The 57671-nt window shown below is 61.9% G+C and carries 48 protein-coding genes (2 of these 48 cut by a window edge); 13 read left to right on the top strand and 35 right to left on the bottom strand.

The genetic code is table 11. The features are described 5' to 3' along the window. Together ACM6IO_RS02175 and ACM6IO_RS02170 are read right to left on the bottom strand one after the other, a co-directional pair. On the bottom strand, positions 1-1744 hold the 5' portion of the coding sequence (locus ACM6IO_RS02175) for a multicopper oxidase domain-containing protein (RefSeq protein ID WP_223480509.1). Its footprint begins 1064 nt before the window's first position; 1744 of the gene's 2808 nt are visible here — the first part of the coding sequence; its start codon is at positions 1742-1744; its stop codon lies beyond the left edge, outside the window. A 183-nt stretch (positions 1745-1927) separates the two neighbouring features. Next, positions 1928-3376, bottom strand: coding sequence for a sensor histidine kinase (locus tag ACM6IO_RS02170; protein WP_192228733.1), 1449 nt, complete (start codon positions 3374-3376; stop codon positions 1928-1930). A gap of 700 nt (positions 3377-4076) precedes the next feature. On the opposite strand from ACM6IO_RS02170, the gene ACM6IO_RS02165 reads away from it, so the two are divergent. The 5 genes from ACM6IO_RS02165 (at position 4077) to ACM6IO_RS02145 (ending at position 10327) form a co-directional block, all read left to right on the top strand. After that, positions 4077-4448 (top strand): DUF6124 family protein, encoded by a 372-nt coding sequence (locus ACM6IO_RS02165; protein ID WP_008034164.1) that lies wholly within the window; start codon positions 4077-4079, stop codon positions 4446-4448. Between the two features lie 253 nt (positions 4449-4701). Next, positions 4702-6048 carry a hypothetical protein gene (locus ACM6IO_RS02160; protein WP_414910812.1) on the top strand — a complete coding sequence of 449 codons (1347 nt, stop codon included), beginning with the start codon at positions 4702-4704 and terminating at the stop codon, positions 6046-6048. Between the two features lie 35 nt (positions 6049-6083). Beyond that, a complete protein-coding gene (locus tag ACM6IO_RS02155; protein WP_414910811.1) occupies positions 6084-8333 on the top strand; it encodes an Ig-like domain-containing protein in 2250 nt (749 codons plus the stop codon). A 59-nt stretch (positions 8334-8392) separates the two neighbouring features. Beyond that, positions 8393-8854, top strand: coding sequence for a curlin (locus ACM6IO_RS02150; protein ID WP_192228732.1), 462 nt, complete (start codon positions 8393-8395; stop codon positions 8852-8854). A gap of 27 nt (positions 8855-8881) precedes the next feature. Next, positions 8882-10327: a curlin gene (locus tag ACM6IO_RS02145; protein WP_414910810.1), complete on the top strand. Its 1446-nt coding sequence runs from the start codon at positions 8882-8884 to the stop codon at positions 10325-10327. A 1228-nt stretch (positions 10328-11555) separates the two neighbouring features. On the opposite strand, the gene ACM6IO_RS02140 is transcribed toward ACM6IO_RS02145, so the two are convergent. The 20 genes from ACM6IO_RS02140 to ACM6IO_RS02045 form a co-directional block, all read right to left on the bottom strand. After that, the gene (locus ACM6IO_RS02140; RefSeq protein ID WP_008034033.1) at positions 11556-12413 is read right to left on the bottom strand and encodes a CsgG/HfaB family protein; all 858 of its coding nucleotides are present in this window, start codon (positions 12411-12413) and stop codon (positions 11556-11558) included. Between the two features lie 30 nt (positions 12414-12443). Further along, positions 12444-12878, bottom strand: a complete 435-nt coding sequence (locus ACM6IO_RS02135) for a curli assembly protein CsgF (RefSeq protein ID WP_008043342.1) — start codon at positions 12876-12878, stop codon at positions 12444-12446. Continuing rightward, on the bottom strand, positions 12875-13264 hold the full coding sequence (gene csgE / locus ACM6IO_RS02130) for a curli production assembly/transport protein CsgE (RefSeq protein WP_008034030.1): 390 nt from the start codon (positions 13262-13264) through the stop codon (positions 12875-12877). Before csgE ends, ACM6IO_RS02135 begins: the two co-directional genes overlap by 4 nt. After that, positions 13261-13800, bottom strand: coding sequence for a type II secretion system GspH family protein (locus tag ACM6IO_RS02125; RefSeq protein ID WP_223437524.1), 540 nt, complete (start codon positions 13798-13800; stop codon positions 13261-13263). Before ACM6IO_RS02125 ends, csgE begins: the two co-directional genes overlap by 4 nt. Continuing rightward, a complete protein-coding gene (locus ACM6IO_RS02120; protein ID WP_008034019.1) occupies positions 13775-14149 on the bottom strand; it encodes a type II secretion system protein in 375 nt (124 codons plus the stop codon). Before ACM6IO_RS02120 ends, ACM6IO_RS02125 begins: the two co-directional genes overlap by 26 nt. Before the next feature lie 4 nt (positions 14150-14153). After that, positions 14154-14627: a type II secretion system protein gene (locus ACM6IO_RS02115; RefSeq protein ID WP_280163580.1), complete on the bottom strand. Its 474-nt coding sequence runs from the start codon at positions 14625-14627 to the stop codon at positions 14154-14156. Between the two features lie 2 nt (positions 14628-14629). Further along, the gene (locus ACM6IO_RS02110; protein WP_008043349.1) at positions 14630-16468 is read right to left on the bottom strand and encodes a secretin N-terminal domain-containing protein; all 1839 of its coding nucleotides are present in this window, start codon (positions 16466-16468) and stop codon (positions 14630-14632) included. Next, positions 16465-16983 (bottom strand): hypothetical protein, encoded by a 519-nt coding sequence (locus ACM6IO_RS02105; RefSeq protein ID WP_008043350.1) that lies wholly within the window; start codon positions 16981-16983, stop codon positions 16465-16467. The genes ACM6IO_RS02110 and ACM6IO_RS02105 overlap by 4 nt, the downstream gene beginning before the upstream one ends. Continuing rightward, a complete protein-coding gene (locus ACM6IO_RS02100) occupies positions 16983-17531 on the bottom strand; it encodes a GspMb/PilO family protein (protein ID WP_008043352.1) in 549 nt (182 codons plus the stop codon). Before ACM6IO_RS02100 ends, ACM6IO_RS02105 begins: the two co-directional genes overlap by 1 nt. Beyond that, on the bottom strand, positions 17518-18063 hold the full coding sequence (locus tag ACM6IO_RS02095) for a PilN domain-containing protein (protein ID WP_223416606.1): 546 nt from the start codon (positions 18061-18063) through the stop codon (positions 17518-17520). Before ACM6IO_RS02095 ends, ACM6IO_RS02100 begins: the two co-directional genes overlap by 14 nt. A gap of 1 nt (position 18064) precedes the next feature. Next, positions 18065-18868, bottom strand: a complete 804-nt coding sequence (locus ACM6IO_RS02090) for a hypothetical protein (RefSeq protein WP_192418333.1) — start codon at positions 18866-18868, stop codon at positions 18065-18067. Then, positions 18849-20555, bottom strand: a complete 1707-nt coding sequence (locus ACM6IO_RS02085) for a GspE/PulE family protein (RefSeq protein WP_008034012.1) — start codon at positions 20553-20555, stop codon at positions 18849-18851. The genes ACM6IO_RS02090 and ACM6IO_RS02085 overlap by 20 nt, the downstream gene beginning before the upstream one ends. An 84-nt stretch (positions 20556-20639) precedes the next feature. Then, positions 20640-21173: a response regulator gene (locus tag ACM6IO_RS02080; RefSeq protein WP_008043360.1), complete on the bottom strand. Its 534-nt coding sequence runs from the start codon at positions 21171-21173 to the stop codon at positions 20640-20642. Between the two features lie 222 nt (positions 21174-21395). Next, complete coding sequence (locus tag ACM6IO_RS02075; protein ID WP_414910809.1) at positions 21396-22349, bottom strand: peptidylprolyl isomerase; 954 nt, start codon at positions 22347-22349, stop codon at positions 21396-21398. A gap of 15 nt (positions 22350-22364) precedes the next feature. Continuing rightward, complete coding sequence (locus tag ACM6IO_RS02070) at positions 22365-23915, bottom strand: ABC transporter substrate-binding protein (protein WP_207286691.1); 1551 nt, start codon at positions 23913-23915, stop codon at positions 22365-22367. Between the two features lie 9 nt (positions 23916-23924). Next, on the bottom strand, positions 23925-24545 hold the full coding sequence (locus ACM6IO_RS02065) for an SCO family protein (RefSeq protein WP_414910808.1): 621 nt from the start codon (positions 24543-24545) through the stop codon (positions 23925-23927). Further along, positions 24542-25198, bottom strand: coding sequence for an SCO family protein (locus tag ACM6IO_RS02060; RefSeq protein WP_414910807.1), 657 nt, complete (start codon positions 25196-25198; stop codon positions 24542-24544). The genes ACM6IO_RS02065 and ACM6IO_RS02060 overlap by 4 nt, the downstream gene beginning before the upstream one ends. A gap of 13 nt (positions 25199-25211) precedes the next feature. Beyond that, a complete protein-coding gene (locus ACM6IO_RS02055) occupies positions 25212-27164 on the bottom strand; it encodes a cytochrome D1 domain-containing protein (RefSeq protein WP_414910806.1) in 1953 nt (650 codons plus the stop codon). 203 nt (positions 27165-27367) lie between these two features. After that, on the bottom strand, positions 27368-33178 hold the full coding sequence (mnxG, locus tag ACM6IO_RS02050) for a manganese-oxidizing multicopper oxidase MnxG (RefSeq protein WP_414910805.1): 5811 nt from the start codon (positions 33176-33178) through the stop codon (positions 27368-27370). A 308-nt stretch (positions 33179-33486) separates the two neighbouring features. After that, a complete protein-coding gene (locus tag ACM6IO_RS02045; RefSeq protein ID WP_414910804.1) occupies positions 33487-34095 on the bottom strand; it encodes a lytic transglycosylase domain-containing protein in 609 nt (202 codons plus the stop codon). A gap of 196 nt (positions 34096-34291) precedes the next feature. Here ACM6IO_RS02045 and gspG point away from each other — a divergent pair, with 196 nt between their 5' ends. The 3 genes from gspG to ACM6IO_RS02030 all read left to right on the top strand — a co-directional run bounded on the left by gspG (position 34292) and on the right by ACM6IO_RS02030 (position 36737). Continuing rightward, on the top strand, positions 34292-34741 hold the full coding sequence (gene gspG, locus ACM6IO_RS02040; RefSeq protein WP_008043382.1) for a type II secretion system major pseudopilin GspG: 450 nt from the start codon (positions 34292-34294) through the stop codon (positions 34739-34741). 12 nt (positions 34742-34753) lie between these two features. Then, positions 34754-35941, top strand: coding sequence for a type II secretion system F family protein (locus ACM6IO_RS02035; RefSeq protein ID WP_008043385.1), 1188 nt, complete (start codon positions 34754-34756; stop codon positions 35939-35941). 148 nt (positions 35942-36089) lie between these two features. Then, complete coding sequence (locus ACM6IO_RS02030) at positions 36090-36737, top strand: hypothetical protein (RefSeq protein ID WP_008043388.1); 648 nt, start codon at positions 36090-36092, stop codon at positions 36735-36737. A 138-nt stretch (positions 36738-36875) separates the two neighbouring features. On the opposite strand, the gene ACM6IO_RS02025 is transcribed toward ACM6IO_RS02030, so the two are convergent. Beyond that, positions 36876-37772, bottom strand: coding sequence for a LysR family transcriptional regulator (locus tag ACM6IO_RS02025; RefSeq protein ID WP_008043389.1), 897 nt, complete (start codon positions 37770-37772; stop codon positions 36876-36878). A gap of 156 nt (positions 37773-37928) precedes the next feature. Here ACM6IO_RS02025 and ACM6IO_RS02020 point away from each other — a divergent pair, with 156 nt between their 5' ends. Then, a complete protein-coding gene (locus ACM6IO_RS02020; protein WP_414910803.1) occupies positions 37929-38948 on the top strand; it encodes an alpha/beta hydrolase in 1020 nt (339 codons plus the stop codon). Between the two features lie 614 nt (positions 38949-39562). After that, positions 39563-40996: a mechanosensitive ion channel domain-containing protein gene (locus tag ACM6IO_RS02015; protein ID WP_414910802.1), complete on the top strand. Its 1434-nt coding sequence runs from the start codon at positions 39563-39565 to the stop codon at positions 40994-40996. Positions 40997-41163: 167 nt separating this feature from the next. Here the strand turns inward: ACM6IO_RS02015 and ycaC are convergent, their stop codons facing one another. From ycaC to ACM6IO_RS01980, 7 genes are all read right to left on the bottom strand, one after another. After that, positions 41164-41790 carry an isochorismate family cysteine hydrolase YcaC gene (gene ycaC, locus ACM6IO_RS02010; RefSeq protein WP_008032694.1) on the bottom strand — a complete coding sequence of 209 codons (627 nt, stop codon included), beginning with the start codon at positions 41788-41790 and terminating at the stop codon, positions 41164-41166. 67 nt (positions 41791-41857) lie between these two features. Beyond that, complete coding sequence (locus ACM6IO_RS02005) at positions 41858-43696, bottom strand: amidohydrolase (protein ID WP_008032693.1); 1839 nt, start codon at positions 43694-43696, stop codon at positions 41858-41860. After that, positions 43693-44283 carry an antibiotic biosynthesis monooxygenase gene (locus ACM6IO_RS02000; protein WP_008032692.1) on the bottom strand — a complete coding sequence of 197 codons (591 nt, stop codon included), beginning with the start codon at positions 44281-44283 and terminating at the stop codon, positions 43693-43695. Before ACM6IO_RS02000 ends, ACM6IO_RS02005 begins: the two co-directional genes overlap by 4 nt. After that, positions 44276-44692, bottom strand: coding sequence for a DoxX family protein (locus ACM6IO_RS01995; RefSeq protein WP_008043253.1), 417 nt, complete (start codon positions 44690-44692; stop codon positions 44276-44278). Before ACM6IO_RS01995 ends, ACM6IO_RS02000 begins: the two co-directional genes overlap by 8 nt. A gap of 910 nt (positions 44693-45602) precedes the next feature. After that, on the bottom strand, positions 45603-46523 hold the full coding sequence (locus tag ACM6IO_RS01990) for a LysR family transcriptional regulator (RefSeq protein WP_008041152.1): 921 nt from the start codon (positions 46521-46523) through the stop codon (positions 45603-45605). Between the two features lie 31 nt (positions 46524-46554). Continuing rightward, the gene (locus ACM6IO_RS01985; RefSeq protein WP_414910801.1) at positions 46555-47538 is read right to left on the bottom strand and encodes an MBL fold metallo-hydrolase; all 984 of its coding nucleotides are present in this window, start codon (positions 47536-47538) and stop codon (positions 46555-46557) included. A 60-nt stretch (positions 47539-47598) separates the two neighbouring features. Then, positions 47599-47742: a hypothetical protein gene (locus tag ACM6IO_RS01980; protein WP_223453033.1), complete on the bottom strand. Its 144-nt coding sequence runs from the start codon at positions 47740-47742 to the stop codon at positions 47599-47601. A gap of 5 nt (positions 47743-47747) precedes the next feature. Here ACM6IO_RS01980 and ACM6IO_RS01975 point away from each other — a divergent pair, with 5 nt between their 5' ends. Then, entirely contained in the window at positions 47748-48164 is a 417-nt protein-coding gene (locus tag ACM6IO_RS01975; RefSeq protein WP_008041154.1) for a helix-turn-helix domain-containing protein, read from the top strand. A gap of 280 nt (positions 48165-48444) precedes the next feature. Here ACM6IO_RS01975 and ACM6IO_RS01970 read toward each other — a convergent pair whose 3' ends face one another. From ACM6IO_RS01970 to ACM6IO_RS01960, 3 genes are all read right to left on the bottom strand, one after another. Further along, positions 48445-49887 carry a catalase gene (locus tag ACM6IO_RS01970; protein ID WP_414910800.1) on the bottom strand — a complete coding sequence of 481 codons (1443 nt, stop codon included), beginning with the start codon at positions 49885-49887 and terminating at the stop codon, positions 48445-48447. Positions 49888-49959: 72 nt separating this feature from the next. Next, positions 49960-50784, bottom strand: coding sequence for an alpha/beta fold hydrolase (locus ACM6IO_RS01965; protein WP_223436811.1), 825 nt, complete (start codon positions 50782-50784; stop codon positions 49960-49962). Positions 50785-50815: 31 nt separating this feature from the next. Then, on the bottom strand, positions 50816-51391 hold the full coding sequence (locus ACM6IO_RS01960) for a flavodoxin family protein (protein WP_008032866.1): 576 nt from the start codon (positions 51389-51391) through the stop codon (positions 50816-50818). A gap of 406 nt (positions 51392-51797) precedes the next feature. Here ACM6IO_RS01960 and ACM6IO_RS01955 point away from each other — a divergent pair, with 406 nt between their 5' ends. Further along, a complete protein-coding gene (locus ACM6IO_RS01955) occupies positions 51798-54602 on the top strand; it encodes an ATP-binding protein (protein ID WP_414910799.1) in 2805 nt (934 codons plus the stop codon). Here the strand turns inward: ACM6IO_RS01955 and ACM6IO_RS01950 are convergent. Together ACM6IO_RS01950 and ACM6IO_RS01945 are read right to left on the bottom strand one after the other, a co-directional pair. Continuing rightward, the gene (locus ACM6IO_RS01950) at positions 54567-56051 is read right to left on the bottom strand and encodes an ATP-binding protein (protein ID WP_223481943.1); all 1485 of its coding nucleotides are present in this window, start codon (positions 56049-56051) and stop codon (positions 54567-54569) included. The genes ACM6IO_RS01955 and ACM6IO_RS01950 overlap by 36 nt on opposite strands. Positions 56052-56227: 176 nt before the next feature. Continuing rightward, a complete protein-coding gene (locus ACM6IO_RS01945; RefSeq protein ID WP_223436801.1) occupies positions 56228-57178 on the bottom strand; it encodes a GlxA family transcriptional regulator in 951 nt (316 codons plus the stop codon). A gap of 326 nt (positions 57179-57504) precedes the next feature. On the opposite strand from ACM6IO_RS01945, the gene ACM6IO_RS01940 reads away from it, so the two are divergent. Next, positions 57505-57671, top strand: partial view of a pirin family protein gene (locus ACM6IO_RS01940; protein ID WP_008032862.1) — the start only. 556 nt of this gene lie beyond the right edge of the window; 167 of the gene's 723 nt are visible here — the first part of the coding sequence; it begins with the start codon at positions 57505-57507; the stop codon falls past the right edge of the window.

The raw sequence follows: 57671 nt of genomic DNA, 5'->3' as shown, positions 1-57671 counted from the left end.
GGAACGGCACACGGGCGTACGACAAGCCTGACCCGACAGGCCCTGGGAACTCGCCACCGGTGCCCTTGATCTCGCGCACCAGCGCCAGTTTGAAGTAGCGCGATACCGAGCCATTGAGCATGCGGAACCGATAGCTGCGGGCGCGCACATCCAGGACCGGTTTCCACTGCCAGTTGACCAGCACCTGATCACCGAGGAAGCCGTCGGTATTGAACGGGTTAAACCACAGTTGACCGTTCTTGTCCCACGCTTTATCGGCAAACAGCAGGTTGACGTCGTAGTCGCGGTTGCCCCAAGGCAAGGCGTTGCCACTGGGTAAACGCAGGTTGACGCCGTCATTCACCGCTTCATTGCCACGGTCCAGGGCGCTGTAGTAGTTCATCATCGCCGCGTTGCCCTTGTAGACGTTCTGCGCGGTGAAATCGAGCATGTGGTCGTGAAACCAGTGGGTGCTCATGGTTTCGCGCCAGTCGCCACGGATCTTGATCGTGCCGTTGTCGCAGGTCTTGCGGCTGGGGATGAGGTCGTTGGTCCACAGGGTTTCGCCCGGCGAGCACGGAAAAGCTGCACGCGGGTCTGTAGCCGTGGTGTTGATGCTGTCGTAGCCGGCCAACTGGATCGGCCAGCGGTAGTCGTAGAATTGCCCGGGGAAGAAAAATGCGTTGGCATAACCGTCGCTTTCGGCCGGTTGGTGACCATTGTGTTCGTGGGTGCTGAGGGTGTGCAGACCAAAACCCATGTTCGCCGACGGGTCGATCGGCAAGGCGTTGTAATGGCGCATCAGCACGGGTTGTCCGTAACGCACCATGAGCAATTTTGGCGGCAAGGTGCCGTCGAAGGTCCAGACCGATTTGTGGTTCTGCACCGGCATTTTCGGGTGAAAACGCGCATCGACGCCTTTGGCGGTGCCTACGGTCGTCGGCAGGCCAGCCACATTGTAATAGAGGCCACCGGGGCCAAACTCGCCCATGGCATAGCGGTGCATCTGACGACTGTCACGCAACCCGGTATTCACCCGTGCGCCGGATTGCACAGTCTTGTAGGCGATCTGCGGGTAAAACTCGTTCCAGCGCTGGTGCGACCAGCCTTTTCCTGGTGGACGGCCTTCAGCCGACGAACCGATACGCCGGTTGAGGAAAAATTCGATCTGCTTCTGCCAAGGGTTGCGATCGACCACGTTGGAATAATGGCTGGGAAACGGGGTCAGTCCGGGTTGGCGCATGAAAGCGTCAAGCGCCGCACTCGGCGGAGCGCTGCGAGCGACGCTGGTGGGATCCTGTTGCGGCAGCGGGCCGATGGCGGCCGGTGGAAACGGCAATTGCGCCGCCGGGGTGGTGGGGTCGAGTTTTTCCGGACCGAACTCTTCGAACAGCACCAGTTGCTGAGTGAACGGCAGAGCACCGTACAACGGGCTGGGTTTGCCGTTGGTAGGGTAATTGAAACTGGTCTGTATCGCCGGCGGAAGGACGTTTTCCTTGAGCGGAGTCTCTCGGGTGCCTTTGACGCCAGCCGGCAAGTCGAAGGCATCCAGGTTGGCGGGGGGCATGGTCAAAATGGCGTTCAAGGCACCTGCCTTGTCAGCCGGCTCGTCGTGATACGCCGAAGGGTCGGAAGGTGGCGGCTGCCCCTCGTCGTCGATCGGGCTGGCGCGCAGGCTCGTTGTGCCGAGCGTCATGGCCACAAAAACGCTAAGGGGCGTCAGGAGACCAAACCATTTGCAGGGGTGCAGCGCTTTTCTGTCCATCACCAGCCGCCTCGAAGTCGTGAAGGGGGTAATGGGGGTTTTGCAAGGAGCTCGCCAGACTTGCTACAGCCTATACAAACGCACTAATGCTCGCAGAAACAATGGCTTATCAACATCAATTTGCCATGCCCCGAAAAACGACTGGGGAATGACACCCGCAACCGGGGAAAGTTCTTCCCCATTTCAGGGACTGCGTTGGAACGACAGGCGAACACTTGTGCCCTCGCCCTCGCGACTGTCCAGGCTCACCGTACCGCCGCAGCGCTCCATAATCCGCTTGACCAGTACGAGCCCGACGCCGAGCCCGCCTTGCTTGGTGGTGAAAAACGGCCGGAAAGCCATGCTGCGCTGTTCCTCGTTCATGCCTCTGCCGGTATCGCTCACCACCACGCTGACGTCTCGGGCATCCGTCGGCTCCAGAATGACGGTGAGCGTGCCGCCCTGGTCCATGGCCTCCAGCGCGTTGGCCAGCAGACGGTTGAGTATCTGCGTCAACTGCATCTGCTGGCTCAGGACCATGGGCGTGTCCTTCGGCTCGAACACCACATGAACGCAGGCCTTGGCGATCTGCTGCTCGAAGGCCATGAGGCTGTCGTGCACCGCCGCCACCAGGTTCACCGGTTCCGGTTCATCGGTGAGCGGGCGCAAGGATTGCAACAATTCCCTGACCCACGTCGACATGCGATCGACCTGCCCGATGATGTCGTTGATATTTTGGTGCGCCGGGCCATTGTCGAACTCCAGCGCCAGTTCGGCACTGGAGCGAATGGTCGCCAACGGGTTACGCAAACTGTGGGCCACCGCCGATGACATCTCGCCCAGGGCGACAAAGGTTTCGTTGGTGATCAATTGTTTTTGTTGCGCCGCCAACAGGATCGCCGCACGCCGCACGATCCAGTACAGCCCCAGATAAATCAGCCCGCCGCCCAGTGCGGTGGCCAGCCAGATCAGCACCAGACCGCGCTCCATGCGGCTGATCAGGTCTTCGGGTTCCTTGTAGATCTCGACCATCGCCGTGACGTGCTCGCCGTCGGCATCGAACAGCGGAATGTAGTTTTCGATGAAGATGAATTCCGGCGGCGAGACGAACTTTTGCTCCATGCGTGTCTTGTCCACGTCGTGATAACTGGTCGACACCGGCGTCCTGGAGGCGAATGCGCGCTCAAGGTCTTCGTCGGCATGGATCGTGGTGCCCATCAATGCCGGGTTGGTCGACCAGATCACCATGCGGTCGGGGGCGTAGATGTTGGCAAGGATCACGTCAGGCAAGTGCTCGATGTGGTCGAGAAATTCGCCCCGGGCGTTGGCGCGGGCCATCGGGTCTACGTCGGGGAAATCCTTGTCCTTGCGCGGGTCCAGCAGCTCGCCCATGCTGCGCACATTGGGAATTGAGACGTGGCGCACCTCGGTCAAGGCAATCGTCTGAATGAACTGCGAGGTCAGCAATGCATCGCGCTGCACGCTCTCGGTAATCACAAATCGCGTGGACACAGCCCCCAGTGCCACCGCCACCGTACCAATCACCGCCATGCTGATGAGGGAAAACCAGCGCAGCAGATTGAACGGTTGCTTTCGCGAGCTCAAGCGCACATCGCCCTCTTCGGACTGGAGCGATTGTGTGGGCATGTTCATGGGCGTACTTCCCGGCGATTCCCCCCATTGGTTATAGCCCACGGTCAGGCATTTGCCCGGTATTGGGTGTTGACGTGACGATCCCCTGTTGGATCCATCACTCGATACACGCGTAACCGTTCGGCAACCACAAATGCCGTGGCTTTGACTTTGCGCCCTGGCACGAGCACGGTCTGGCGCTACCACGGCGGATAAATGGCCTGAACGCAGGGGCAGGACTCACCTTCGTTGCTTCGGGCGTATCGATAGCGGCGCTCAGCCAAAAACAGGATCCGTGCAGGGGCGCGCGGGGCCGTCAACCCTGAAGAGATATCCGACGTTTTCCGCGATGTTTAGCAATGCCTGCTCATGTTTAACGACGCTTGTTTAAAAACACTTCGTGTTACTTCGCGCAGGCTACAACGCCTTGCGCCATTGCCTACGCTTGCGCCAGAATCCGCCGGCTTGTGCGCCTTGGGCCTGGGCTCTATCGTTTTCCGGTCGCTGAAAAATACAGCGATGGGGTTTGGTAGCCCGGTTCAATTAGGCGTATTGCGTCACTGTTAGCAGACCTTTTTAGTCTCTGTTTTATGGTGGCCATGCGCAGGGCTCCCTCGGGGGCGCCGGGTTCCTAATTACCGGTCTACCAACCCGCGTATGGCCGCCACCCATCGTTTGGTAGCGAGGGTGAAGGCTCCTTTTTTAATTAGGAGTACCTGTAATGTTCAAAGTAACGCCCAATCCACCGGACACCGATCCGGCATCGCCGCAAGACAATCCCGATTCAGAAGCACATCGCGAGGCAGTCAATCGCGCCCTCGATTTCTACTTCAACCCTGCCGCCCAGAACGCTCACATCAAAGCCACTCCGCGAACACCCACCACCCTGTTTATCGTCAACCCGGAACTCGATACCGAAACCCTGCTGGCCCATGCGTGTGAATCCCTGGCATCGGCCAATGTCATGGCGACAGACCTGGCGGATCAACTGGACGGGACATGCCGCAACTCCCTGCTGGGGATTGCGCAAGTCATCATGCTGGGCGAGTTGGCGGTGAATCGGGCGCTGGATCAATTAGCCCCCACCGAGTAGCGACTGCGTCCAGCTGTCTGTAGGAGCAAGCTTGCTCCTACAGGTTTCCCGCCCTCCCCGGCATCCCCATCGCCCCCCAATGCTGGGGACAGTCGCCCGTTGGTTCGTCCGGCATCCAGGCAACGCTTAATAGCGAAACGCTGTAATGCCGGGCCTTTGCCGGCCGTTTCCAACGATTGGTACGGAAGTTGCCGACTCCCCCGTCAACTGACCCACCCCCCCAAGGGGCAGGTCTCTGATAGAGGGAATACTCATGCACCCTTTACTGTCCAAAACCACGATCGCCCTGGTCGTGTCCGCTCTGGCCCAAGGCGTCGCCCAGGCTGCGCTGTTTGCTGTCGACCCCGGCCCCTATGTTCCCGCCGACGGTAACTTCGCTTCCTGGTATCAGGACACCCACGGTCGAACCCTCGACTTGTGCCTGTCCAAGGCCGTCAGCTCCAGAGTTCCGAGTGCGCCCGGCGCACCGTCCTACATGTGCCTTTTGAATCCGAATCCCGGCATTTTCGATGACACTCAACCCATCGTTTTCCCGACCAACTTCCCCGACGAAGCGTTCTGGTTCACCGGCGACGGATCCATCGTCGATGCCGCACGGGGCATCGACCTGACCTATGTCAGCGCCGTTGAAGCCGCGTTCAGTGGTGGCGACCCGCTGGAAGGTGATCAGGTCAGTTTTGGCCGTATCCGTATTCGGGTCGACGTGCCCACCGCAGGCACCTATGTCATCACCCACCCTTACGGCGTCGATGTCTTCAACGTCGATACCCCCGGGCGCCGCGCGATCAACATGACCCGGGACATCGGCATCGGCTCGCCGAAAACCTACGACGGTGCGCTCAAAGCGGACATCGGCCCTTTCCTGCGCAGCCTCAACGGCCCTTACATCGAGCCCAACCCGGTTACCGGTTCAACCGACACGTTCGTGGGCGATCCGAACCTGGAAGAGGCCTTCACCGGCAGCCCTTTCAATACCAACTACATCCGCATTGAAGGGCCTAACGGACTGGACTTGCGCACGACGGTGATGGCCATTTCCGGCAAGTTATCGACGCTCGTTCGCCCCACTCCGATCATTGCCGAACGCAGCACCTATTCGCGCACAGCCGGCGCCAGCGCCCCGGTGGCCCACCAGGATGTTTTCGTCATGGCCCCGCCACCACCGGCCACCGTGACCCTGGACAGCAACACCCCGGTGTTGAACCTGATCGAGGCCAACACCACCGGCCACTGGTACGCCCAGTCAGCCACCAACCCGACGTTGCCGAGCAGCTTGCTGGTGACGGCCGACAACCATCTGGCGATCCCTACCAGCACGCCAACCTCCTTGTCCATGCCGCTGACCGACCTGGTGGTGATTTCACGGGCCGAGTACAGCCTGAGCAGCGGGCAAATCACGGTAGTGGCCTCGACCAGCGATGAAACATCGCCACCGATTCTCACCGCCACCTCCGGCACGGGTGTCGCCATCGGCGCCCTCAGTGGCAGCGGCGCAGAGAAATCCCTGTCGACCGGCATCTCGCCGATTCCACCGGCCAAGGTTCAGGTGACGTCATCCAATGGCGGCAGCGATACCGAAGAAGTGGTCATCGTGCAATGAACGCTCTCATGCCCAGATCCGCATCAGGAGGCATCATGAACAAGTGGCCACGCTTCGCGCTCAAGGCGCTCGGGCTGACTCTTTCGCTGTCCGGCAGTGCGTTCGCGCAACTCACTGCCGTCGATACCGGCCCCTACACTTTCGCCACGGGGAAATTCCCCATGTGGTATCAGGACAGCAACTTGCTGTCGCTGGAACTGTGCCAGTCACGGGCTACCAGCACGCGGGCACCGGGTGCTCCTGGCGCCCCCGCCTATATGTGCATCCTGAATCCGGAGCCCGGCATTTTCGACGACACCCTGCCGATGGTGTTCCCGGATAACTGGCCACCGGAAGCGTTCTGGTTCCTCGCCGAGACCAGCATCAATGATGTAGGTGGTTATGGCGTGGATGCCTACGTGGCCGGGATTGAAGCGGCGTTCGCTGCGGAAAACCCTGTCGACGGCGATCAGGCCAGCTTCGCGCGGATTCGCATGCGGGTGAACATACCTGTCGCGGGCACCTACACCATCACCCACCCGTACGGCGTGGAAACAGTCAACGTCACCACACCGGGCCGCCGGGCGATCAACATCACCCGCGACATCGGCATCGGCGCACCGGGCAACTTTGCCGGGGCACTCAACGGGGAGGTCGGGCCATTTCTTCGCAGCGTCAACGGGCCGTACACCGAAGTGAATCCGGACACCGGCGCCATCGAGACATTCGTGGGTGATCCGAACCTCAGCGAAGCGGTCACCGGCAGCCCGTTCAACAATAACTTCCTGCGTGTCCAGGGTCCGGCCGGGACCATTCAGACCAACCTCTTTACCGTGTCCGGCAAAGTCCTCGACAGCCGTGCGCAAACCCCTGTGGAAATCGGCCGCGCCACTTACCGTCGCCTCCCGACAGGTCCGGGCACGAGCAGTACCCGGGTCGAAGTCTTCGGCAAATCGGCCATCAGTTCGAGCCTGTGCTTCCGTGAAACCGTGCCGTTGGTTCCCGGACCACCGCAATCGCCCTGCCTGGTCACCATGCTTGGCAACAACACCGGCCAGTTCTTCGGCCATCGTTTGACAGGCAGCACGGTTCCTCCGGTGGTCGTGGTCACCGCGACCGACCCGAGTGGCACCAACCGGCCAACGGCAGTGTCGAGCAAAGTCACCGACATCGTGAAAATCCAGACTGCACGCTACAACTGGAGTAATCACAGCCTGCTGATCGAAGCCACCTCGTCAGACGAAGTCGTGGTGCCGGACATGGTCGCCCAAGGCTTCGGACGGCTGACGAAAACCGGCACCTTGCAACGCCTGAGCGTTGCCGATCTGTCGCAGCCACCGGCCAGTGTCACGATCAAATCCGCAGCCGGCGGCAACGACACCGAACCTGTGGTGGTGATCGGCACACAACCGAACAGCGGTGAAAACGAAGCGCCGCTGGCCGTTGCCGACACCGGCAGCACCAGCTTCGGGGTGCCGATCACCCTCAACCTGCTGGCCAACGACAGCGACCCGGACGGCAACACGCCATTGAGCATCGTCGCGCTGACCCCGCCGGCCGCCGGGCAAGGCACCGTGGCGATGAGCGGCACGACCGCCGTGGTCTACACACCGCCCCCCGTAGTCACTGCGCCGATGACCACGACCTTCACCTACAGAGCTCAAGACATCAAAGGCCTGGCCTCGGTCACTCCGGCGACCGTGACCATCACCGTGGCGCCTAACCGGCCACCGGTGGCCGTCGCCGACAGCGTCGCAACCCTGGGCGTGGCGATACCGATCAGTGTGCTGGCCAACGACACCGATCCGGAAGGCAACGTGCCGCTGGCGGTCGCCAGCTTCACGCAACCACCGAACGGTCGCGGCAGCGTCAGCAGCAACGGTACGGTGATCACATACACCCCACCGGCCAACTTCACCACGGCGTTCACCACGACCTTCACCTACTTCGTCCGGGACAGCTTCGGCGCCCAGTCGACGGCACCGGCGACGGTCACCGTGCAAGTCTCGCCACGGCCACCGGCAGAAACCTTCACGGTGACCACGGCAACGGTGTCGGCACGCTCCAACAACCGCTTCACCTGGGACTTCGCGGGCACCTCATCGGTGACCACCGGCAACGTCGTCACCATCCGGGTGAGCACCCCAACCGGGTTGGCAACCCTGGGCACTGCCACAGTGGCGGTGACCGGTCGCTGGCGGCTGACGGTGAACAACACCACCACGGTGATTCCATCGGCGAACCCGACGGCCACCATCACCTCGTCCCAAGGCACCGTGCGCACCGTGACGGTGATCTCCAACTGAGCCTTGGCCCCATCGGTCACGTGGCCGATGGGGCTGGCCTCTTGCGAAAGGACAGTCTCATGAAAACGTCGACCGCCGCCCTGCTCTGCCTGCTTCTGCTCTGCAGCAGCGCGGGCGTGCGCGCCGACGATCTGATGGAGAACGATGACCTGGGCCCCGGCACCGACCTCGGCGAGTTGCCACCGCCGATTGGCCAGCACGCGCTGATCGACCAGAACGGCCAGGCCAACGTGGCGCTGCTGCAACAGAACGGCCAGTCGCTGCTCGGCACCATCGTCCAGTCGGGGAGCAATCAGGAAGCCTACATCCTGCAACAAGGCAGCGACCTGATGGCAATGATCACTCAGCAAGGTTCCGGCAACTCGGCCTCGATCACCCAGACCGGCAGCCAGAACCGCGCACAGATATCCCAGAACGGCAATAACAACGACGCCAGCATCGACCAGGCCGGCACGGGGCTTTCCAGCGCCGTGACCCAATCGGGAAACGGCATGAGCGTTTCAGTCAAACAATACCGCTAAAGCACCGCACCACATGGAGGTTTCATCATGTTCAAACTGACGCCCCTCACCGCCGCGATCCTGGTCATTGCCAGTGCCCATGCGTTGGCCAACGACAGCATTTCCACCCAGGACCAGGTCGGCACCGCCAACATCGCCAATGTGAAACAGACCAAGGCCCCCTACAGCACCGCCACCCAGCAGCAACTTGGCGAAGGCAACGATGCGGCTGCGGTGCAGGACTCGGCCACCAGCACCATCGACCAGAACCAGGTCGGTGAATACAACGCCGGTTACGCCGAGCAATTGTATGAAGACAACAGCACCATCACCCAGAAACAGACCGGCAGCTTCAACACCAGCCATGCCAGTCAATCGATCGGCGCGGGCGGCGGCGAAGTGCTGCAACAGCAGGAAGGCAGCGGTAACTTTTCATTCGTCTATCAGGACAGCCAGGAGGGCACTTCCGGTCAAACTTTCCAGTACGGCGACAGCAATGAAGCCAACATCGAACAGATCCAGCCCGGCATCGGCAACATGGCGGTGATCATCCAGTACGGCACCACCAACTACGCCACCGCCGAACAGATCAACCACATGGGCGGTCAGATCGACATCAACCAGTCCGGCGCCAACAACTATGCCTACGGCGACCAACGCAACGGCGACGGCGGCAACCTGACCATCAACCAGAACGGCGACGGCAACGGCACCGAGATCTGGCAAGACGGGCAAGCGGGCAGCACGGCCACCGTCGACCAGATGGGCGAGACCAACGAAACCGTGGTCGACCAGAGCTTCGGCGAAAACAACACCGCCCAGGTCTTCCAGGTCGGCAACCTCAACGCGATCTACGCCGACCAGTTCGAGTCAACCGGCTCGACCCTGGCGCTGTACCAGACGGGTACGGGTAACGTGCATTTCACCTATCAGTCCGGCGAAGGCCATTCGCTCACCGCGACTTCGGTGGGTAGCGACAACAAGGTCTACGCCAGCAATTGGAAAGGCCCGCAAAAAGGTGGTCAATTTGGCAGCAACCAGAACGCAACCATCACTCAGAACGGCAAGGAAAACATTGCCAACTTCACCCAGGACGGCGTCGGCCATGTCATGACCACCAGCCAGACCGGTATGGGCAACAAAACCATCGTCAGCCAGGCGGAGAACTACAACGAGCTGTACTTCGATCAGAACGGCACCGACAACGTCCTCATCGCCGACCAGCGCGGCACCACCAACCTGGTCGAGGGCAGCAGTAACGGCATGAATAACCGTAGCGAATTCGACCAGTCCGGCACCAGCAACCTGGCCTCTACCAGCCAGTGGGGCAACGATAACAAGATCACTCTGAAACAGACCGACAGCATGAACGTGGCGTATGTAACCCAGAGCGGTATCGGGAACATTGCCAATGTTGATCAGAGTGGCGTGACGCAGATGGCGACCATTCAACAGGTGGGTATGGATAACCAGGCGACGGTGTTGCAGCAGTAATTGCGGGGGGTATAAAAAACCGCGGCCCTTGAGGGGGGCGCGGTTTTTTTGTGGCCTGCTTTCTGTAGGAGCCAGGCTTGCCGGCGAAGGCGTCTTGACAGGCGACGATTATCTTTCAGGTGTACATATCCATTGCTGCGGTAACGGCCACTATGGGTTTCGCCCTTACGGCGAGTCACTTGGAGAAGCGCCAAGTAACCAAGCGCTCTTGCCCCTTTCGTTCGGTGCCTCGCCTAGGCTCGGCATGCCCTCGCTCCGGTCCTGCTCCGTGGGCCCGCCGCCATCGGCCATCCCTGGCCGGGGGCGGCTAACCCGGCATCCATGCCGGGTTGCCCACTGCGCAGAACCTCCACTCGGCCTCTCGAGGGGGCGGTGCGTCCAGATCAAAAGCTGAAGGCGAGCTAACGCTCGGCCTGATGAGTGGTGAAAATCAAAAGCGCACGCCGATCCCTGTAGGAGCCGGCTTGCCGGCGATGGCGGTGGCGGTGGCGGTGGCGGTGGCGGTGGGTCAGTCGACGCATTTATCGCCTGAAAGGACGCCATCGCCAGCAAGCTGGCTCCTACAAGGGAAATGCATATGTGTTGTTGGATAAATACGATCCCCTGTAGGAGCCGGCTTGCTGCGGGCGGCGTTCCGACGATAGCGGTGGATCAGTCAACGTATGTATTGGCTGGACAGACGCCATCGCCAGCAAGCCGGCTCCTACAGGGGGTGGGGGTATTCGTGAGTGAAGGGTTGGCTGGAAGGACGCTATCGCCGGCAAGCCGGCTCCTACAATGGTACGGCGAACACCCACCTAACCACGAGGCCGAGCGTTAGCTCGCCTTGCGCTTTTGATTTTGATCTGCCCGCCCCTTCGGGAGGCCGAGTGGAGGTTCTGCGCAGTGGGCAACCCGGCATGGATGCCGGGTTAGCCGCGCACGGCCATGGATGGCCGATCGCGGCGGGCCCACGGAGCAGGACCGGAGCGAGGGAACGCCGAGCCTTAGCGAGGGGCCGGACGCCGGGGCGAGACCTTTTGGTTCCTTTTGGGGCGTTTGCCAAAAGGGACTCGCCGTAAGGGCGAAACCATAAGTGGCCGTTACCGCAGGAATGGATATGTACACCCGAAAGAAAATGGTCCGCCATCAGGCCGCCATCGCCGGAACGCCGCCCGCAGCAAGCCGGTTCCTACAGAGGTTCGGGGGTACATCCGCATGAACCAGGTCGGCCCGGAGGCCGCCTCGGTCACTCTTCTTCAGGCACCACCTTGTTCTGGGTCAGATACCGGTCAAGCGTCTCGCCGCTCTCAGGCGAATTATCCCCCGCCACCTGCCACAAACGCCGCTCGATCCCCTGCGCCAGAAGATGCCCCACCGCCGCCTCGATCGCCGACAACACACACAACTGCGCCGGCTCGTTGGTGGTGTAGCCAACCTCCGCCTCAAGCAACTTCTTGAACTCGATAAACTTGAACACCCCGGCACTACGACCCACGGAGTAGATCGTCTTGCTGGTCATCACATTGGCCAGCACCTGCCCACTGCGCACATCCACCGCCCGCAGGTTCACCGTGACCTGATCCACCCGATACTCCCGGGAAATATCGATACCCAGGTAACGCGCCCCTTCCCCTCCGCTTTTCACATTGGTGTCGTACGCAATGATCCCGCCCTCAAGCATCATGTTCGCCGCTTGCAACGGTGGCAATTCACCCTGGATATTCACCGGCGTGTTCGGTTTTTTCTGCGAGGCGCGGATGATCTTGCGTTCGGTCAGCAGGTTCTGCAGCCCCTCCCGCTCCAGCACCACAAACCAGCCGCTGGCCTGCAACGCATCCATCAGCATGCTCGCCGCGCCTTGAGTGACGCTGGTAGAAAACGAACTGGCCGGGGTCGGTTTGTATTGCCCGGTCTGGTCGCGGAAACCGTACACCACCGCCATCAACCGCCCCTTGGGTCGTGGCATGTTGATCAAGTCGTAGTAAGTCGAAGCCCTCGGGGTCAGCGTCGGGGTTTCGGTGTCCTGCTCAGCCCCGATCGGCTCGCGCAGACTGCACCCCTGTAACGCCGCCAACATCAGCCCTAGCACCATTATTCTTTTCATATCCTTCCCTCCCCATCAACCCGGATCCCTTCAAGGGGCCAGGCCGCTCACCTGAATTTCGGAGACTTCACCGGTCGCTCGGTCGGTCACGACGATGGTCAATTGGCCGGAGTCGTCGACCACGTTGACGATAAAAGCGTCGGTGGTCAGGCTCCCGGTGTTGCCCGCGGAAATGTTGTCCAGCAACTGCCCGAGCAACCGCGACTGCAACTGACTGGAGAACCGCTCCAGCGCCGAAGTGCCGGCCGCGGCGGTGCGTTTTTTCAAGTCAGGATCGTCGTAATCGTTTTGCGCCTGGGCGTTGTTGAGCAGCCAGGTCCCGTTCAGCGGGTTGCCGCCAAACGAGGGGTTGATGGGCGTGTAGACCAGTTCGGTGGCCTGGACCAGGCCGCAACTGCCGAGCCCGACCAACCAGATGCCTGCCCTTGAAAACAGGCGGTGCTGCGAGAACGTTGTGGTTTTCATAGTTCGTCCCTCTCAAGGTCCGTTGTGTCCTGCAACAAGGCTTCCAGCTTGCGCTGGACGATCTGCCCGCGGACCCAGTCGGCGGCGTCATAGGCCTCTTCCTTGAGTTCCACGGTGTTCGGCGGCAAAAAACGCCGGTAAACCAGACGCTGCTGATATTCCACAGTGACCAGGGCGCCCCACCGCGCCGAAGGTCGTTCGCGTACCACCAGGTTGAAATCCATCGGGCTGGTGGCGCGCAGGCGTTCACTGAACGAGTAGTAAAAGTCGTGACCGATGTGCGAGATCGTGTCATCGACGATGAACCCCATCATTTCGTCCTCTTCGCCGGCCGTGGCGGCAGCAGACGCCAGCATCAGGATCACGGCCACGCAGAATCGATTCATGGCTGCAACGCTTCGGGCGATTGTGACTGGCCCTTGGCAGGTCCCGATGTGCCCTCGAGAAAGGCTTTCTCGGCCACGAACTGCCAGTCCTTGTAACTCGCCATACCGGCAAAATCCGACCACTGAGAGGGGAAGTCCGCCTGCTTGAGCGGCGTGTCCGTGGAGGCGCTGTTGAGGCCGGTGATTCGGCCGTCGAAACCGCGCATCAGGCTCCATTCGCCGCCGCCGATCGGGTCCGGATACAGCTGCCGGATATGGTGTTTTGGGCTGGGAAAACGCTCGTCCTGCAACAGGTCTACCAGCTCCTTCGGGTATTGCGCCAAGCCTGGTGAACTGCGGTAGTAGCTGCGCAATGCCTGGGCGTATTGCGTGCCGACCCAGAGCAACTGGCGCTCACGATCACGGCGCGAGAGGGTCGACCACAACTCGCCGGCAGTGGCCAGGCCCATGCCCATCAGCATGATCAGGAACAGCACGCCCAGGTAAGTGAAACCGCCCTCGTTCGAAGGTTTACCACTCGGAATAGAGGCTGCCATCACGCGCCCTCCCTGTCGCCCCGCTTTTGATATCGGCAACGCCACCCGGTACGCCGTCCGGTGGTGCGACCATGACCCAGAGGTCCTTGCGTTCGGCAATCGGGTCCATCGGCGGGTTGCGCAGGTAGCGTTGTTCCACCAGTTGCTCAAGGGAATCGGGATAACGCCCGGTGTCGCCGTAGTAGTGATCCAGGGCTTCGCGCATCACCGAGAGGCTCTGGCGCAGCGTGGTCTCTTTCGAGGCCTCTAGGCTGTTGAAATAACGTGGCAAGGCGATGGTCATCAGGGTTGCGATGATTGCCATGACCACCATCAGTTCCAGCAAGGTAAACCCCTTTTCCCGACGCATAAGCTCACCACTCCCGGTAGGCGATGCCGTTAAGCCCTTTGCCCCGCGCCTGGGAATAAACGTCAAAGACGTCTTGGCCCTCACGCGGGTTTTGAGCCGTGCTGTCATAGGAGCGCAAACCCCAGCCGCCGTCGTCGTCACGCTTGACCGGCTTCAGCGGGTCATGGGGCACGCGCCGCAGAAAATAGAACTTGGCCCCCTTGGCGCTGCGCACATCGCGCACCCCCTCCACCAACACTTTCAGGTTCGGCGGATAGCCGCTGCTGTTCAGGGACTTCTCGATGTAACCGGCGTCGAATGCGCGTTTGTACGCGTCGATGGCATCGCGAATCTGGTACAGCGCGGTGCGCAGTTCCTGCTCTTTGCCCCGGCGCACCACGGTCTCGGTCAGCGGTGCGGCCATGCCGGCCAGCAAGCCGATCAGGGCCAGCGTCACCACGACTTCGATCAGGGTAAAACCGCGTTGCGAGGCGTTCATGATCAAGGCTTCTCGATAAACACTTGAGTGGTTGAAGCCGCCACTGGCCGATCGATGTGCTCGTTCTGAATGGGCGGTTCCATCTGCCGGTCCGGTGCCTGAATGCGCATGCTGGTTTCGGTGCCGGTCGGGAATTCCATGTCCGACGGACTCTGGTACGGCAGGTTGCGCACGATCCGTGGCGTGATCGACAGCACCAGTTCCGATTTGCTGACGTTGTCCTTGTTGCTGCCAAACAACCGACCCAGGCCAGGAATGTCGCCAAGCCCCGGGATCTTGTTGCCGGTGGCGCCATGGTCGTTGCGCATCAGGCCGGCGAGAATCTGGGTTTCGCCGTCATGCAGGCGCAGGGTGGTCTGGGCGTTACGGGTATCGACCTGCACCGGAATCGTGCCCTGGCGGGTCGGTTCCAGTGGCGTGGCGTTACTCACTTCCAGCGCTATCTTGATCGCCACTTCGTTGTTCAGGTGCACGGTCGGCTGCACTTCCAGCTTCAGACCGACGTCCAGGTAGGTGACGCTTTCGGTGATCACCGGACCTTGGGTGGACGGCACCGACGTGGCGCTGATGATCGGCACGCGCTGACCAATGTGGATGCGCGCCTGCTCGCGGTTGCTGACACGAATCACCGGGCTGGCCAGGGTGTTGATGTCGTTGTCCTGGGCATTGATCTTGGCTTGCGGCGAAGGCGAGATGGTGATCCGGCTGGAGTCGATGCCTTTCAATTGATCGAGAATCTGCACCGGCGAACCGTCGCCGTTGACCACGCCGAAGGTGTTCGGCCATTGCAGGCCGAGGTCGAGAATCCGTTGGGTGGCGACCTCCATCACCTCCACTTCCAGCACCACTTCGGGGTTGGACTGGTCTTGCGATTGCAGGAGTTTTTCCGCCATGCGGATCGCGTCTTCGGAGTCGCGCATGGTCAGGGTGTTGAGGCGCTCATCGACAAACACGTCGCGGGTCTTGAGCATGGTTTTGATCATGTTCAGCGCGGTGTTGGCATCGATGCTGGTCAGGTAGAAGGTGCGCATCACCAGCTCCTGGTAATCCTTGAGCTTTTGCGGTGAGTCCGGGTAGATCAGCAAGGTGTTTTCGTTCACCACTTTCTGATGCAACTGGTTCTGTTGCAGCAGCAGTTCCACGGCGTCTTCGATGCGCACGTCACGCACGAAGATCGTGGCTTTCATGTCCGGGCGCAGGTCCTTGTCGAAGATGAAGTTCAACCCGGCGACCTGGGACAGCACCTCGAAAATGGTTTTCAGGTTGGCGTCGCGAAACTCCAGGGTCACGGGCCGTTCCAGGCGTGTGCGCAGTTGTGGGTACTGGATGACGTTGCGGCTCTGGACCAGACGGATGTTGCTTTGCAGTTCCAGGGCGCCTTCATTTTTCGGGTCCAGTTCGAGGATCTGTTTGACCTGACGGTCGGCCCCGTAGATGTCGCCGCGACGCAAGTCGCCACGGGCCAGCTCGAGCTTTTCATCGAGGCTGCGCATGTAGTCGAGCTGGCGCATTGCATCCTGGGCGCGCCGGTTGTTCGGCTCGATGGTCAGCACCCGGTTGTAGCTGACGCGCGCGGCGGCGAAGTCCCGGTGCGAACGGTCGGTGTCAGCCTCGGTCAACAGCGCGGTAATCGCCTTGGCGTGGGCGGAGTTGCGGGCCAGGTGCAGTTCGGTATTTCGAGGGTTTTCCCGCAGCCCTTCTTCAATACGCGCCAGGCCGGCCTCGTATTGTCCCTGCTCGATCAGCTCGGACGCTTCCTTGTTGGCGACCTGGGCAGAACTGCACGCCACCAGCCCGGCACACGCACAGCAAAAGCTCATCAGCAAACGGGATCTATTCATGGCGTGCTCCCCATAGACAAGGTCTGGGACAAATGCAAAGGCAGGTAGACGAAGCTCAGTTCCACATCGGAAATGCCCACGATCCGCCAGGTTTCGTCGATCACATCCCCTTTGCGTACGACGTATATTTTTTCTCCGCTCAACAAAAACACTTGCTGGTCTGAACGATCATCCATGCGCCCGATAAACTGGAAAGGCATTGGCGGTGCACTGGGGACGGTCACCACCGGGGTCACGTTGACGGGTTGTTCGGTGACGCTGGCGAGCGTCGGTTCAGCCTTCCAGCTGCGGGCGGCGAACAGGTCGCCCGCCGGGCTCAAGTCCTTGATCACAGCGGCTTTGCCGGTGGCTGGCGCGGCAGGCAGGGCACCGCGGGTTTTGCTGTTGGCCGCCGTGGCCACGACGGTGACGGCCGCCTCGCCGTCGTCCGCCGACATCCAGTAATCAGGCAACCAGGCCAGCCCCGCCGCTACGCCGAAGAACCCCACCCACCCCGCTACGCGTTTGGTATTCATCATGACCTCGACAGGTAGAGGGTCATGCGGATCCGCCCGGTCAGGTCGGTGTCGGCGATCTTTTTACGCTGGAACTCCACGTCCTCCACCACCACCGCCGGCAACTGACCGAGCAAGGCATGCAGGAAGCGCCGCAGTTGCGGGTAGCTGCCACGCACCGGCAGCAGAATCTGATAGCGCGCCAGATGGGTCTTGGGGTCGATGCCCAGGGCATATTCACCGCGTGCCAGGGTGATGTGTTCCTGGGCCGCCAACGCGTAGATCTTGTCGATGGCCACCGTGGCTTGCGGCTGCGAAGGCAGCTTGCTGCGGAAGTCGTCGAGCTGACGTTGTGGCACCACCGGCGCGGCGACGCTGCCGTCTTCAACCCTGGCCAGGTATTCACTGGCTTCGCGGGTCTGTTGGCTGAGCTGTTGCAGCGACTGCCAGTCCGGCATCAAGCCCGCCAGGCCATAGACCGATGCCAACGCCAGCAGCGCCATCCCTGCCAGACCGGGAATGCCCAGGCCTTGCAGGTATTCGTGGACGATCAGTCTAGGGATTTGCATCGCCAATCTCCCAGGTAGCCGACAGGTTGAATTGCACCGGGTGCTCGGGCACGTTGGCCACGATTTCGTGGCTCAGCAGCGACACATCGGACAGTTCGTCGCTGGCCTCCAGGTTGCGGTGGAAGTCGAGCATGGCGTCGAGGTCTTTCGCCTCGGCGCTGATCCGCACCTGGCCTTTGCGCGCGTCGGGGGTCAGGGTCAGCAAGGCGATATCGCCCCGGGGCATGGCTTCGAGCATGGCGAACAGGCGCTCCCACGGCCGGCGCAGTTGCTGCGAGACCTTGCGCATCTCGGCGAGGTTTTGTGCCTGCTCGCGGATTTGCGCCGGGGTCAGGCTGACCTTGCCGCCATCGTCGCCGGTGAGGACACGCTGGGCGGTTTGCAGATGACCCTGTTGTTGCGCGGTCTGATCACTGAGGTGTTGCTGAACCAGCACGCAAATCAGGCTCAACACCACGCCCACGGCCAGCAGGCTCCAGCCCAGAGGGCCCGAGCGGCGGCGCGGCTGAAAGTCGAGCATCAGGGCGCGCATGTCAGGCCACCGCCCGGGACATGACGTACAAGCCATCGCGTACGGTTGTCCGGTCTTCTTCAAGGGTGCGCAAGTGCACGCCGGGAATGTCGGGTTGCACATCGATACGCGCGGGCGCATGCAGGTAAACGTTCAGTGGCCGCTCGCTGGTGGAGGCCTGCAATTGGCTTTCACGACCGATCAACGCGGTCAGTGCGGCGTCGCTGTCGCCGGTGCCCACCGAACGCACCGAGGCCCAGCGGCCTTCCCGGGCCAGCAGCAATACGCTGCGTACCGGCTCGGCGACCACGAACAGGAAGTCGCCGGTTTCGAGGCTTTTATCGAAGTGGTTGAACGCCGTCATCAGGTACGGCTGCACCGAACGCAGGCGCAGGCCCCGGGCGCTGACCAGGGTGCGCAGACGCGTCAGCAAATCCTGCGGCAGTGCGCTGGCGACCCGGTCGTAGCCGGCCGGTTCCGGCGAGAGCACCAGGCTCCAGGGTTGCGTCGGCACGCCGTAAAGGTCTTCGAAGCACAGCCGGGCAAACCCGAGTAATTCGTCAGGGCTGCTGATCTGTTCGCTCCAGGGCACCAGACAGAAACGGCTGAAGTGCCCGGAAATCACCACGCTCAACTCGGCACCGGCGTGGGTGTGATCGGCCAGCAGATGATCGAGGGTGTCCAGCGCCACCGCCCAGGCGTGGAAGCCTTCGTCGATAAAACCGACGCTGCCCAGCCACAGGGTTTCACTGCCACGACGCTGGCCGAGGCCGACCCCACTGGCGCCGAGCACGGCGATAAAACGATCACGAGACAAAAGTGACACGATTGATCTCCTCGAGCGTGGTGCGCCCTTCCTGAACCAGTTCCAGCGCCGACTCGCGCAGCAAGCGCAAGCCTCGTTTGCACGCATGGGTTTTGATTTTCGAAATCGGTTGGCGCTCGACGATCATCTGCCGCAACTCGTCGTCCAGGTGCAGCAGCTCGGCGATCGCCGTGCGCCCGCGATAACCGGTGCCCCGGCAATGCCCGCAGCCCTTGCCGTGAACGAAGTGGAAGTGATCGACGTTGTGGGGGTCGAGACCCGAAGCGAGCAATTCGTCATCGGTCGGGGTGCACGGCGCGCTGCAACTGGTGCAAACCAGGCGGATCAAGCGCTGCGCCAGCACGGCATTGAGCGCCGAGACGAGGCTGTAGGGATCGATTTCCATCTGGGTGAACCGGCCGATGACATCGAACACGTTGTTGGCGTGGATCGTGGTGAACACCAGGTGACCGGTGAGCGCCGATTGCACGGCGATCTGCGCGGTGTCGGGGTCACGGATTTCACCGACCATGATCTTGTCCGGGTCATGACGCAGGATCGAGCGCAAGCCACGAGCGAAGGTCAGGCCTTTCTTTTCATTCACAGGGATTTGCAGCACGCCCGGCAACTGATATTCCACCGGGTCTTCAATGGTGATGATCTTGTCCACGCCGTGGTTGATCTCGGTGATCATCGCGTACAGCGTGGTGGTCTTGCCGCTGCCGGTGGGGCCGGTCACCAGCACCATGCCGTAGGGTTCGGCCGCCAGCCTGCGCAGTTGGCGCAAGGTTTCGTCTTCAAAGCCCAGGGCCTGCAACTGCACGCCGCAGACCTTGTCCGCCAGGTCCTGTTTGTCGAGCACCCGCAGCACCGCGTCTTCACCGAAGATGCTCGGCATGATCGAGACCCGGAAGTCGATCTGCCGGCCACTGATGCCGATCTTGAAGCGACCGTCCTGAGGCACGCGCTTCTCGCCGATGTCCAGTTCGGCCATGACCTTGACCCTGGAAATCACCTGCTCGGCGAACTCGCTGCCCTGGATCTTGCTGATGTTGTTGAGCACGCCGTCGATGCGGTACTTGATCACCAGGCCGCTGCCGGTGGTGCCCAAATGGATATCGCTGGCGTGCATTTTCAAGGCGTCGTACAGGGTCGAGTTGACCAGTTTGACGACGACGCTGGCGTCTTCGCTGATGCTGGTCAGAGACAGGCTTTGCAGGGTGTCGGTTTCGATGTTGGCATCGGCCTGGGCGTTGAGCGATTCCACCGCATGGAAGCTCTCTTCGTGACGTGCCAGATAGGCTTTCAGGTCGTCGGCATGCACCAGGTACAGCGGCGCGCCGTGCAGGCAGTCATCGATCCAGGCCAGGCGCGACGTGTCGAACGGATCGGCGAACACGCCGATGATCTCCTCGTCGTGGCGCAACAGAATGAATTCGCGCTTGAGGCATTGGGCCAGGGTGACCCTGTCGAATACGGGAGTGGACTTGAACAGGTTGTCGGTGTCGAGCACCGGATAATGCAGGGTGGCGCCGAGGCACTGGATGAAGGGCATGGGGGCCAGTTCGCACAACACCCCGAGGGCTTCGAGCATCCGCTCGCCGGAACTGGCGGCCAGTGATCGGGCCTGGGCCAATTGCTCACTGGAAAAGCGCGACGGTACGGATTCCAACTGCGCCGGTTCGACGGCAAGGGATAGACGGTCCATGGCTTGCTCTCCAACGCCGGGGGCTTTGAGCCCTGTCGACGCGGCGAGCAATTACGGCGGTTACCGCAACGGCTGGTCGCGCCACTACTCCCCGGTGAGCAATTGTTCGTCGTCTGGTGCCTTGGACGTCGAGGGATTGCGTCGACGATCCGCCAGCACCCAACTGCCGTCGTACAACTGCAGCGGGAAACTCTCGGTCCTGCTCTGGCGTCGTTCGACAAACCCCTCGGATGTGCGCGCGCCTGCTTTGGGTTCGCGCTCCATCCCCAGAAGGTCACAGACTGCACGGGCCAGTTCCGCCATTGGAAACGGTTTGAACAGGATATGGCTGACTCCCACCTGCCGGGCCCGCTCACAGACTTCAGCGGTCGGGTGCCCGGTAATCAGCACAAAATGACAGTTCCTGTTCCGGCGGATGGCATCGAGCACCTCAAAGCCTTCCATATCGGGCAAGCGGTAATCGAACACCATCACATCGGGTGCAAACTGCTCGGCTTCGCCGATAGCCGCCGCACCGTCATGTGCAACCCGGACGTCCAGTGCTTGCGCCTCAAGGTAATCCTTGAGGTTTTGTGCAAGAAGCTGTTCGTCATCGACAACCAGTACTTTGTTTAACAAGGTGGACTCCTTGAAACCGCAGGCCCGAGTTCCGAACCTGGCAGAGTGCTCGCCTTACCGAGGCTAACGCACACTTCATGCCAGGCTGGGTGCCGGGTGTTTCACCACTGTATGTGTTTGATTTTCATAAAAAAGCCTTTCCGCCCAAATACACCGCCCCCCAAAGGCGGGGGCGCACACGGAATTGCCCTGAAGCTTTTCCCCACTATTGGGGGGGAACCTTCATTCATCGTCAATTCGTTCGATTCGATTACGCGATCGCAGTTGCGCCAAAACCTGCAGGCGAACCTGAGCCTGTTGCTGTCGGTCGAGGTACGCCCTGACCATCTCAAGCCCTTGCACCTCTGTGACATCGGTCACCTCCCTGTGGTTCTGCACCTGGATCAAGTGCCAGCCCAGTGCCGTGCGAACCGGCTCACTCACCGCGCCCGGTGCCAGGGCAAAGGCTGCCGCTTCAAACGCTGGCAGCATGCGGCCACGTGGAAAATAGCCCAGATCTCCGCCCTCACTCGCCGAGGCATCTTCGGACCCCGTCCGGGCCACGCTGGCGAAGTCCGCGCCCTGGCGGATTGTCGCCTGCATGTGCACCAAGCGTAGCCGCGCCGCTTCGACTGTGGCGGCATCGGCGTCCTGGGCAACCTTGATCAGGATGTGCCGTGCCTGCACCGCTTCGGGCTGGCTCATCTGCGCGCGGTGTTCTTCATAGAACGCGCGGACCTGTTTTTCGTCCGGCCCCTCGACGCTGGTCAGCTCGGCAAAGACCTGCTGAGCCGCGAGTTCACGGCGGGTGTATTCAACAAAACCGGCCTCGTCGAAACCTGCGTCTTCCAGGCGCCGAGCGAATTTCTCGGCACCGCCAATGGCCTGCCGGGTCTGTTCAACCTGGCGTTGCACGGTGGCATCGCTGATCACCACCCCACGCTTGACCGCTTCCTGCCACAGCAACTCGCGATCGATCAATGCGTCCAGCGCCTTTTGCCGAAGTTGCTTGTACGCCTTGGGATTACGAATGCTGCCCAGCGCCCGGCCCTGGTCCTCCAGGTACTCGGCAAAATAGCGTTCGAGGCGGAACTGGGAAATCTCCTCGCCATTGACCCGCGCTGCGACCGGGCCGTTGCTGGCGAACGCCACCGGCAGCCACAGCGTCAGCAGGGTCAACAGAGTCTTGAGCGTCATGATCGAGGCCTCCGGTCAGGGTTTCGCGGTAATGGGCTTGTAAGGGGCGACCAGGTAGAAGCGCTGGTCGGGCAAATCCACGGTGACGATATGCGCGCCGCTCAAGCCCAGTCGCTGGCCCGGCCCGAAGTTGAGGCGTGGGGTCAGCCCGGTGTCGAAGTCATGCAGGCCTTCCAGCGCATAGATCAGCTTCTCGCGGCTGGCGTCGCGCCCGGCCTGCTTCATGCCTTCGCTGAGCAACAGCATCGAACTGAACGCGCCGACTTGCAGCACCGCGTGCTGGCCACCGAGCCCCTGCTGTTCGCGCAACTGGATCAGGGCCAGGCGCCCGGCCAGGGTCCAGTCGCTGGGCACGAACGGATAGGACAAAAACAACCGCCGGGAAAAACCACTGGGCACTCGCAAAAGGTCACCCGCCACCTGATTCGCCATGGCGAACAGGTAAGGAACCTGCCCCGCCCTCTGCAACCTTTCGGCGAGCAGGCTGAAATCGCTACCGCAGCCCAGGTAAAACAATGAGCGCGAGCCCAGCGGCAGTTGGTCCTTTACCGGGTCGTAGGCCTGCAGGCTGACATTTTGCCAGGCGTGATCTTGCAAATACTGACGCAGGGTATGAGCCGCCAGTCGTTGACCGGGATCGTCCGTGTAGGTAATCAGCGTCGGGCCCTGGAGCACGCGCAAACTCCCGGTGGCGTAATCGGCCAGGGCGATCAGTTGCTCGCGCACCCCGGGCATCGGTTCAAAAATCTGTCGACTGCTCTGCGCCGTACCCTGCAACGAGAGCGGACCGATCAACGGAATGCCCGCCTGCTCCAGACGCGAAACCAGTTGCGTGTCGAGTGCCGGCGCCAATGGCGCGATCAGGGCAAACACCTGCTCCTGATAGATCAACTGATCCAGCGCCCGCCCGGCACTGACAGGGTCCGGCCCCGGGTCGAGGATCGTCAGGCGCACCTGCCGGCCATGAATCCCCCCCGCCTTGTTGATTCGCGCCACGCTGCCTTTGAGTACCGCTGCCACCGTCGCGCCCTCCTCCGCCAACGGTCCCTGACTCGGCAACAACGTGCCCAGGTGCAGGCTGTCAGGCGTCAGGCCGGGGTCGCGCTCATCGGCCAGGCGTTTGAGGTAGGCCGTGAGGTTGCGCTGATCCTTCATCGATAACACGAACCGCGGCATCGCCGGGTCGAGGCGATTGTTGGCGGAATCGCGCCCCTCCTGAATCGCCCGCGCCAGGGTGCCGTCGGTGTACGCCGGGTAGTTGCGGCCATTGACGTGCCGTTGGCCATAGGTGCTGGTCAGCCGCGACCAGCTCAGATCGGGTGGACGCACCCCGCCCTCGGGCCGGCCCAGGCCATCGGTGCCGTGGCAGTTGGCGCACGGCAGGCTGGTGGCCGGCAGCAACATGCCCGTCGCCCCGATACGCGCCATGATCGGTTCACCGCTGCCCGACACACCCTCGCGGTACAGCCGTTTGCCGGCACTTTCGTCAGGGTTCAAGGGCAACGTATCGGCAGCGCAATGAAGATTGCCGATCAGGAACAGGCCGAGGATCAGGGAGATTTTCATGGTGCGGGCTCAGCGACCGGCCACGGGCATTGTCAGCAATTGCAAGCGCTGGGCAATGGCGGCGGCCGGGGCATCGGGGCGGATTTTGCTCCAGCGTTTGTTGGCCACGTCACCCACAATCAGTTGCGTTGAATGTTGCTCGGGAGTCGGCACGATCTGGCCGATGCGCCCCAGCACCAGATCCATTTGCGCCTTGTCGCCAGTGAGAAAAAGCCAGTGGGGGCCATTGACGCCCTGCTTCAAGGTGTAAGCCTTGAGTACCGCCGGGGTATCCCGCAGCGGATCACTGGTAAGGGAGATAAAGGTAATGCCGTCTGCTTTATCGCCCAGCAACTCACGCACTTCCTTGAGCTTGCGAGTGATCAGCGGGCAGGCATCCGTGCAACTGGTGAAAATCACGTTCAGCAGCACCACGCGGTTATGCAGCGCGTCGCTGTAAAAGTGCAGGGTCTCGCCGTTCTGGTCCTGCAACGGCGTGTCGGTGAACCAGGTTTTCGCATCGCGCGTGCCGCTCGCCGGTTGTGCGGTGGCCACGACGGGAGCGGGTTCTTCGTGCCCTTCGTGAGCGAAGGCCAACGAGCTGAAAATCCAGAAGCACAGGCTCAACGCAACCCAGTCGATGACTCTCATGGTTGCTGCTCCATGGCAATGGCAGTGTGTTTGGCGTGGCTGTTGCGCTGGCCGCTGAGTTTCTCCACTTCACGGGTCAGTACGGTCGGGTCGGTGAAACCGTAATAGCGCGTCCAGTGGCGGCTGTTGCCGTCACCGACGAGGATCAGCGGCTGGTGGTTCTTGAAGTCGCCGCTGAACGTGCCGAGGCCTTTGAGGGTGGCGTCGATCGATTGCGCACTGCCGGTCAGCCAGCTCCAGCCCGGACCGTTCTGGAAGCTGCGGGCGTAGGCGTTCAGGCGTTTGGCGTCATCACGCTGCGGGTCGATGCTGATCGAGACCAGTTGCACCTCGGTGCCCACCCGCGCGCCCAGCTGTTTCTGCACTTTGCCCATGATCGACGACACCACCGGGCACACCGTGGTGCAACTGGTGTAAATGAAGCTCATGACCACGATTTTGTTGGTCACCAGATCCTTCTCCAGACGCACCGGTTTGCCGTTCTGGTCCACCAGCGCGACGTCGGCGAACTTGACCTGGGCGCTTTCCGAACGGGCGCCTTTGGCCGGCATGTCGTGCCCGGCGTGCTCATCCGCCGAGTGCGCCAGGGCTTGCCCCACGCCGATGGTCAACAGGCAGAACGTCAGCAGTCCACGGTGTGCGAATCGGTTCATGTCAATTTCCTCTTCAACGGGCATCGCCGGGCAGGACCCGAACGCTGGCAAAGGTCTTGTCATCGAAATTCGCGCCAAGGGACGCCGCACGCACGTGCAGGTACCAGGCGCCGTTCTGGTCGAGCGTCACTGGGGCTTCGTAGATTCCGTTGCCGACCTCAAGGGCCGCGACCTCCCGGGCCCGCGAAGTCGGGGCGCGGAAGTAGCGCACCTGCACGTCTTTCACGCCGCTGCGCTGGGCTTTCTGTTGGCCCTCAACGATGCGAAAGCGCACGGTGTACGGGCTGCCGAGGGCCGCGGTGGCGTTGTCGAGCAGGAATTCGACTTTCGGTACGCCGGGGTGTCGGCTGAGGCGGGTATCCGGTTCAACCAGCGTCGTGAAGCAATGGATGATGTTCGGCTGGTTGAGCAGGAACGCTACGTCGAAACGCCCGGCCGGCGGCAGTTTGACCCGCGCGCTGTACAGCCCCGGCTCGACTTCGCGCAGGCTGCGGTCGATGACCATCGCCGCCCGCGCCACTTGCCCGCGATTGGGGTAACCGGACATCGGTGCGTTCATGCCTTCGGCGTAGAAATAGGTGGTGTTGTCCACCGGGTTGACCACAAACACCGCGTTGTCGTCCCGCGATACCGCAAGGCTCGACGCCAGCGGCAAATCGCCGGCCAGCCGTGGCGCCTGGGGCCCGGCTTCGAAACCCTGGCTGATCGGCTGGCGACCTTCGCCGAGCGACGACAGGTTGATCATCGTCACCTTGGGCGACGCCAGCCCGCGCACATAGGCGTAAGCCTTGGTGAACACCAGTTGATACGGTTCGGCGGACACGTCCAGTTCATGGACCAGCGAATCGGTGGCGGTATCGATCACGGCCACCTGGTTTTCCAGGGTGTTGAGAACGATGCCAAATCGACCGTCGGCGCTGAAACCCATCGGGCCCAGGCCCTGTTTCATCTTGATCACCCGGCGCACGTCGAGGCTGGCGGTATCGACCACGGTCACGGTGCCGTCCTTGCCGTCGGCGACATACACCGCCTGGGACAGCGGCGAATACGCCACCGACAAAGGACGCGAGCCGGTCTTGAGTTGCTTGCTGAGGGTCAGGCTGGCGATGTCGATGATGCTCAGCGTGCCGTCGTCGCGGTTGGTGATGAAGGCAAACCGGCTGTCCTTGCTGAAGGCGATTTCGTGATGCCCGGCGCCGGTGGCCAGGTGTTTGAGCGGCTTCAGGCTTTGGCTGTCGATCACGGTGACCCCGGACGCTTCGGCCTTCGGCGCATTGTTGCCGACCCACAGCAGGCGCTCGTCCGGTTGCAACGCTACGCGCACCGGGTGGCTGCCGGCGGCCACCGAGGCGATCAACTTGAATTGCTCGCTGTCGATCACCGCCACTTCGCCGGCGGTGGGCATGGAGATGAATACGCGTTTGTTGTCCTTCGGTGTGACCCAATCCATCGGCGGCCGCTTGAGGTCGATGCGGGCCATGGTGCTGGTGATGCCGCCCACCGAGACCGATGGGTCGACCACGGAGACACTGGCATCACGGTTCATCACCAGCAGGAAATAGCTGTTCAGGTCGAGCAGCGGCCGTGCCCCGATGCTCGATTTCAGGAACACCCCGACCCGGGATTTGCAGCTCCGGTCACGGCCCTGGGCCAGGTCGGCGGCAACGGTTTCCGGGTCCAGCCAGGCACCGGGATTGACGCCGGAAAGGGGTTGGCCCGAAGCGCTGTCACTGACCCGGAAGAGCACGTCGGCAAACTCGCCTTCGCGCAGCACACCGTCCTCGGCCAATGGCTGCATTTGCAGGGTTACGGACACGCCGTCACGCTCCAGCGTCTGACCGCTCCAAGTGTCCGGTAGCGCTATCTCGCTGAGCATGTCGGGCGGAGTCGTGCGCCAGACGCCCAGCCAGATCAGCGCCAGCCCGACAACCAGAGCACAACCGGCAATTGCAGTGGTCCTGTTCATGTCACCTTCTCCCCTTACAGATCTGCGCCTGTCTTGCGGCCGCCATCGCTGGCAAGCCAGCTCCTACACTTCGAACCCTGTAAACCCGATCCCTTGTAGGAGCGAGGCTTGCCCGCGAAGGCGTCATCCGCCATACCACCCACAACCGAGGTGTCCCCTTCGCGAGCAAGCTTCGCTCCTACAGGGCTGGTGTCGCACAACGTCTACGGTGCCGGTTCAGGTTCGTTGGTCACGCGCAACAAGCCCCAGAGCCCGGCGGTATTGCCGTAGGCGCCGTAATCGCGGAACAGGTAGTCGCCCGGTATCGCGTTGCTGCCCCCGGCACTCGGGTGCATGAAGCTGAAATGCGCCGCCGGCAGGATGCTTTCGTGGGCGCCGATGTACATCGACATCGGGTTGACCCCGAACCGCACCGAACCCACGCCTGGTGTGCTCATCGGATAACCGCCGGTGTCGCTCTTCTCCGACTGGAACGGGTTGACCGACCAGACGTGACCGTCCAGCTGGAACGTCGTGCCGCGGCTACCCCCGGATGGCATCAGGATGTGCGTGCGGAACGGTTGCCCCGGTTTCACATACAGCACCGGCGTCTGCGGATCGCCGCCCACCAGCGCATTGCTGTACGCCATGTGCGCGTTGGGCACGTCGCCGTAACCCGCGCCGTCGGCGTGACCGAACGGCGCATCCGGCGCCAGGCCGAAGCGGAACCATATCGGCTCGGCCTTGTAGTTGATGGCCATGCTTGAGTTGTCCTGTGGATCGGTCGGCACACCGAGGCCTTCGGCAGCGATGCCTTCCACCGGCCGGCCATTGGCCCAGCGAATGTTCAAGGCTTTCTGCCAGACCATCGCAAAGTCGCGGTAAGGGGTCTGCCCCGGTGCGGTGACCGTCGCCGTGACTTTGCGCGCGTCGTCCACCCAGGTAGCGCCGACCGGCAGGATGCTCATCGCGCCACCCAGGCCTTTCTGCGGTTGCTTGATCACGTCCGCCGGGGTGAAATTCAACCCGCCGAACTCCACGGCCGTGGCGTTGATGTTGTCGACGTTGCGACCCAGTTGAGTGATCGGTTTGCCTTCACGCTCCAGATGCCCGGCGTAGTACTGATAAGTACGGGTCGGGTAGGCGCCGCTGTTGCCAACCCGCGGTGGCACGGTCTGGATCGGGTTGGCGCCGACGTTGGTGCCGTCGGATTTGGTGATGTCGTACGCCAGCAATTGCGCGTGCAGGCCCACGTGGCTGGACGGCCGCACCAGGTTGTTGCTGAAGGTGGTCGAGCCCTGTCCGCTGTTGCGATCGCGTTTGACGATGCCTTGCATCACCGCCGTCTGGGTCAGGTCCGGCATGACCATGGGCAGACGGTTTTCCAGGGTGATGTTGATGCAGTCCCCCGCCGTTGCGCGCAGTACCAGCGGTTCGACAGGCACACCGGGCTTGAGCTTGCCGGTGACCGTGTCGAGGTCAGACTTGCGCACGTAAATGATCGCGGTCGGGTCATGCAGCGGACCGCTTTGCCCGCCGATGGTGATGGTTTCGCCATCCTCCGGATCAGTCACGGTGACCTGCGGGATATTGACCACCCGCGAGTTGTACACCAGGGTGCCGCCTGCCGGATTCAACGGCCCGCCGACATGCTGGCCGATGCCCGCCGGATCGCCGAGGGCCAGGTTCAGCGGATTGCCGAGAATGTCGTTGGCCAGTGCCGCGACCACTTCATAGTTGCGTTGCACGGTCGGCCGGGTGCCGATGCCATTCGGGTTGGCGCTGATCCGTGGGCAAGTACCGTCGAACGCCACGGTGTTGCGCATCCCCGCCGGTTTCGGATTGTTCGGCAGCGCGAACAGATCGCTGCGCTGGGCCGTGTAGTTACGCATCACGCCCCAGATCCCGCTCCAGTAACCTTCGAGGGAGGCGTCCATCGAGTACAGGTAATCACCCGTGGTCGCCGCCGAGCTGGACAGCATCGAGACCGGCGCAATGAAGCCCATCTGCTCGGAGATCCCGATCATTTGCGACGAGCGCCAACCCGAGTTGGAGCTGTTGCCGTAACCGGAACCGCTTTGCAGCCACTTCACCCCGTGCAGGGTCACGTTGTGCTCTTCTTCGTGACCGCCGGCATGCACCCGCAGCCGCACGTTGTCACCGGTGTAGGTACGCAGCATCGGCGTGAACGGATCACCCGGTTCCGCGCCGCCACGGTTGATGTGCGGCGGGAACAAAGTGGTGCCGCCAGTCGGGCCGGTGGCGGCGGTGATCAGGTTCGGCGCCTGGTTCATCGCCGGGATCGCACGGTCGGTGCGGCTTTGCATGGCGTACGCCAGATCGCCGCCGAGGCCGTAGGCCTGCATGCCGCGCTTGCCGTCCGGGCCGATCTTGTAGGGGTCGTATACCCTCAGGGCCAGCGGTTCGTTGCGGTAGTTGACCACGAACATGCCGGGGTCATCGACCGAGATCGCTTGTGGGCACGGCCGGCTCGGGCAACCGGGGACCATACCGCCCTGCACTTCGAGAATGCCGTCCAACAGGGTGCTGGCGTTGTTGCGCACCGGCGGATTGATCGCGTAGCGGAAACTGTCCGCAGTGGCCGGGAACGCTTGTGGATTCGGCACCCCATTGGGACCCGCGCCCACGTACACACCGGCTTCATAGGCATGCTGGAAGTCGCTGTACTCAAGGAAGAACTCACGGAAGCTGTCGTTCTTGCCGTCGCCATCCAGATCGCCGGTGGACACCACGGCTTGCCACGAAGTCGGCCCGCCATCCTGGCGCGCGCCGCTGTACAACGGCTCGCCGGTTTCGGCGTGGAACCAGGTGGAACCGGCCGGTTCAGCCAGCACGGTGGCGTACAGACCAATCTGCTGGTGAGTCGATGGCCCGAGGTGATCGTGGGTGAAAATGGTCCCCAGGCCACGGTCGACACCTTTGCTGTTCACCACCGGGTCGGCAAACCAGCGCTGCATCGCAGTGCGCGCCCCGACCCAGTCGGCCCGGCCAAACTGGCCGAAGTACGGGTGGTTTTTAGCTTTCGGGCAGGCCGGTGTGCCGTCACGCGGGTCAGTGCCCTGGCATTGGTTGAACTCGCGGATGGCGTGGATGCGTTCTTGCACCGCACCGGGGGAAAGTACGCCGTCTTCGTAGTTCCAGCCGTTGGCCGACCCGTCCGCCGCCGTCAGGTCCCATTTCGGCAAGTGAATGTGCTGGCCGATCACGTCAGTCGGCGTGCGCACCTGATAGTCGTCCATTTCATAGGTGGCCGGCACCAGGTTGGTTTGCTGGTATTGCACGCAGTCGAGGGTGTTCATGCGCATCACCAAAGGCTCTGGCGGACGCTGCTTGGTGATCACCGGCCAGGCGTCTTCCCACAGGGCCAGAATGCGCGCTTGCGGGAAGTGGTAGCCGACCTTGTTGTAGACCGCGTCGAACTGGATGTTCGCCGCTTTGTAGACCCGTGGCCGGTCAGCCGTGAAGGTCGAGGCCCCGCTGAAGGACATGCCGTCGAGCCGTTCGCCGCTGAAAAACTCGCCCATGCCGGCACTGCTGGTCAGGCGTTTCTGCCGGTCGTCCATGCACGGTTCGTAGAAAGGCGCACCGGCGACTGGCAGCGCGCCGTTAGTGCGGAAGGCGCGTGCGACGATTTGATTGCCGGGCAGCACGGCGAAGCTCGGGTGGTCTTTTTTCGCGTGGAAGGCCATGGCCGCCTGTTCGACTTCGGTGCCCTCTTCCGGCAGGTAAAGCGCTTTGGCGCGGGTCACTTCCTTGGAGAAATCCAGCGAGGTGGTCACGGTGTTCGCCTCGCCACCGGCAGAGAAACCGTCCAGGGAATGGCGTCCCAAACCGCCGTCCCAGCCACCGGACTGCGCCGGATCGAGGTTGGCCCACAAGGCATTGCCGCTGGTTTTCAAGGCATAGGCCTTGGCGGCGTCGAGCATGTCCAGCGGTGGGGTTGGTGGACGTTGGCCGACCGAACTTTCCATGCCGCCGATCCAGAACGGATATCCAGGGTTTTTCAGGCTGCCGTCGGCGTTGCGGTTGGCGTAGCTGCGGTCAACCAGCGCCAGGGAGCCAATGGCCTGGGCGCCACCGCTTTGCTCACCGTCGCCGTCTTCATCATCGCCATTGCCAGCCACCAGGGTCTCGCCGACTTTCGGCACGACCACGACCTTGCCCGGCATCGGCGCCATGGCTTTGCCCGGTAGCGGCACGACCGCTGGAATCGGCGTGCCGGCAATGATCTCGCCATCGGGCAAGGCCCGGGCGCCAGCGGCCGGTTTACCGCTGCGCAGTGCATAAGGTTCGCTGTGATAACCGTCGGCGCCCTGCTGGGACACCTCGAGTCGGGTGCCTTCTTCAAACACGTCATGCACCCGCCACATGCTCCACATGCCTTGGGCGAAGTGCGGATAGAAGTGGCAGTGATAGATCGCATCACCGGCGACGCGATTGCGGTTGCCCGACCCGCCGTTGGCGATTTCATAGGTGTAGCCGGCGCCCGGCCCGATGCCTTGGGCGTCCACGTAGTCAGAGTTGTCGTCGTTGGGATTGAACAGCCACTGATGCCCGTGGAGGTGGAAGATGTGTTGTTCGTGGCCGTTGTGGGTGTTGCGGAATTTGACGAAGTCACCGATGTAGCTGTGGTTGACGTTGGACGGCTCGGACGGATACAGCGCCATCGTCGCCTTGACCCCGACCTGATCGGCGCGCGGTGTTTCGCCCGGCCGGATGCTTTCCAGACCGGCGTTGGCCGGTACGTCCACCAGCATCGCCACGTCGCCGACGGTGTGCGAGCTGAGGAAGAATTCTTCATAGGCACAAGACAGGCAATCGTGCATCGGCCCGACGCCTAACCGGTTGGCCACCACTTCGGCGCCCATGCCGCCAGAGCCGTAGTTGATCATGAACGAATCGCGGGTCGGCTCCAGCACGTGGGCCATGACCGGGTCTTCCCAGTACGCGGGGAATGCCTGGGTCGCGGCGGTTTCATCCTGGAATTGCGAGGCGAAATCGCGGAACGGTTCCAGCCGGTTAGGCAGCGCCGGGTTGCGTTTGCCGATGGCTTCCAGCGGATAGGTCGACGGCGGGAAGCTGCCGTCGGCGTAGCTGCCCATGACGATCGCATCGCTCTCGCTGGAGATGATTTCGTTGCCATCGACCATGTTGATGATCGGCGTGCCGGCCTTGCCTTCACGAATCCACGGTTCGCGCTGCGGGTAACGTGCCTGGTAATCGACAATCGGTTGACCGGCCGGCGTGCGGCCGGTGCTGGCGAGGCGCATTTCTTCTTCGGTCACGGTGTTGCGATAGGTGCGGCCGCCCTTGGGCACCACCACCACTTCGCCGAACAGGCCATTGGCGACGTTGCCCGCATCGCCTTCACCACCGAACGTTGCACCGCGGCTGCTGGCGGCGAACGCTCCTTCACGCTCGGCGTACAAGGTGTAGGAACGGGTCGCGCCGGGGGCAACCAGCGTATTGGGGTTGCGTCCGGTGTAGGCCGAAATGTCGTCAATGCTGTTGACCGCCTGCAGACCATTGACCTGAAAGCCGACGTGGCGGTCGGTGACCTGCTCATCAACCTTGAACTGCTCCGCGTTGCCGATTTCTACCTCGCCCTCGATTTCCCCCTCTTCTTCCTCGCCGCTGTCGTGACTGCCAGGGTTGGCCTGATAGGCCAGCAGGTTCTGCAAATTGATGGTCAGGCAGTCACCGGCGGCAACCCGCAACACCAATGGACGCGGACGCTTGTCGGGCCGCAGCGAAACCTTGCCCGGCACCGCTGCGCCACCGTAGGCCAGGGACACATTGTGATCGTCGACTACATCACGACGCAGGGCGAACATCATGCCGTTGGCGTTTTGTGCGCCGAGGCGGTTGAACATGAGCGGTTGATCCAGCGCCACGACGTTCGCCACCAGATTTCGTTCACAACGCACGGCGGCTTCGGCCAACTCGATGCCAAACAGGGGTGCAACAAGCAGCAGCAAGTTAACCAAATGATGAGCGTGGGGTATGCCGGTCATAATCACGGGCCTCGCTTTGGGTACTCACGGGAATGATTCTCGACAAATCCCCTGGAGCAATCCGCATGCCATAAATTTTTTTGTTATTTTTCAGCTAGCTACGTAAACGACTTGATAAGTCGGGGGATATTCCCCACCCAATCCCCACCATTCGGGTTGCCCTCTGATTCCAGCAAAACGCCCACACTTGTAGGAGCCGGCTTGCTGGCGATCGGATTTGTGGACAGGTGGTGATTGTGAAAATGCTTTCGCCGGCAAGCCGGCTCCTACAGATGAATGTGTTGCCCCACATGTGGGGCCATCACCCATCACAGCGGCGCATCCACGGCCAGGCCTTGCAAGCGGCGATATTGGCGCAGCACGCTCGGCACATAACGGCGGGTTTCAGCGAACGGCGGGATCACCCCGCCACGGCTCAGCACGGCTTGCGGCCCGGCGTTGTAGGCCGCCACGGCGAGCGCGATGTCGTTGTCAAACAGGGTCATCAGGCGCTTGAGGTATTTGGCCCCACCCTGAATGTTGGCCTTGGGGTCATAGACGTTGGTCACGCCCATTTCCCGGGCGGTATCGGGCATCAATTGCATCAGCCCGCCAGCCCCCTTCGATGAGGTCGCGCCGGAGTCGTAGTGGGACTCGGCCTGGATCACCGCATGCAACAGCGCCGCCGGTAATTGATTGGCCTTGGCGGCCGCCGAAACCAGCTCGGCATAGGGTTGCCGGGCAATCATCTGTGGCTGTTGATCAAGGCTGACCTGCGACGATTCAGGCTCGCGGATCACCCGTTCATAGGTACGGCCGGGGCGGTGGACATTGGACAAAACGTAGCTGCCCTTGCTGTCCACGGAAACGAATACATCGGCCTGAGCTGTGCCTGCCAGCAGCATGCAGCCGAGCAGTCCAGTGGTGAGTGTTTTCATTATTCTGTCTCCCCTGACCGGCCCCGAAAAATGGGGCTATTGCCCCAATGACCGGTAGTGAACCAGCCATACGCAAGCACTGTGCCGTAAGCGCGAAGGCCAGTAGTTCAGGGGGTTCGGCAGGATGTCCGGGGGGTGAGCATGGCAATTGCATGAGCCTCTGTGGCGACCCTTCTGCCGACTGTGTGAGGTCATCATGAATCATCGTCTGTGTTGTGCCCCGCGTAACGGCTCACCGCGAGCCCAGCGCGGGTTCACGTTGCTCGAACTGTTGGTGGTGCTGGTGGTGCTGGGGTTGTTGGCCGGCATCGTCGCGCCGAAGTATTTCGCCCAACTCGGCCGCTCCGAAGTGAAGGTGGCCAAGGCGCAAATCGAAGGACTGGGCAAAGCGCTGGATTTGTACCGCCTGGAGGTCGGCCATTACCCGTCGACCGAACAGGGTTTGCAGGCGCTGGTCACCGCGCCCAGTGACGAAACCCGCTGGACCGGCCCCTACCTGGCGAAAAAACTGCCGCAGGATCCGTGGGGCCGCAATTACACCTACCGCTACCCCGGCGAAAACGGTGAATACGACCTGTTGTCCATGGGCAAGGACGGTCAACCCGGCGGCGAAGGCGAAAACGCCGAAATCACCAGTTGGCAGTGACGGGAGGCGAGCATGCGCTTTCATCTCAAGGCCGTCGGCAAGGCTGGCGTGGTCTCGATGACGGTCGAGGCCCATGGGGACAGCGAGGCCCGACGCATTGCCGAAGACCAGGGCCTGCGGGTCGTCAGCCTGCAAGCCGAAAAGCACTGGCGGGCGTTGCGTCTGCAAAAGCGCGAGACGTTCAACCTGGTGCTGTTCAGCCAGGAGCTGACCACCCTGCTTAACGCCGGCCTGCCATTGATCGATGCGCTGGAAAGCCTGGCGGAAAAAGAAACCGCGCCACAGGCCCGCAAAACCTTGAGTGAACTGGTGCGCCTGCTTTATGAGGGCAAATCGTTCTCCCAGGCGCTGGGTCAGTTGTCAGCGGTTTTCCCCCCGCTCTACGTGGCCCTGGTGCAGTCCAGCGAGAAGACCGGCGCGGTGGGCGATGCGCTGGGCCGCTATGTCAGCTATCGCCAGCGCATGGACGAGGTTCGACAGAAGATCGTCAGCGCATCGATCTACCCCATGCTGTTGCTGGTGGTGGGAGGTGGCGTGGTGCTGTTTTTGATGGGTTACGTGGTGCCGCGCTTCAGCCTGGTGTTCGAAGGGCTGGGCAATAACCTGCCGTGGCTGTCACAAGTGCTGATGAACAGCGGGATGTTCCTGCATGCTCACCAGGGTGAATTCTTCGGCACCTTGGCGGCGGTCGTCGTCGCCCTCGCCTTCCTCCAGCGCCAACCGGCCTTTCGCCGGGGCGTGGACCGGGTGATCGAAAAACTCCCGGCAGTCCATCAACGCATCTTCATGTACGAACTGGCGCGCTTCTATCGCTCGCTGGGGATTCTGCTGCAGGGCGGCATCCCCCTCGTCACCGCCATGGGCATGGTCCGTGGCCTGCTCACTGCGGCCTCCCGCGTGCGCCTGGACCAGGCCTGCGAGCGGGTGCGCGAGGGGCAATCGCTGTCGACGGCGCTGGAGCTCAATCACCTCGTGACGCCGGTGTCCCTGCGCTTGCTGCGTGCCGGCGAGCAGTCCGGCAACCTCGGACAAATGATGGAACGCAGCGCGGATTTCTACGACGAAGAAATCAGCCGCTGGATCGAATGGTTCGTACGCTTGTTCGAACCCTTGCTCATGACCTTCATCGGCCTGTTGATCGGGGTCATCGTGATCCTGATGTACATCCCGATATTCGAACTGGCCTCGAGCATTCACTGACCCCGGGACAGGGTCGACTCGTACCGTTCATCGTTCATCGACGTTGCCACTGAATAAACCGGAACGTTGCAGTGTTCTCCCACTGAATCGAGCAGCAAGTTGCATTGTTCATCAACGTTCCAACCTGAATAAGAAGACGGAGAACGACATGCACATCAACAAGCTTTTACTGGCAGTAGCCATTGGCGCGGTTTTGTCGGCGTCTACCGTATTGATTCCGGACAGCCTGTCCGGCGTATCGAGCGCTCAGGCCAAGGATGGTGGGGGTGGTGGCGGCTCTGGTGGTGGTGGCGGCGGCTCTGGCGGCGGTGGCGGTGGCTCTGGCGGTGGCGGCGGTGGTGGAAACGGTGGCGGCGGCAACGGCGGTGGCCACGGCGGAAGTGGCAGTGGCGGCAATGGCGGCAGCGGTCACGGTGGAAACGGCGGCGGCAATAGCGGCAGCGGTCACAGTGGCAACGACCATGGCTCGGGACATTCCGGTAACACCGCCTCATCCGGTCGCAGCGGCACCCATGCCGAACCGGGAGACGATCACGGCGTTCACCACGCTGGTGAAGTCGGTCACAACCGTGGCGTTCATCACGCCGGTGAAATCGGTGACGACCACGGCGTTCATCATGCCGGTGAAGTCGGCCACAACCGCGGCGTTCATCGCGCCGGTGAAATCGGTGACGACCACGGCGTTCATCGCGCCGGCGAAATCGGCGATGACCACGGCGTTCATGTCGGCGGTGAACCGGGTGACGACCACGGCGTGCACGTCGGTGGCGAGCCGGGCGATGACAAAAGGTCCTGATCACCGCTGATTTCAGGAACCCCATAAACACAATGTGGGAGCGGGCTTGCTCGCGAAGGCGGAGTGTCATTCGACGTAACTGTTGTCTGACACTCCGCCTTCGCGAGCAAGCCCGCTCCCACAGGAACCGCGTGAAATCTAGAGTCCACCCTCGGTCTGATCCAGCCGCTCACGCAAAAACTCGATCAACGCCTGCACCGGTCGCGAACTCTGGCGATGCTGCGGGTACACCGCCGACAACGTCAGCGGCTGCGGGCGAAACTCATCCAGCACCGGCACCAGCCGTCCATCCTTCAACGCCGCCCCGACAATGAAGGTTGGCAGATACGTGATCCCCATCCCGGCAATGGCCGCATCCCTGAGCAACTCACCGTTGTTGACCCGCATCCGCCCGGTCACGTTGACCGCCAGCGGCTTGCCCTGCCCTTCAAAACGCCATTGCACCTGTCGGCCGTGGCCATACGGCAGGCAGTCGTGCGTGTGCAGGTCCTCGGGTTTACCCGGCGTTCCGCGCTCCGCCAGGTAAGCCGGGCTGGCGCAATACACCCGCTGGATCGAAGCGATGCGGCGGGCGATCAGCGTCGAGTCTTCAAGGATGCCAATGCGCAACGCCAGGTCGTAACCCTCGCTGAGCAGATCCACCGGGCGGTCGCTCAAATCCACTTCCACCGTGACATCGCGATAACGCTGCAAGAACACCGGCAGCAAACACCCCAAATGCGCCACCGCAAACGACAACGGTGCGCTCACGCGAATGGTGCCGCGCGGTTCGGTGGTCTGGCCGGCGATGCCCTGTTCCACCTGCTCGACTTCGCTGAGCAAGCGCAACGCCGACTCGTAATAACTCTGGCCCAGCGGCGTGACGTCCAGGCGCCGCGTGGAGCGGTTGAGCAAGCGTACGCCCAGGCGTTCTTCAAGTTGCATCAAGCGACGGCTGACGAACTGCTTGGACAGGCCCAATTGATCGGCGGCCGAGGTGAAGCTGCCGGAGTCCATGACCTGGCAAAAAATACGCATATCTTCGAACGGGTTCATTGTCACTTTCCGGTTGACAGTTAAACGCTTTATAGCCGCTTTTTCCCTTTCGAGCACCCTATTAATCTGTGTCCACGGTGTTGCTGAGGCCTGAGTCCCAGCGCAGCAGCAACCTGACCCTTAGGTAACCAATCTCTAATTAAAAAGGATTTGCTCATGAACCTCGTCAAAAAAACCCTGACCGCTTCCCTGCTCGCCCTCTCCGTCGACAACGCCTTTGCCGCTGGCAGCCCAGGCGTTGAACACAACACTCAAGCCTTCCTCGAAGCCCTCGCCGCCGGTGGCGGTAAACCGCTTGAGCAGTTGAGCCCGAAAGACGCCCGTGCGGTGCTGACCGGTGCGCAAAACTCGGTCAAGGTTGATCTGTCGGGTGTGGACGTCAGCGATCGTGCAATCAAGGTCGATGGTCAAACCATCAACCTGAAAATCGTGCGCCCGGCCAAGGTCAAAGGTGAGTTGCCGGTGTTCATGTTCTTCCACGGTGGCGGCTGGGTGCTGGGCGATTACCCGACTCACCAACGCTTGATTCATGACCTGGTGGTCGGCTCCGGTGCCGTCGCGGTGTATGTCGATTACACGCCGTCGCCGGAAGCGCACTACCCGACCGCGATCAACCAGGCCTACGCCGCGACCCGTTGGGTGGCCGAGCATGGCAAGGACATCGGCGTCGACGGCAAGCGTCTTGCGGTGGCCGGTAACAGCGTCGGTGGCAACATGGCTGCGGTCGTGGCATTGATGGCCAAGGAACAGAAAGCCCCGGCGCTGCGCTTCCAGTTGTTGATGTGGCCAGTGACCAACGCACAGTTCGACACCGGCTCGTACCAGCAATTTGCCGAAGGCCACTTCCTCACCAAAGGCATGATGAATTGGTTCTGGGACAACTACACCACCGACCAGGCCGAGCGTGCGCAGATCCACGCCTCGCCGTTGCAGGCCAGCGCCGAACAGCTCAAGGGCTTGCCGGCAGCGTTGGTGCAGACCGCCGAGTTCGACGTGTTGCGTGACGAAGGCGAAGCGTATGCCCGCCACCTCGATGCGGCCGGTGTGCCGGTCACGGCGGTGCGTTACAACGGGATGATTCACGACTTCGGCTTGCTCAATCCGCTGAGCCAGATTCCGGAAGTGAAAGCGGCGGTGCGTCAGGCCGCGCTGGAACTCAAGACTCATCTGAACTGAGTCCCCTCGCCCCTCCCACGGTCATCGTGCGAGGGGCTTTTCTGTAGGAGCGGCCGGGCGGCGCTCCGTTTGCCGGCGAAGGCGCCCTCAAATACGCCTTCGCCGGCAAGCCTGGCTCCTACAGGGGATCGGGTTCACACAGTTCAACTGTAGGAGCGAAGCTTGCTCGCGAAGGCGCCCTCAAATACGCCTTCGCCGGCAAGCCTGGCTCCTACAGGGGATCGGGTTCGCACAGTTCAACTGTAGGAGCGAAGCTTGCTCGCGAAGGCGCCCTCAAGTACGCCATCGCCGGCAAGCCTGGCTCCTACAGGGGATCGGGTTCGCACAGTTCAACTGTAGGAGCGAAGCTTGCTCGCGAAGGCGCCCTCAAGTACGCCTTCGCCGGCAAGCCTGGCTCCTACAGGGGATCGGGTTCGCACAGTTCAACTGTAGGAGCGAAGCTTGCTCACGAAGGCGCCCTCAAATACGCCTTCGCCGGCAAGCCTGGCTCCTACAGGGGATCGGGTTCACACAGTTCAACTGTAGGAGCGAAGCTTGCTCGCGAAGGCGCCCTCAAGTACGCCATCGCCGGCAAGCCGGCTCCTACAAAAAAATCAGACTTCCGGAGTTCTTCCATGTCCCTCATCTACGGTCATCTGCTGTCCTGGAGTGCGCTGTTGCTGGTCATCGACGCCGTGCTCTGGCACGTAGCGCCGTTCAAGTATCGCGTCACGCGGGTCGGTGTGCGCCTCGCGCTGTTTCTGATGTTCAGCGCGCTAATCATCAACGCCGGCGTCAGCCCGTTGCAGGCGCCGCTGTTGGCAGACGACCGCGTGGCGCAACTGGGCGCGACGGCGCTGGGGATTCTCTGGTGGCTGTACGCCGCCCGTGTGCTCACCGAAGTTATCGGCCTGCTGCTGATGCGGCGCATCGGGCACAGCGGGCGGTTGCTGCAGGACGTCATCGGCGCGCTGGTGTTTCTGATCGCCATCGTCGCCGCAGCCGGTTACGTGCTGGAGTTGCCGGTGAAAGGTCTGCTGGCGACGTCCGGGGTGGTGGCAATCGTCGTCGGCCTGGCGTTGCAAAGCACCCTGAGCGATGTGTTTTCCGGGATCGTGCTCAACACCACCAAGCCGTATCAGGTGGATGACTGGATCGTGATCGACGGCGTCGAGGGCAAAGTGCTCGACATCGATTGGCGCGCCACTCACCTGCTGACCAGCGCCGGCAGTACGGCGGTGGTGCCGAACTCGGTGGCGGCCAAAGCGAAGATCGTCAACCTGAGCCGCCCCGGCAACATGCATGGTGTGTCGATCAGCATTCAAGTGCCCAACCACATCCGTCCGCGTCGGGTGCTGGATGCACTGGACCGCACGCTGCAAGGCAGCAGCAGTCTGCTGCTCAACCCGACGCCGAAAGCCGTACTGAAAGAGGCCGGCGAAACCATGTCCGAATACGTGGCCAGCGGGTTTATCGCCGAACTCGGCAAGAAAAGCGAAGTGCGCAATCAACTGTTCGACCTCGCCCATCGGCACCTCGAAGCGGCAGGTATTTCCCGACAGCTCGACGGCGTGATCGAACCGACATCCCGCGCGCGGTCCTTGCTGGACGAGGTGAAAGTCTTCCGTTCCCTGAGCGAAGACGAACGCGATCGGATGGCCCATTCGATGGTCGCGCAGCAGTACGCGGCAGGTCAGGTGGTGCTGGAACTGGGTGAAGTGCCGGACAGCCTGATGGTCATCGCCACGGGCGTGGTCAGCGCGACAGTACCGGACGGCGTCGGGCAAACCGAAGCCGGGCGCATGGGGCCGAGCGAGGTGATGGGTGAACAGAGCATCCTCACCGATACACCGTCGCAGGCCACGTTCACCGCGTTGACCTCGTGCATCATCTACCGGATCGACAAATCCCTGACCCGCAGTTGCATGGAACAGCGGGTTGAGGTGGGTCGGGCGTTGAACAAGTTGCAGGCGGTACGGCAGCAGAACAGTCGGTTGGCGCTGCTGGCCAAACCGGTGCCGATCAAGAAAGGCGGATTCCTGAGTTGGCTGCAAAAACGCCAGGCATAAACCAAAACCTGTAGGAGCGAGCGGTGCGGCGATCCGACTTGCCCGCGAAGAACGATCACGCGGTCGACCAGATACACCGAGTCGCCTGGTTCGCGGGCAAGCCTCGCTCCTACAGGAACCGGCAAAAAAATACCCGCACGGAGGCAGGTATTTTTTTACAGCGGAGCTTATTTCGAAGTCAACACCGAGTAGCTGTTCATCAGGTTGCGGTAGTTGGGAATACGCGGCGACAGCAGGTTCGCCAGGCCTTCCATGTCGTTGCGCCAGTCGCCCTGCAGCTCGCACGCCACGGAGAACCAGTTCACCAGTTGTGCACCGGCGGCGGCCATACGTGCCCACGCAGCTTGTTGCACGGTTTCGTTGAAGGTACCCGAGGCGTCGGTCACCACAAACACTTCAAACCCTTCGGCCAACGCCGACAGCGTCGGGAAGGTCACGCAAACGTCAGTCACCACACCGGCGATGATCAGTTGCTTGCGGCCGGTGGCTTTGACGGCCTTGACGAAATCTTCGTTGTCCCAGGCGTTGATCTGGCCTGGACGCGGGATGTACGGCGCGTCCGGGAACTGCTCTTTCAATTCCGGCACCATCGGGCCGTTCGGGCCGTTTTCGAAGCTGGTGGTGAGGATGGTCGGCAGTTTGAAGAACTTGGCCACGTCGCCCAGGGCCAGCACGTTGTTCTTGAATTCGTTCGGCGAGAAATCCTGAACCAGCGAAATCAGACCGGTCTGGTGATCGACCAACAGGACAACGGCATCGTCTTTGTTCAGGCGTTTGTACGGAACGTTGCTCATGTGAAACTCCTCGATGGATGGGTATTACGTCAGGCGCCGACACGCGGGTCGGCGCTTTTTTTGATCGTCAGAACGCGAAGCACGAGCAGCCGAAGGCGCCCCAGAAACCGGCGAAATCGCTGACCGGCGCGTTCGACAACCGCGCCTTTTCATGACTGTGGGAATGCACGCCGCACGGCCCGCTGCAATGGTGAACCTGCGCCTGCATCGGCGACGTCGGGCGCCAGTGACCCGGCACCTTGACCACCGGCGACCAGTCCGGCAGCACCGGCACACTGGCCGGGCCGAGTTTTTCGAAATCACCGGCGGCGTACACCACCTTGCCGCCGACCACAGTCAACACCGACTCGATCCACTTGATCGCTTCTTCGTCGACGCTGAAAAAGTCCGCGCTCAGGGCTGCGACGTCAGCCAGTTGGCCGACCTTGATCATGCCTTTCTTGCCCTGCTCGGAAGAGAACCAGGCGCTGCCGTGGGTGAACAGCTCCAGCGCGGTCTGCCGGGACAGCCCCTCGGCGTGCAGCTCCAGGCCACCGACGGTGCGACCGCTGACCATCCAGTACAGCGAAGTCCATGGGTTGTAGCTGGACACCCGCGTCGCATCGGTACCCGCGCCAACCGGTACACCTTCGGCCAGCATGCGCTTGATCGGCGGCGTCGCTTCGGCAGCCTTGGCGCCGTAACGCTCGACGAAATACTCGCCCTGAAACGCCATGCGATCCTGAATCGCGATACCACCGCCCAGCGCCCTCACCCGCTCGATGTTTTGCGGCGTGATGGTTTCGGCGTGGTCGAAAAACCATGGCAAACCATTGAACGGAATGTCGCGGTTAACCTTCTCGAACACGTCGAGCATGCGGCTGATGGATTCGTTGTAGGTGGCGTGCAAACGGAACGGCCAGCGCTGCTCGACCAAGTGGCGGACCACCGGTTCCAGCTCGTCTTCCATGGTTTGCGGCAGGTCCGGACGCGGTTCGAGGAAGTCCTCGAAATCCGCCGCCGAAAACACCAGCATTTCCCCGGCGCCGTTGTGTCGCAGGAAATCATCGCCCTGATGCAGGGTCACGCTGCTGGTCCAGTTTTTGAAATCGGTCAGCTCTTCTTTCGGCTTCTGGGTGAACAGGTTGTAGGCGATGCGGATGGTCAGTTGCTGGTCCTTGGCCAACTGCTCGATCACCTGGTAATCGTCCGGGTAATTCTGGAAACCGCCACCGGCATCGATGGCGCTGGTCAGGCCGAGACGGTTGAGTTCGCGCATGAACTGGCGGGTCGAGTTGACCTGATACTCCAGCGGCAACTTCGGCCCCTTGGCCAGTGTCGAGTACAAAATCATCGCGTTCGGGCGCGCCACCAGCATGCCGGTCGGCTCACCGTTGGCATCGCGCACGATTTCGCCACCCGGCGGGTTCGGCGTGTTGCGGGTGTAACCGGCCACGCGCAACGCGGCGCGGTTGAGCAGAGCGCGGTCATATAGATGCAGGACAAATACTGGCGTATCCGGTGCCGCCTGGTTGAGCTCCTCCAATGTCGGCATGCGCTTTTCAGCGAACTGGAATTCGTTCCAGCCACCGACCACGCGCACCCACTGCGGCGTTGGCGTGCGGTCGGCCTGATCCTTGAGCATGCGCAGGGCGTCGGCCAGCGACGGCACACCTTCCCAGCGCAGTTCGAGGTTGTAGTTCAAACCGCCACGGATCAGGTGCAAGTGCGAGTCGTTGAGGCCGGGGATTACGCAGCGGCCCTTGAGGTCGATGACCTGGGTGCCGGAGCCGCGCAGGGCCATGGCTTCGGCGTCAGTGCCGACCGCGACGAAGCGGCCATCGCTGATGGCGACGGCACTGGCGCGTGGGTTTTCACGGTCAACGGTATGAAATTGGCCATTGAACAAAATCAGGTCGGCGTTCATCGCGTTTCCTTGGGCTGAGTGGAGGGGGACAGCCAAGGCGCGAACAAACGCGTCGCCATTGGCATGAACAGGTACACCACCGAGACGACGATGGTCAGCGTGATCAGGAACGTGGCGACCACGTAATTGGACAGGAACGCGTTAAGCCGCAACAGCGGGCCCCAGATCAGCGGCACCAGCAAGGTGTGCGGCAGAATCACCAACAACGTCACCACGGCCTGCTTCCAGCGCGGCGGCGGCGAACCGGTTTCAGCCTGTGGCGCGAACCAGAATTCTTTGACCGGGTTGACCTCGGTCTGGTCGCCATCGGCGAGCATCGGCGTGGCTTCGTTGACCAGTTCCAGCCGTTGTGGCGAATCGAGCCAGTGCTGCATCGCGTCGGTGGAGCAAAAGCGCAGCACGCAGGTGTACATGTCGAGGCCGGCGCTCTTGCCGCGCATCACATCCACCCCCAAGTGCCCTTCCTGCTGCCCGGCGATGCTGACGATGTTGCGCAACCAGGCTTCGTAGGGCACTTCAAAACCGGCTTTGACCCGGTGCTTGATGACCAGGGTCACGACTTCCTCGAAACGATTGGATTCAGGCATAACGCAAAGCTCCGGCGAATCGGACATTGAGCGCCAGCCGTCCCGGCCCGGCGATAAAAAGGCTGGTGAACAGAATCAACAGCAGCCAGCCGAACTGCCCTTCCTCGAGGCTCCATTGCGGGTGCACAACCAGCAGCGCGATCCACAACACAGACAAAACCGGCAGGCACGCCAGGCGCACCAACACCCCGGCAATGATCAGTAGCGGGCACAGCACCTCGGCAAAAATCGCCAGCATCAGCGTGACATTCGCGCCCAGATGGAAAGGGTCTTCGATGACTTGCAGTTGAGCGTTGTAGTTAAGCAGCTTGGGCAAACCGTGCACCCACAGCAGAAACAAACCACCGCTGACCCGCAAAAAAAAAAGCCCGATATCCTGGGCCCGTTCATCCCATTGCGAAGCGTTCATGGACTACCTGCACAAATGAAAAACCATCGGCGTCAAAGCGCCGGGACCTCATTCGATAGTGCCGGTGTGGGGGCGGGGAAAATTGAATGTACGTGCTCTTTTTCACAGACATCGCACAGCCCCTGTAGGAGCCGGTTTGCCGGCGAAAGATTTCGGATAGTGCGGTGTTCTTGAGGCCGCCATCGCGAGCAGGCTCACTCCTACAAGGTCCCTGTCGTACGCCGATCAACTGTAGGAGCCGGCTTGCTGGCGAAAGATTTTGGAAGGTGCGGTGTTCTTGAGGCCGTCATTGTCGGAACGCCGCCCGCAGCAAGCCGGCTCCTACAGAGGGTTGGGTACATTCGTGGGTGAAGGGTCGGCTGGAAGCACGCCATCGCCAGCAAGCCGGCTCCTACAGGGGGTTGGGTACATTCGTGGGTGAAGGGTCGGCTGGAAGCACGCCATCGCCAGCAAGCCGGCTCCTACAGGAGATTGGGGACATTCGTGAGTGAAGGGTCGGCTGTCAGGCCGCCTTCGCGAGCAAGCATCGCTCCTACGAAGAGCCAAGCAACGCACCCGCTTTTCACCACTCATCAGGCCGAGCGTTAGCTCGCCTTCAGCTTTTGATTTTGATCTGCCCGCCCCTTCGGGAGGCCGAGTGGAGGTTCTGCGCAGTGGGCAGCCCGGCATGGATGCCGGGCTAGCCGCCCCCGGCCAGGGATGGCCGATGGCGGCGGGCCCACGGAGCAGGACCGGAGCGAGGGAACACCGAGCCTTAGCGAGGGGCCGGACGCCGGGGCAAGACTTTTTGGTTCCTTTTGTGGCGTTTGACAAAAGGGACTCGCCGTAAGGGCGAAACCACCAGCAGCCGTTACCACAAAAATGGATATGTACACCCGAAACAAAATGGTCGGCCCAAAGGCCGCCACGTTCAACCCGATACAGGCAAAGGCCTGGACATAAACTCACTGATCCGCGACCGCAACCACCGCTCCGCCGGATCATTGTCATGCACCCCACTCCAAGCCATCGAAAGCTGCGCAGCATCAATGGGAAACGGTGGATCCTCAGCCCGCAACGCACACCCCTCAACCAGCGCACACGCCGCATAATCCGGCACCGTCGCAATCATCTCCGTGCCGGCCAGCAACGCACGCAACCCACTGAACTGCGGAACACCCAACACCACCCGACGACTGCGGCCAACCTTGGCCAGATCCAGATCGATATTGCCGCTCAGATCACCGGAAAACGACACCATCGCATGGGGTCGCTCGCAGTATTCGTCGAGCGTCAGCAGCCCAGGTCGCTTGTCCCCACGCAGCACCTTGCAGGGGATGTCGCGCAATTTCTTGCACTTCGCATTCGCGGGCAAATCCGTGGTGTAACTCACCCCCACAGAGATCTCTCCCGAAGCCAGCAAAGCCGGCATCAGCAAATAGTTCGCACGCCGCACCACCACAACAATCCCCGGCGCCTCTTCTTGCAGTTGCCGCAACAACGGCGGAAACAAACCGAATTCGGCGTCGTCCGACAAACCAATGCGGAACACATCGCAGCTGCTCGCCGGATCAAATTCCTTCGCCCGACTGACCGCCCCGGAAATCACATCCATCGCCGGCTGCAATTCCTTGAGAATCGCCAGCGCCCGCGTTGTCGGCTCCATGCCGCGGCCATTACGCAACAGCAACGGATCGTCAAACAGATCCCGTAACCGCCCCAGCGCCGCACTCACCGCCGGTTGGCCCATGAACAATTTTTCAGCGACACGGGTCAGGTTCTTCTCGAACATCAAGGCCTCGAAAATCACCAACAGGTTCATGTCGACGCGGCGCAGATCGTTACGGTTCATAGGCACGGCTCCCTTGTGAATGCGTCGGACTTTACTCGATCAGCGGCACTTTCGCCGCACGTTTATAAGGACCGTATTCGACCGGCACCCATTGAAAATGCTTGCCCTCTGCAGCGATATGGCCAATGCCCGGAAACGGCAAATGCGCTGCCGTCACCCAGGTTTTACCGGCGGCTGCATCGCTGAACACCTTGGCGCGGCTTTTGATCGCTTGCTGACTGTTGACGTCAAAGCCGATCGAGACTTCCGGGTGCAAGAACTGCACCGCGAGGTTATGCACCAGATCCCCCATGAACAAAATGCTCTGCCCTTGAGAGGTGAAGCGGTACGTCGTGCTGCCCGGCGTGTGCCCGGCTTCCAGCGTGGCCTCGACCCCCGGCACAGGCGACTGGCCGGCGTCGAACGTCTTGAAACGTCCCGCCGCGACGTACGGTGCGGTGGAGTCCTGAGCTATTTTGAAATACGGCTTGGCGCCCTCGGGAGCTTTGGCCAGCGCCTGAGGATCAAGCCAGTAATCGGCTTCGGCCTTCGCGGCGTAGACCGTGGCGTTGGCAAAAACCGGTTTCTGCTGGCCATCGACCAATCCACACACATGGTCCAGGTGCAAGTGAGTCAACAGAATCGTGTCGACCTGCGAAGGCTCGTAGCCGGCGGCTTTCATGTTGTCCGAGAGCATGCCCGCCGTCGCACCGATGCATTGTCCGGCGCCGGTATCCACCAGGATCAATTGCTTGCCGGTGTTGATCAGGAAGGCGTTGAACGCAGTCTGCACCCCCGGCGTTTCAATCGAGCGGCGGGCCAGCAGTGCGCGGATCTGGCTTTGGGTCAGGCCCTGGAGCAGTTTGGGCGACAGGTCGTTGTAGCCGTCGAACAGCGCCGTCACCTCAAAGTCGCCCACCGCCAGGCGGAAGTAGCCCGGCACCTGGGTGCCGACCTGTGCCGGTGCCTGAGCCGAGGAGATTCCTGACGCCAACGCCACCGCGAGGCCCAACGCGCCAACCAGAGAATATTTCATGCCGTCACCCTTGATCAAGTCAGAAGAGCGGCCATGCACAGGCCCGCCACAAGACGTCGATCATGCCTCGCCCGGCACCGCAAAAATTGCAGCCATGTGCTGAGTCAGCGTTGTTGGCCACCACTGCGCATCGGCGAAATTAACAACGTTTAACTCGCCTGCCAGAGCCCCGCGACCAAGAATGAAGCTCACCGAAACGGACATTTGTCATGGCTCATTCTCAGCAAAACGTCGCTCGCGCGACTGCCACTGAAACGCGAAAGAAAACCACCGGCGGCCTGACCCCGTGGCGCGAAAGCCTGGTCAAGCAACTGATCCTCGAACGCCTCGGTGAAACCGTCGAAGTGACCGAACTGGCACGCGCCTGCGCCCTCTCGCGCAGTCATTTCTCCCGCGCATTCAAGTGCAGCACCGGCCTCTCGCCGCAAGACTGGATTCGCCACCAACGCATCGCCCGGGCCAAGCAACTGATCCAGAACACCGACCTGAGCCTCACGCAAATCAGCCTCGAATGCGGCTTCTGCGATCAGGCGCACTTCTGCCACATCTTCACCCGCAGCGAAGGCATCAACCCTTTCGCCTGGCGCTGCCGAGCCGTGCGCGCGCTTCCACGCGTCAACCTGTAGGAGCTTGGCTTGCTGGCGATGGCGATTTTACGGACGCCATCGCCAGCAAGCCGGCTCCTACAGGGATTGTGGGGGTGTTCGGGGATTGAGGATCGACGCAAAACCTGTAGGAGTCCGGCTTGCCGGCGATGGCGATTTCATAGGCGCCATCGCCGGCAAGCCGGCTCCTACAAGGGATTGTGGGGTGTTCGGGATTTGGGGATGACGCAAAACCTGTAGGAGCCCGGCTTGCTGGCGATGGCGATTTCATGGGCGCCATCACCGGCAAGCCTGCCGCCTTTTACCCTAACGGCACCAACCGCTCCAACGCCTCGGCCACGCCAAATCCGTACGCCGGATCGGCCTTGGTGCAGTTGTCGATATGACGCTGGCGGATTGCCTGCGGTACGCCGTTCATGGCGCGTGCGGTGTTGTCGAACAGCAACTGCTTGCGCGCCGGATCGAGCAGTCGAAACAGGTTACCCGGCTGTTCGTAATGATCCTCTTCCAACCGATGATCATAATGCTGCGCAAAGCCTTCCAGCGGCAGCGGCGGCTCGGCCAGTTCCGGCGAATCCTGCCACTCACCGACACTGTTCGGGAAGTAACTGGCGGTACCGCCGAGGTTGCCGTCGGTGCGCATGGCGCCGTCGCGGTGGTAGCTGTGCGCCGGGCAGCGCGGCGCGTTGACCGGGATGTGGTTGAAGTTCACGCCGAGGCGATAACGCTGGGCATCGCCATAGGAAAACAGCCGCGCCTGGAGCATGCGGTCCGGTGAAAAACTCACGCCCGGCACCACGTTGGCCGGCGAAAACGCTGCCTGTTCGATTTCGGCAAAGTGGTTTTCGGCGTTGCGATTGAGCTCCATGACGCCCACTTCAATCAACGGGAATTCAGCGTGTGGCCAGACCTTGGTCAAGTCGAACGGGTTGTGCCGATAGTTGAGCGCCTGCTCTTCCTCCATCACCTGAATGCACAATTTCCAGCGCGGGAAGTTGCCCTGCTCGATGACTTCGTAAAGGTCGCGCAGATTGCTTTCGCGGTCCTTGCCGACCACTGCTTCGGCCTCGGCGTCCGAGAGGTTTTCGATGCCTTGCTGGCAGACAAAATGAAACTTCACCCACACCCGTTTGTTGTCGCGGTCGATCAGGCTGAAGGTGTGACTGCCGAAGCCGTGCATGTGACGGAAACTGGTGGGAATTCCGCGATCGCTCATCACGATGGTCACCTGGTGCAGCGCCTCGGGCAGCAGGGTCCAGAAGTCCCAGTTGCTGGTGGCGTTGCGCAGGCCGGTGCGCGGGTCGCGTTTGACCACGTGGTTGAGGTCGGAGAAACGCAGCGGGTCGCGAAAGAAAAACACCGGCGTGTTGTTGCCGACAATGTCCCAATTGCCTTCGTCGGTGTAGAACTTCACCGCGAAGCCACGGATATCACGCTCGGCATCCGCCGCGCCGCGTTCACCGGCCACCGAGGAAAAACGCACGAACAGCGGCGTTTCCTTGCCCACCGAGCTGAAGATGCTGGCTTTTGTATAACGGGTGATGTCATGGGTGACGGTGAAGGTACCGTAGGCGCCCGCACCCTTGGCGTGCATGCGCCGTTCCGGGATCAGTTCACGGTCGAAGTGGGCGAGTTTTTCCAGCAACCAGATGTCTTGCAAGAGTGCCGGTCCACGGGGGCCGGCGGTCTGGATATTGAGGTTGTCGGCCACCGGTGCCCCGGTGGCGTTGGTCAGCTTTTTCATGGTCAGGTTCTCGAAGGATTCGGCTCATCAGGAGCGAGAACGGCGCGGATCTACGCCCGCGCCGTGGGCACATCAACCCTTGAGGAACGCCAGCAGGTCAGCGTTGAGCTGATCCTTGTGGGTATCAGTCAGGCCATGGGGCGCGCCGGGGTAGACCTTCAGCGTAGACCCCTTGACCAGTTTTGCCGAAGCAATGCCGGCGGCCTCGATCGGCACCACCTGGTCCGCGTCGCCATGCACCACCAGCGTGGGGATGTCGAATTTCTTCAGGTCTTCGGTGAAGTCGGTTTCGGAAAACGCCTTGATGCAGTCATAAGCGTTCTTGTGGCCGGAGGTCATGCCTTGCATCCAGAACCAGTCGATCATGCCTTGCGACGGTTTGGCGTCCGGTTTGTTGAAGCCGAAGAACGGACCGCTGGCGAGGTCGATGTACAGCTGCGAACGGTCGACCAGGGACGCCTGACGAATACCGTCAAACACCTCGATCGGCAGGCCACCGGGGTTGGCTTCGGTCTTGAGCATCTGCGGCGGCACCGCTGAAATCAGCCCGGCCTTGGCCACGCGCCCGGTGCCGTGGCGACCGATGTAGCGCGCCACTTCACCACCGCCGGTGGAGAAACCGAACAGCACGGCGTCTTTCAGGTCGAGTCGTTCGATCAACTGCGCCAGGTCATCGGCGTAGGTGTCCATGTCGTTGCCGGTCCACGGCTGACTGGAACGGCCATGGCCACGACGGTCGTGGGCGATCACCCGGTAGCCTTTAGAGGCGAGGAAGATCATCTGCGATTCCCAGCTGTCGGCGTTCAGCGGCCAACCGTGGCTGAAGACGATGGGCTGGCCGGTGCCCCAATCCTTGTAATAAATCTCGGTGCCGTCTCGGGTGGTGAACGTGCTCATGCGATGTTTCCTCAGGAGGGTTGGGGGTGATTCAAACCGGTGAGTGGCTCAGGCGTTCAGCCAGCCGCGCCACGCGTTCGCCCAGGTGCGCGGCGGTGCAGCGGTCTTCCGGGGGCGGTGCGAATTCGGGGGACTGTTCGACATTCGACTGCGCCATGGCGCCCAGCGAACTACCGAGGCGATTGAGCTGCCCGTCGAACACGCCGGTGCCGGAGCGTGCCGGCAGCAGGTCGAGGCCGACCCAGATCATCGAATGCTGCGCGGCGAACACCGCCATCTGCAGCAAGGTGTTGAGTTTGTCGCCACACAGGCAGCCGGAATTGGTGAAACCCGCCGCGAGTTTGTCGCGCCAGGGTTGGGTCAGGTAGAACGCCGCCGTGGCTTCCATAAACCCCTTGAAGCGTGCCGAGGCGCTGCCCATGTAGGTCGGCGCACCGAAAATGATCGCGTCGGCGTTGTGCAAACGGTCCCAGTGCTGGTCCACGTCCTCGACCGAAATCAGCTGGCAGGTACTGCCCAGGTGCCGCTCCACACCTTGGGCCACGGCTTCGGCCATGACCCGTGTGTGCCCGTAGCCACTGTGATAGACCACCACCACGTTGCTCATTCCGGCGTCCTCATGACAAATAAATCCCTTTTCACAACACGGCCCCCCTGTAGGAGCCGGCTTGCTGGCGATTGCGATGTACCCATCGCCGACAACTTCGGCTGAAATACCGCAATCGCCAGCAAGCCGGCTCCTACAGTTTGAGCAGTTGCGGTGCTGGAGTTTTGGGCGTAGACCGGACGCAGGACGAGTTAAACGTTGTTAATTTTCCCTGGCGCGCCAAAAGCCCCGGCGCCTTCTACACAAGCGCCGCGCCCAGTAAAAACGCAAAGAACAGGGAGGATCGTAAACCGGCAGTCCAAGTGAACACCCGGCAGTCAGTTGGCCAGCGCATTGCGCGAATGAACAAACCTGACGAATATGCTCGGTAACCGCGTACCAGACGGCTGCAAGCAGGAGTGACCCGTTGACCCTTTCCCCCGAACAGGCCATCCATTTCGGCCCTTACCGGATCTATCCCGGACAACGCCTGGTGATGGAGGCCGACCAGCCCCTGCGCCTGGGTCGGCGTGCCATGGATATTCTGTTGATCCTTCTGGAACACGCCGGAAATGTGGTCAGCAAACAGGAACTGATCGCCGGGGTCTGGCCCAAAAGCGTTGTCGAAGACATCAACCTGCGGGTGCACATGGCGGCGTTGCGCAAAGCCCTCGGCGACGGCCAGAACGGCCAGCGTTACATCGTCACCGTGGCCCAGCGCGGCTACAGCTTTGTCGCGCCGTTCTCTTTGGAGCACATCGAGCAACATCCGGCGAATGAAGCCCCCGCACCGAACGGCCACAACCTGCCCGTGCGGCGTACACGCATGATCGGTCGCCAGGCCCTCGTCGACAGCCTGGTGGTCCAGTTGTCACGCCAGCGTTTCATCACGCTGGTCGGCCCCGGCGGCATCGGCAAAACCACCGTGGCCCTGCGCGTTGCCGAGCAATTGATCGGGCGCTACCGCGATGGCATTCGTCTGCTGGACCTGGCACCGATCAACGACCCCTCGATGATCAGCGCGCATCTGGCGACGCTGCTCGAACTGTCGTTGCATGACACCGACCCGATGAGCGGCCTCCCCGCATTTTTGCGCGACCGGCAGATGCTGCTGGTGATCGACAACTGCGAACACCTGCTCGACGCCATCGCCGTGTTGAGCGAAAGCATCCTGCGCGCCGCGCCCGACGTGCACATCCTGACCACCAGCCGCGAGAGCCTGCGGGCCGAAGGCGAGTTCGTTCAGCGTCTTGAGTCACTGGACTGCCCGCCGCCCATTGCCGTGCTCGACCGCGCGCAGGCCCTGAGCTTTTCGGCCTTGCAGTTGTTTGTCGAACGGGCGATGGCCAGCCACGACAGTTTCGAACTGCGCGATGACGAGCTGCCGCTGGCGATTGAAATCTGCCGGCGCCTGGACGGTATTCCCCTGGCGATTGAACTGGCGGCGGCGCAAGTCGGCGGCCTCGGCGTGGGCGGCTTGCTCACGCAACTGCAAGGCAGTTTTCGCCTGCTCACCCAAGGCTGCCAGACCACCTTGGGTCGCCATCAAACCTTGCGCGCCACGTTGGACTGGAGTTTCGAACTGCTGAGTGCCTGCGAACAAACCTGCCTGCGCCGACTGAGCGTGTTCAGAGGCGGCTTCACCCTGGAGTCGGCAGCAGCAGTGATCGTCGGCGAACATATCGAACCCTGTGAGGTGTTTGGCTCGATCACACAACTGGTGGCCAAGTCGCTGCTGAACGTCGAGGTCGGCGACGAAGAAGTGTTCTACCGCCTGCTCGACACTACGCGCAGCTACGCCCTGGAAAAACTCGACCAGGCCGCCGACCTGCCGGGCACCCGCGAACGCCACGCCGAGCGTTGCCTGGCCTTGATGCATCAGGCCCAGCAGGACTGGGAGCTGATCGCGACGGCGACGTGGATCGAGCGTTATGCACGCAGTCTGGAAGATATTCGCGCAGCCCTCGATTGGGGCTTGGACGCACAAGGGCCGCAGACGTTGGCGATCCGCCTGACCGCGACATCGACGCCGCTCTGGCAGGAAATGTCGCTGCTCAAGGAGCACGGCGTGTATGTGCGCAAGGCGCTGGCCCTGCTGGATGCCGCGCCCGAGCCCTGCCCCCGGCTGAAAATGGCCCTCAAACTGGCCCTCGGCAGCGCCTGCTACCACACCCATGGCGGCACGGCGGAAACCGTCGAGGCCTTCGTCAGCGCCAGAACGCTGGCCAGGCACTGCAACGACGTGGCCGGTCAGTTGCGTGCGGTGTCCGGACACATGGCGGTCAACCTCTGCTGTGCCAACTATCAAATGGCCCTGGAGCAGAGCCAGCAGTTCGACCGGTTGGGGCTGCACGGCGATGAAGTGTTGTCCCTCAGCACCCACCGTTTGCGGGTGCTGGCGCTGCACTTTGCCGGGAATCAGGAACAGGCGCGGGTGAATGCCGAAGAGGTGCTGCAGCGCATGGCCCAGAGCGGCCACCTCAACCGCTTCACCCACGGTTTTGGCGTGCAGTACGACCAGAGCGTCGCCGCCCTGACCATTCTGGCACGCATCCTCTGGCTGCAAGGCCGGCCGGAACAGGCGTGGCGCACCGCCCGGCAGGCGCTGGACATCGCGATGCAGATCAACCACGGCACGTCCATCTGCTACACCCTGGCGCTGGCCGGTTGCCTGATCGCCCACTACAACGGCGACACCCGCACCGCGCGCGAACTCTTGCGACTGCTGCTGGAACAGGCGCAAAAGCACTCGGTGCTGCTGTTCTACACCTGGGCCATGCACTACGCACAGGTGATCGATCACACCGAGCTGCGCTCCTCCCTTCTGCCGGGCGAGGGGTTGATCAAGGACATCATGGTGACGCTGGACACCGGTTTCGTCGATGACGACTTGTCACAACGGGCAGATACCGGCATCGCGGGCTGGAACACGGCGGAGATCCTGCGAGCCAGGGCTGAGGCGCTTCTGGCGCAAGAGTGCCCGTTGAACACCGACGCGGCCGAGGCCTTGCTGATCAGGGCCTTGAACGTCGCCAACCATCAGGGCGCCCTGGCCTGGGAACTGCGCAGCGCTACCTCGCTGGCACAGCTTTGGCAGCGTCAGGGCCGGCACCGGCAAGCCCATACGCTGCTGGCACCGATCTACAACCGGTTCACCGAAGGTTTTGCCACACCGGACCTGACGAAAGTCCGCCGTTTACTCGACGAGTTGCAGCGCCACGTGCCCGCTTGATACCCACCGCGCTCGGCTGATGTAGCGGGCGTAACGCATTTCAACGGTGCGCAATTCACCGCTGCCCTCGAGTTTCTCCAGGGCGTAGGTGCGGGTGGTGTTGAGGAAACGGTAGCGGGCCAGTCCGCCGCCCTGCTCCAGCGATAGCAACGATTTGAGCGCCAGACTTTCCACCCCTTCAATCAAGCGGGCAGGCAGCAATGCCGCGCAACTGATCACGCCAATGGCGGCATCCAGCGTAAAGGCCATCTTGAACACCGACAGGCGCTGCAACACGGTTTGCTCCAGCGGGCTCAGTTGCTCATAGCTCCAGTCCAGCGCCGCTTTCAAGGTTTGATGCCGGGGCACGGCGGTGCGCCGGCCCTGGGTCAGCAGCTGAAAACAATTGTCCAGTTGAGCTTGCAGGCCCACCAGCGCCAACGCATCAATCTGCGCCGCCGCCAGTTCGATGGCCAGGGGCAGACCATCGAGCCGGCGACAGATTTCGCGCACGACCTTGAGGTCTTGTTCGCGCAGCACAAAGCCTTGCTGACGAGCACGGGCACGGCTGACGAACAGTTGCACCGCCGAATAGCCCATCGCTTCGGCCACACTGTGCAACGCCGAAGCCGGAGGCACCGCCAGTGGCGGCAAACGCTGGACCGTTTCCCCCTGCGCCTGGAGCGGCTCGCGACTGGTCACCAGGATCGACAGGCGTGGCGCCGCCATCAGCAGGTCCTCGACCAGTGTCCGGCAGCGTTCGAGCAGGTGCTCGCAATTATCAAGCACCAATAACGCATGACGTTGCGCCCATGTCTCCAGGGTGGTTCCGACGCCCAGCTCGAGCGCCCGGGTCAGATGATCGACCACCTGCGCAGGGTCATCGATCACCGCCAGATCCACCAGCCAGACCCCATCCTGATAATGCTGCAAGAGCAGTTCGGCCACGCGCAACGCCACGGTGGTCTTGCCGATGCCGCCGGGACCGGTCAGGGTCATGAGGCGCCGAACCGGTAACTGGCGGACCAGACTGCCGACCAGCGAATCGCGCCCGATCACCGGCGACAGGCGCGCGGGCAGGTTGTGTTGAGGTTTCTGAACCGTTTCGATCGAGGCCAGCGTACTCGCCGGCACCCGCTGCACGGCTGCGATAAAGCTATAACCGCGCTGGGGAATGTTGACGATGTAGCGCTGCCCGTCCTGCCCGTCGCCCAGTGCGCGACGCAGCGCGGCGATGTGCACGCGCAGGTTGATCTCCTCGACCACCGAAGTCGGCCAGACGAGTGCGATGAGTTCGTCCTTGCTGACCACGTTGCCCGCGCGCTGGACCAGCACCTGCAAGATATCCAGGGCCCGCCCGCCCATGCGCAGCGGCCGGTCCCCGTCGAGGATCAGGCGTTGCCGCAGGTGAAACGCATAAGGGCCGAATCGCAGCACCGCTTCGTTGTTCAAATCACTGACGCTGTTCATGCAGGTCCACGTGCGCAAACCCTAAGCGGCTCAACGGATTGTCATTTCCATTGCGCGCCAGGCTCGCGCCTCCATTACAAAGAGTTCACGGGTATCTTCGCAGGCCTCGGTGACGGAACAACGACCACGATGGGAGCGTCACGGTCATCACGGTGCGCAAAACGGACAAAAAGGCACTAGCTGAACTGTTCGCGGTACTGGGACGGGGTCAATCCGAGTTTTTCACTGAACAGAAACCGCATGTGCCGCACACTGCCGAAACCACTTTTGAAAGCCACGGTCTTGAGCGGCAAGTCACTGGTTTCCAACAGATTTCTCGCACAGTCGATGCGTGCGCTCTGGAGAAATTCCATCGGCGTCATGTTCACTTCCCGGGCGAACACCCTGGCGAAATGACGCGGACTCATGGTGGCCAGGCCGGCCATGCGCTCGATGCTGAAGGCTTCGTCGAGGTGGTCGAGCACATAGTTCTGCACGCGTGTCACCGGCGTTTCGTGAGGGGCCACCGTCGCCATCAACGGACTGAATTGCGCCTGTCCGCCCTGACGTTTCATCACCACCAGCAACACCTTGGCCACGTCCTGAGCGACTTTCTTGCCATGGTCTTCGGCAACCACGGCGAGTGCCAGGTCAATGCCGGCAGTGACGCCGCCGGAGGTGATCAGGTTTCGGTCCTGAACAAAGATCTGATCGGTCTCCACCGTCGCCTTCGGGAACCCCTTGATCAGCCGTTCGGTGTAATGCCAGTGGGTGGTGACACGGTAGCCATCAATCAGGCCGGCATTTCCGAGCACGAATGCGCCGGTGCAGATCGAGCCATAACGTCCGGCCCGCTTAACCGCACCTTTGAGCCAGCCGAGCAACGGCGGGTGTTTTTCGTTGTAGGCCCCCGGGCCGCCCGGCACCAGCAACAGGTCATACGCCTGATCCGCCTGATCGATATGCACATCGGCCTGCACGCTGACACCGTTGGAGGCACGCAATGCGCCGTGCTCGGTGCCGATGGTCGACAACACGTAACGCTCGGCCGGTTCCAGATAACGATTGGCGATGGAAAACACCTCCATGGGCCCGGCCATGTCGAGCAGGAGAAAATCAGGGAACAGCACCATTGCCACGGTTTTCATGGGTTCAAAATCACTGAAATCAAAAAAAGAATACTGGCCGTACATCGCCCCCTGTAGGAGCCGGCTTGCTGGCGATAGCGGTGGGTCAGCCAATAAGGTTGGCGACTGACACACCGCCATCGCCAGCAAGCCGGCTCCTACAAGGTTACGTGCATGGCATGAAGACTGTGCTGTGCATTATGGCCAAGTGCGGGGGGATCAGCCTGCTTATTATTGTCAACCTACAGAGGACAGTATTTCAATTTCCATCTACTTATTGCACCAAAGGATAAACATTAACCTTCTCCTCACTCGGACGAATCAACGTCCCCACAGGAGATTTCATCATGCTGACCCTTCGCAAAGCTTCCGATCGCGGCTTGGCCAATCATGGTTGGTTGAAGTCGTTCCATACCTTTTCCTTCGCCAACTACCGCAACCCGAAAGAGCAGGGTTTTTCCGACCTGCTGGTGATCAACGATGACCGCGTCGCGGCCGGCAAAGGCTTTGGCCA

Source organism: Pseudomonas sp. IT-P44 (assembly GCF_949768225.1).
GTDB classification, from domain to species: domain Bacteria; phylum Pseudomonadota; class Gammaproteobacteria; order Pseudomonadales; family Pseudomonadaceae; genus Aquipseudomonas; species Aquipseudomonas migulae.
Note: the sequence above shows the minus strand (reverse complement) of the source record. Positions and strands in the feature narration are given on the sequence as shown.

What these genes read in the sequence shown, in the direction of transcription:
- ACM6IO_RS02125 (WP_223437524.1), bottom strand. Translation starts at nt 13,800, where the DNA reads ATGGCAGCCTCTATTCCGAGTGGTAAACCTTCGAACGAGGGCGGTTTC.
- ACM6IO_RS02085 (WP_008034012.1), bottom strand. Translation starts at nt 20,555, where the DNA reads ATGGACCGTCTATCCCTTGCCGTCGAACCGGCGCAGTTGGAATCCGTA.
- ACM6IO_RS02100 (WP_008043352.1), bottom strand. Translation starts at nt 17,531, where the DNA reads ATGCAAATCCCTAGACTGATCGTCCACGAATACCTGCAAGGCCTGGGC.
- ACM6IO_RS01990 (WP_008041152.1), bottom strand. Translation starts at nt 46,523, where the DNA reads ATGAACCGTAACGATCTGCGCCGCGTCGACATGAACCTGTTGGTGATT.
- ACM6IO_RS02035 (WP_008043385.1), top strand. Translation starts at nt 34,754, where the DNA reads ATGCGCTTTCATCTCAAGGCCGTCGGCAAGGCTGGCGTGGTCTCGATG.
- gspG (WP_008043382.1), top strand. Translation starts at nt 34,292, where the DNA reads ATGAATCATCGTCTGTGTTGTGCCCCGCGTAACGGCTCACCGCGAGCC.
- ACM6IO_RS02005 (WP_008032693.1), bottom strand. Translation starts at nt 43,696, where the DNA reads ATGAACGCCGACCTGATTTTGTTCAATGGCCAATTTCATACCGTTGAC.
- ACM6IO_RS02110 (WP_008043349.1), bottom strand. Translation starts at nt 16,468, where the DNA reads ATGAATAGATCCCGTTTGCTGATGAGCTTTTGCTGTGCGTGTGCCGGG.
- ACM6IO_RS01945 (WP_223436801.1), bottom strand. Translation starts at nt 57,178, where the DNA reads ATGAAAACCGTGGCAATGGTGCTGTTCCCTGATTTTCTCCTGCTCGAC.
- mnxG (WP_414910805.1), bottom strand. Translation starts at nt 33,178, where the DNA reads ATGACCGGCATACCCCACGCTCATCATTTGGTTAACTTGCTGCTGCTT.
- ACM6IO_RS02065 (WP_414910808.1), bottom strand. Translation starts at nt 24,545, where the DNA reads ATGAGAGTCATCGACTGGGTTGCGTTGAGCCTGTGCTTCTGGATTTTC.
- ACM6IO_RS01985 (WP_414910801.1), bottom strand. Translation starts at nt 47,538, where the DNA reads ATGAAATATTCTCTGGTTGGCGCGTTGGGCCTCGCGGTGGCGTTGGCG.
- ACM6IO_RS02145 (WP_414910810.1), top strand. Translation starts at nt 8,882, where the DNA reads ATGTTCAAACTGACGCCCCTCACCGCCGCGATCCTGGTCATTGCCAGT.
- ACM6IO_RS02105 (WP_008043350.1), bottom strand. Translation starts at nt 16,983, where the DNA reads ATGAATACCAAACGCGTAGCGGGGTGGGTGGGGTTCTTCGGCGTAGCG.
- ACM6IO_RS01970 (WP_414910800.1), bottom strand. Translation starts at nt 49,887, where the DNA reads ATGAAAAAGCTGACCAACGCCACCGGGGCACCGGTGGCCGACAACCTC.
- ACM6IO_RS01975 (WP_008041154.1), top strand. Translation starts at nt 47,748, where the DNA reads ATGGCTCATTCTCAGCAAAACGTCGCTCGCGCGACTGCCACTGAAACG.
- ACM6IO_RS02135 (WP_008043342.1), bottom strand. Translation starts at nt 12,878, where the DNA reads ATGAAAACCACAACGTTCTCGCAGCACCGCCTGTTTTCAAGGGCAGGC.
- ACM6IO_RS02020 (WP_414910803.1), top strand. Translation starts at nt 37,929, where the DNA reads ATGAACCTCGTCAAAAAAACCCTGACCGCTTCCCTGCTCGCCCTCTCC.
- ACM6IO_RS01960 (WP_008032866.1), bottom strand. Translation starts at nt 51,391, where the DNA reads ATGAGCAACGTGGTGGTGGTCTATCACAGTGGCTACGGGCACACACGG.
- ACM6IO_RS01995 (WP_008043253.1), bottom strand. Translation starts at nt 44,692, where the DNA reads ATGAACGCTTCGCAATGGGATGAACGGGCCCAGGATATCGGGCTTTTT.
- ACM6IO_RS02000 (WP_008032692.1), bottom strand. Translation starts at nt 44,283, where the DNA reads ATGCCTGAATCCAATCGTTTCGAGGAAGTCGTGACCCTGGTCATCAAG.
- ACM6IO_RS02160 (WP_414910812.1), top strand. Translation starts at nt 4,702, where the DNA reads ATGCACCCTTTACTGTCCAAAACCACGATCGCCCTGGTCGTGTCCGCT.
- ACM6IO_RS01980 (WP_223453033.1), bottom strand. Translation starts at nt 47,742, where the DNA reads ATGTCCGTTTCGGTGAGCTTCATTCTTGGTCGCGGGGCTCTGGCAGGC.
- ACM6IO_RS02015 (WP_414910802.1), top strand. Translation starts at nt 39,563, where the DNA reads ATGTCCCTCATCTACGGTCATCTGCTGTCCTGGAGTGCGCTGTTGCTG.
- ycaC (WP_008032694.1), bottom strand. Translation starts at nt 41,790, where the DNA reads ATGAGCAACGTTCCGTACAAACGCCTGAACAAAGACGATGCCGTTGTC.
- ACM6IO_RS02155 (WP_414910811.1), top strand. Translation starts at nt 6,084, where the DNA reads ATGAACAAGTGGCCACGCTTCGCGCTCAAGGCGCTCGGGCTGACTCTT.
- ACM6IO_RS02170 (WP_192228733.1), bottom strand. Translation starts at nt 3,376, where the DNA reads ATGAACATGCCCACACAATCGCTCCAGTCCGAAGAGGGCGATGTGCGC.
- ACM6IO_RS02025 (WP_008043389.1), bottom strand. Translation starts at nt 37,772, where the DNA reads ATGAACCCGTTCGAAGATATGCGTATTTTTTGCCAGGTCATGGACTCC.
- ACM6IO_RS02030 (WP_008043388.1), top strand. Translation starts at nt 36,090, where the DNA reads ATGCACATCAACAAGCTTTTACTGGCAGTAGCCATTGGCGCGGTTTTG.
- ACM6IO_RS02060 (WP_414910807.1), bottom strand. Translation starts at nt 25,198, where the DNA reads ATGAACCGATTCGCACACCGTGGACTGCTGACGTTCTGCCTGTTGACC.
- ACM6IO_RS02070 (WP_207286691.1), bottom strand. Translation starts at nt 23,915, where the DNA reads ATGAAAATCTCCCTGATCCTCGGCCTGTTCCTGATCGGCAATCTTCAT.
- ACM6IO_RS01965 (WP_223436811.1), bottom strand. Translation starts at nt 50,784, where the DNA reads ATGAGCACGTTCACCACCCGAGACGGCACCGAGATTTATTACAAGGAT.
- ACM6IO_RS02075 (WP_414910809.1), bottom strand. Translation starts at nt 22,349, where the DNA reads ATGACGCTCAAGACTCTGTTGACCCTGCTGACGCTGTGGCTGCCGGTG.
- csgE (WP_008034030.1), bottom strand. Translation starts at nt 13,264, where the DNA reads ATGAATCGATTCTGCGTGGCCGTGATCCTGATGCTGGCGTCTGCTGCC.
- ACM6IO_RS02150 (WP_192228732.1), top strand. Translation starts at nt 8,393, where the DNA reads ATGAAAACGTCGACCGCCGCCCTGCTCTGCCTGCTTCTGCTCTGCAGC.
- ACM6IO_RS02115 (WP_280163580.1), bottom strand. Translation starts at nt 14,627, where the DNA reads ATGAACGCCTCGCAACGCGGTTTTACCCTGATCGAAGTCGTGGTGACG.
- ACM6IO_RS02120 (WP_008034019.1), bottom strand. Translation starts at nt 14,149, where the DNA reads ATGCGTCGGGAAAAGGGGTTTACCTTGCTGGAACTGATGGTGGTCATG.
- ACM6IO_RS02140 (WP_008034033.1), bottom strand. Translation starts at nt 12,413, where the DNA reads ATGAAAAGAATAATGGTGCTAGGGCTGATGTTGGCGGCGTTACAGGGG.
- ACM6IO_RS02165 (WP_008034164.1), top strand. Translation starts at nt 4,077, where the DNA reads ATGTTCAAAGTAACGCCCAATCCACCGGACACCGATCCGGCATCGCCG.
- ACM6IO_RS01950 (WP_223481943.1), bottom strand. Translation starts at nt 56,051, where the DNA reads ATGAACAGCGTCAGTGATTTGAACAACGAAGCGGTGCTGCGATTCGGC.
- ACM6IO_RS02055 (WP_414910806.1), bottom strand. Translation starts at nt 27,164, where the DNA reads ATGAACAGGACCACTGCAATTGCCGGTTGTGCTCTGGTTGTCGGGCTG.
- ACM6IO_RS02095 (WP_223416606.1), bottom strand. Translation starts at nt 18,063, where the DNA reads ATGCGCGCCCTGATGCTCGACTTTCAGCCGCGCCGCCGCTCGGGCCCT.
- ACM6IO_RS02045 (WP_414910804.1), bottom strand. Translation starts at nt 34,095, where the DNA reads ATGAAAACACTCACCACTGGACTGCTCGGCTGCATGCTGCTGGCAGGC.